The 57,671-nt window shown below is 51.2% G+C and carries 49 protein-coding genes (2 of these 49 running past the window's edge); 18 read left to right on the top strand and 31 right to left on the bottom strand.

Annotated features, from left to right (window positions below; genetic code table 11):
* On the bottom strand, window positions 1-45 hold the 5' end (the start) of the coding sequence (locus BMW93_RS18070) for a glycerophosphodiester phosphodiesterase family protein (RefSeq protein WP_218147708.1). The gene continues 756 nt to the left of window position 1, outside the view; the window shows 45 of its 801 coding nt (coding positions 1-45); the start codon lies at window positions 43-45; the stop codon falls past the left edge of the window.
* Window positions 46-367: 322 nt separating this feature from the next.
* A complete protein-coding gene (locus BMW93_RS18065) occupies window positions 368-739 on the bottom strand; it encodes a hypothetical protein (RefSeq protein ID WP_090379303.1) in 372 nt (123 codons plus the stop codon).
* A gap of 301 nt (window positions 740-1,040) precedes the next feature.
* On the opposite strand from BMW93_RS18065, the gene BMW93_RS18060 reads away from it, so the two are divergent.
* Entirely contained in the window at window positions 1,041-1,433 is a 393-nt protein-coding gene (locus BMW93_RS18060; protein ID WP_090379300.1) for a hypothetical protein, read from the top strand.
* A gap of 82 nt (window positions 1,434-1,515) precedes the next feature.
* Here BMW93_RS18060 and BMW93_RS18055 read toward each other — a convergent pair whose 3' ends face one another.
* From BMW93_RS18055 to BMW93_RS18025, 7 genes are all read right to left on the bottom strand, one after another.
* The gene (locus BMW93_RS18055; protein ID WP_090379296.1) at window positions 1,516-1,980 is read right to left on the bottom strand and encodes a PA2169 family four-helix-bundle protein; all 465 of its coding nucleotides are present in this window, start codon (window positions 1,978-1,980) and stop codon (window positions 1,516-1,518) included.
* Between the two features lie 146 nt (window positions 1,981-2,126).
* Window positions 2,127-2,705 (bottom strand): Crp/Fnr family transcriptional regulator, encoded by a 579-nt coding sequence (locus BMW93_RS18050; protein WP_090379294.1) that lies wholly within the window; start codon window positions 2,703-2,705, stop codon window positions 2,127-2,129.
* Between the two features lie 29 nt (window positions 2,706-2,734).
* Complete coding sequence (locus tag BMW93_RS18045; RefSeq protein ID WP_090379290.1) at window positions 2,735-3,040, bottom strand: response regulator receiver protein; 306 nt, start codon at window positions 3,038-3,040, stop codon at window positions 2,735-2,737.
* 52 nt (window positions 3,041-3,092) lie between these two features.
* Window positions 3,093-3,809 (bottom strand): pirin family protein, encoded by a 717-nt coding sequence (locus BMW93_RS18040; RefSeq protein WP_090379287.1) that lies wholly within the window; start codon window positions 3,807-3,809, stop codon window positions 3,093-3,095.
* A gap of 2 nt (window positions 3,810-3,811) precedes the next feature.
* Window positions 3,812-4,435, bottom strand: coding sequence for an alpha/beta hydrolase (locus BMW93_RS18035; protein WP_090379283.1), 624 nt, complete (start codon window positions 4,433-4,435; stop codon window positions 3,812-3,814).
* Between the two features lie 83 nt (window positions 4,436-4,518).
* Window positions 4,519-5,457: a ring-cleaving dioxygenase gene (locus BMW93_RS18030; RefSeq protein ID WP_090379279.1), complete on the bottom strand. Its 939-nt coding sequence runs from the start codon at window positions 5,455-5,457 to the stop codon at window positions 4,519-4,521.
* Between the two features lie 105 nt (window positions 5,458-5,562).
* Window positions 5,563-5,949, bottom strand: coding sequence for a DUF2958 domain-containing protein (locus BMW93_RS18025; RefSeq protein WP_090379276.1), 387 nt, complete (start codon window positions 5,947-5,949; stop codon window positions 5,563-5,565).
* A gap of 238 nt (window positions 5,950-6,187) precedes the next feature.
* Between BMW93_RS18025 and BMW93_RS18020 the strand changes: the two genes are divergently transcribed.
* The 3 genes from BMW93_RS18020 to BMW93_RS18010 all read left to right on the top strand — a co-directional run bounded on the left by BMW93_RS18020 (window position 6,188) and on the right by BMW93_RS18010 (window position 9,939).
* On the top strand, window positions 6,188-8,185 hold the full coding sequence (locus tag BMW93_RS18020; RefSeq protein ID WP_090379273.1) for a T9SS type A sorting domain-containing protein: 1,998 nt from the start codon (window positions 6,188-6,190) through the stop codon (window positions 8,183-8,185).
* A gap of 37 nt (window positions 8,186-8,222) precedes the next feature.
* On the top strand, window positions 8,223-8,855 hold the full coding sequence (locus tag BMW93_RS18015; protein ID WP_090379270.1) for an SMI1/KNR4 family protein: 633 nt from the start codon (window positions 8,223-8,225) through the stop codon (window positions 8,853-8,855).
* 157 nt (window positions 8,856-9,012) lie between these two features.
* Window positions 9,013-9,939, top strand: a complete 927-nt coding sequence (locus BMW93_RS18010) for a S1C family serine protease (protein ID WP_229240561.1) — start codon at window positions 9,013-9,015, stop codon at window positions 9,937-9,939.
* Here the strand turns inward: BMW93_RS18010 and BMW93_RS18005 are convergent.
* Window positions 9,911-10,255: a helix-turn-helix transcriptional regulator gene (locus BMW93_RS18005; protein ID WP_090379855.1), complete on the bottom strand. Its 345-nt coding sequence runs from the start codon at window positions 10,253-10,255 to the stop codon at window positions 9,911-9,913. The genes BMW93_RS18010 and BMW93_RS18005 overlap by 29 nt on opposite strands.
* Before the next feature lie 355 nt (window positions 10,256-10,610).
* On the opposite strand from BMW93_RS18005, the gene ytxJ reads away from it, so the two are divergent.
* Complete coding sequence (ytxJ, locus tag BMW93_RS18000; protein ID WP_090379264.1) at window positions 10,611-10,943, top strand: bacillithiol system redox-active protein YtxJ; 333 nt, start codon at window positions 10,611-10,613, stop codon at window positions 10,941-10,943.
* A 285-nt stretch (window positions 10,944-11,228) separates the two neighbouring features.
* Here the strand turns inward: ytxJ and BMW93_RS17995 are convergent, their stop codons facing one another.
* Complete coding sequence (locus tag BMW93_RS17995; protein WP_090379261.1) at window positions 11,229-14,969, bottom strand: hybrid sensor histidine kinase/response regulator; 3,741 nt, start codon at window positions 14,967-14,969, stop codon at window positions 11,229-11,231.
* Window positions 14,970-15,087: 118 nt separating this feature from the next.
* On the opposite strand from BMW93_RS17995, the gene BMW93_RS17990 reads away from it, so the two are divergent.
* Both BMW93_RS17990 and BMW93_RS17985 read left to right on the top strand, forming a co-directional pair.
* Window positions 15,088-17,505, top strand: coding sequence for an outer membrane beta-barrel family protein (locus BMW93_RS17990; RefSeq protein WP_090379258.1), 2,418 nt, complete (start codon window positions 15,088-15,090; stop codon window positions 17,503-17,505).
* A 90-nt stretch (window positions 17,506-17,595) separates the two neighbouring features.
* The gene (locus BMW93_RS17985) at window positions 17,596-18,960 is read left to right on the top strand and encodes a sensor histidine kinase KdpD (protein WP_090379255.1); all 1,365 of its coding nucleotides are present in this window, start codon (window positions 17,596-17,598) and stop codon (window positions 18,958-18,960) included.
* On the opposite strand, the gene BMW93_RS17980 is transcribed toward BMW93_RS17985, so the two are convergent.
* Window positions 18,961-19,326 carry a DUF4406 domain-containing protein gene (locus BMW93_RS17980; RefSeq protein WP_090379253.1) on the bottom strand — a complete coding sequence of 122 codons (366 nt, stop codon included), beginning with the start codon at window positions 19,324-19,326 and terminating at the stop codon, window positions 18,961-18,963.
* 144 nt (window positions 19,327-19,470) lie between these two features.
* Here BMW93_RS17980 and BMW93_RS17975 point away from each other — a divergent pair, with 144 nt between their 5' ends.
* Window positions 19,471-20,223, top strand: a complete 753-nt coding sequence (locus BMW93_RS17975; protein WP_090379250.1) for a DeoR/GlpR family DNA-binding transcription regulator — start codon at window positions 19,471-19,473, stop codon at window positions 20,221-20,223.
* 16 nt (window positions 20,224-20,239) lie between these two features.
* Here BMW93_RS17975 and BMW93_RS17970 read toward each other — a convergent pair whose 3' ends face one another.
* From BMW93_RS17970 to BMW93_RS17940, 7 genes are all read right to left on the bottom strand, one after another.
* The gene (locus BMW93_RS17970) at window positions 20,240-20,980 is read right to left on the bottom strand and encodes an SDR family oxidoreductase (protein ID WP_090379247.1); all 741 of its coding nucleotides are present in this window, start codon (window positions 20,978-20,980) and stop codon (window positions 20,240-20,242) included.
* Window positions 20,981-21,055: 75 nt separating this feature from the next.
* A complete protein-coding gene (locus BMW93_RS17965) occupies window positions 21,056-21,649 on the bottom strand; it encodes a Crp/Fnr family transcriptional regulator (protein ID WP_218147707.1) in 594 nt (197 codons plus the stop codon).
* Between the two features lie 78 nt (window positions 21,650-21,727).
* Window positions 21,728-23,269 carry a RagB/SusD family nutrient uptake outer membrane protein gene (locus BMW93_RS17960; RefSeq protein WP_090379241.1) on the bottom strand — a complete coding sequence of 514 codons (1,542 nt, stop codon included), beginning with the start codon at window positions 23,267-23,269 and terminating at the stop codon, window positions 21,728-21,730.
* Between the two features lie 12 nt (window positions 23,270-23,281).
* Window positions 23,282-26,614, bottom strand: coding sequence for a TonB-dependent receptor (locus BMW93_RS17955; protein WP_090379237.1), 3,333 nt, complete (start codon window positions 26,612-26,614; stop codon window positions 23,282-23,284).
* A gap of 167 nt (window positions 26,615-26,781) precedes the next feature.
* Window positions 26,782-27,672, bottom strand: coding sequence for a hypothetical protein (locus BMW93_RS17950; RefSeq protein ID WP_229240559.1), 891 nt, complete (start codon window positions 27,670-27,672; stop codon window positions 26,782-26,784).
* 72 nt (window positions 27,673-27,744) lie between these two features.
* The gene (locus BMW93_RS17945; protein WP_090379234.1) at window positions 27,745-29,040 is read right to left on the bottom strand and encodes an esterase-like activity of phytase family protein; all 1,296 of its coding nucleotides are present in this window, start codon (window positions 29,038-29,040) and stop codon (window positions 27,745-27,747) included.
* Window positions 29,041-29,130: 90 nt separating this feature from the next.
* Complete coding sequence (locus BMW93_RS17940; RefSeq protein ID WP_229240557.1) at window positions 29,131-29,967, bottom strand: DUF6268 family outer membrane beta-barrel protein; 837 nt, start codon at window positions 29,965-29,967, stop codon at window positions 29,131-29,133.
* Between the two features lie 445 nt (window positions 29,968-30,412).
* Between BMW93_RS17940 and BMW93_RS17935 the strand changes: the two genes are divergently transcribed.
* A complete protein-coding gene (locus BMW93_RS17935; RefSeq protein ID WP_090379231.1) occupies window positions 30,413-31,453 on the top strand; it encodes an NAD(P)-dependent alcohol dehydrogenase in 1,041 nt (346 codons plus the stop codon).
* Between the two features lie 401 nt (window positions 31,454-31,854).
* Here the strand turns inward: BMW93_RS17935 and BMW93_RS17925 are convergent, their stop codons facing one another.
* The 6 genes from BMW93_RS17925 to BMW93_RS17895 form a co-directional block, all read right to left on the bottom strand.
* Complete coding sequence (locus BMW93_RS17925; protein WP_090379225.1) at window positions 31,855-32,070, bottom strand: hypothetical protein; 216 nt, start codon at window positions 32,068-32,070, stop codon at window positions 31,855-31,857.
* Between the two features lie 179 nt (window positions 32,071-32,249).
* Window positions 32,250-33,203 (bottom strand): alpha/beta fold hydrolase, encoded by a 954-nt coding sequence (locus BMW93_RS17920; protein WP_229240555.1) that lies wholly within the window; start codon window positions 33,201-33,203, stop codon window positions 32,250-32,252.
* A 303-nt stretch (window positions 33,204-33,506) separates the two neighbouring features.
* A complete protein-coding gene (locus tag BMW93_RS17915) occupies window positions 33,507-34,766 on the bottom strand; it encodes a ComEC/Rec2 family competence protein (RefSeq protein ID WP_090379220.1) in 1,260 nt (419 codons plus the stop codon).
* Between the two features lie 19 nt (window positions 34,767-34,785).
* The gene (locus tag BMW93_RS17910) at window positions 34,786-35,088 is read right to left on the bottom strand and encodes a hypothetical protein (protein ID WP_090379217.1); all 303 of its coding nucleotides are present in this window, start codon (window positions 35,086-35,088) and stop codon (window positions 34,786-34,788) included.
* Between the two features lie 287 nt (window positions 35,089-35,375).
* Window positions 35,376-37,082, bottom strand: a complete 1,707-nt coding sequence (locus BMW93_RS17900) for a PAS domain-containing protein (protein ID WP_090379211.1) — start codon at window positions 37,080-37,082, stop codon at window positions 35,376-35,378.
* Between the two features lie 56 nt (window positions 37,083-37,138).
* Window positions 37,139-37,519 (bottom strand): response regulator, encoded by a 381-nt coding sequence (locus tag BMW93_RS17895; protein ID WP_090379208.1) that lies wholly within the window; start codon window positions 37,517-37,519, stop codon window positions 37,139-37,141.
* Window positions 37,520-37,647: 128 nt separating this feature from the next.
* On the opposite strand from BMW93_RS17895, the gene BMW93_RS17890 reads away from it, so the two are divergent.
* Complete coding sequence (locus tag BMW93_RS17890) at window positions 37,648-37,878, top strand: DUF4287 domain-containing protein (RefSeq protein ID WP_090379205.1); 231 nt, start codon at window positions 37,648-37,650, stop codon at window positions 37,876-37,878.
* Between the two features lie 6 nt (window positions 37,879-37,884).
* Here BMW93_RS17890 and BMW93_RS17885 read toward each other — a convergent pair whose 3' ends face one another.
* Window positions 37,885-38,730 (bottom strand): neutral zinc metallopeptidase, encoded by an 846-nt coding sequence (locus BMW93_RS17885; protein ID WP_090379202.1) that lies wholly within the window; start codon window positions 38,728-38,730, stop codon window positions 37,885-37,887.
* A gap of 310 nt (window positions 38,731-39,040) precedes the next feature.
* Between BMW93_RS17885 and BMW93_RS17880 the strand changes: the two genes are divergently transcribed.
* The 3 genes from BMW93_RS17880 to BMW93_RS17870 all read left to right on the top strand — a co-directional run bounded on the left by BMW93_RS17880 (window position 39,041) and on the right by BMW93_RS17870 (window position 44,374).
* The gene (locus tag BMW93_RS17880; RefSeq protein WP_090379199.1) at window positions 39,041-39,268 is read left to right on the top strand and encodes a hypothetical protein; all 228 of its coding nucleotides are present in this window, start codon (window positions 39,041-39,043) and stop codon (window positions 39,266-39,268) included.
* Window positions 39,269-39,629: 361 nt separating this feature from the next.
* On the top strand, window positions 39,630-42,854 hold the full coding sequence (locus tag BMW93_RS17875; RefSeq protein ID WP_090379197.1) for a DUF1553 domain-containing protein: 3,225 nt from the start codon (window positions 39,630-39,632) through the stop codon (window positions 42,852-42,854).
* A 2-nt stretch (window positions 42,855-42,856) separates the two neighbouring features.
* Complete coding sequence (locus BMW93_RS17870) at window positions 42,857-44,374, top strand: DUF1501 domain-containing protein (protein ID WP_090379195.1); 1,518 nt, start codon at window positions 42,857-42,859, stop codon at window positions 44,372-44,374.
* A 4-nt stretch (window positions 44,375-44,378) separates the two neighbouring features.
* Here BMW93_RS17870 and BMW93_RS17865 read toward each other — a convergent pair whose 3' ends face one another.
* Window positions 44,379-46,250, bottom strand: a complete 1,872-nt coding sequence (locus BMW93_RS17865; protein ID WP_090379193.1) for an esterase family protein — start codon at window positions 46,248-46,250, stop codon at window positions 44,379-44,381.
* Between the two features lie 15 nt (window positions 46,251-46,265).
* Window positions 46,266-48,467: a hypothetical protein gene (locus BMW93_RS17860; protein ID WP_090379190.1), complete on the bottom strand. Its 2,202-nt coding sequence runs from the start codon at window positions 48,465-48,467 to the stop codon at window positions 46,266-46,268.
* Between the two features lie 139 nt (window positions 48,468-48,606).
* On the opposite strand from BMW93_RS17860, the gene BMW93_RS17855 reads away from it, so the two are divergent.
* From BMW93_RS17855 to BMW93_RS17845, 3 genes are all read left to right on the top strand, one after another.
* The gene (locus tag BMW93_RS17855) at window positions 48,607-49,635 is read left to right on the top strand and encodes a LacI family DNA-binding transcriptional regulator (RefSeq protein WP_090379187.1); all 1,029 of its coding nucleotides are present in this window, start codon (window positions 48,607-48,609) and stop codon (window positions 49,633-49,635) included.
* A gap of 46 nt (window positions 49,636-49,681) precedes the next feature.
* On the top strand, window positions 49,682-50,869 hold the full coding sequence (locus BMW93_RS17850) for an esterase (protein ID WP_229240553.1): 1,188 nt from the start codon (window positions 49,682-49,684) through the stop codon (window positions 50,867-50,869).
* 275 nt (window positions 50,870-51,144) lie between these two features.
* The gene (locus BMW93_RS17845) at window positions 51,145-52,857 is read left to right on the top strand and encodes a GMC oxidoreductase (RefSeq protein ID WP_090379181.1); all 1,713 of its coding nucleotides are present in this window, start codon (window positions 51,145-51,147) and stop codon (window positions 52,855-52,857) included.
* A gap of 182 nt (window positions 52,858-53,039) precedes the next feature.
* Here the strand turns inward: BMW93_RS17845 and BMW93_RS17840 are convergent, their stop codons facing one another.
* The 3 genes from BMW93_RS17840 to BMW93_RS17830 all read right to left on the bottom strand — a co-directional run bounded on the left by BMW93_RS17840 (window position 53,040) and on the right by BMW93_RS17830 (window position 56,791).
* Window positions 53,040-55,586: a TonB-dependent receptor gene (locus BMW93_RS17840; protein WP_090379178.1), complete on the bottom strand. Its 2,547-nt coding sequence runs from the start codon at window positions 55,584-55,586 to the stop codon at window positions 53,040-53,042.
* Between the two features lie 345 nt (window positions 55,587-55,931).
* On the bottom strand, window positions 55,932-56,129 hold the full coding sequence (locus BMW93_RS17835; RefSeq protein ID WP_090379175.1) for a KTSC domain-containing protein: 198 nt from the start codon (window positions 56,127-56,129) through the stop codon (window positions 55,932-55,934).
* Between the two features lie 8 nt (window positions 56,130-56,137).
* Window positions 56,138-56,791 carry a lipid-binding SYLF domain-containing protein gene (locus BMW93_RS17830; protein ID WP_229240552.1) on the bottom strand — a complete coding sequence of 218 codons (654 nt, stop codon included), beginning with the start codon at window positions 56,789-56,791 and terminating at the stop codon, window positions 56,138-56,140.
* Between the two features lie 237 nt (window positions 56,792-57,028).
* Here BMW93_RS17830 and BMW93_RS17825 point away from each other — a divergent pair, with 237 nt between their 5' ends.
* Both BMW93_RS17825 and BMW93_RS17820 read left to right on the top strand, forming a co-directional pair.
* On the top strand, window positions 57,029-57,508 hold the full coding sequence (locus BMW93_RS17825; protein WP_090147082.1) for a Dps family protein: 480 nt from the start codon (window positions 57,029-57,031) through the stop codon (window positions 57,506-57,508).
* 112 nt (window positions 57,509-57,620) lie between these two features.
* Window positions 57,621-57,671, top strand: the start of a protein-coding gene (locus tag BMW93_RS17820) for a cytochrome P450 (RefSeq protein ID WP_090379168.1). The gene runs 1,275 nt beyond the window's last position; only the first 51 of its 1,326 coding nucleotides appear in the window; its start codon is at window positions 57,621-57,623; the stop codon falls past the right edge of the window.

The raw sequence follows: 57,671 nt of genomic DNA, 5'->3' as shown, positions 1-57,671 counted from the left end.
CATTACCGGAACAAAGGCGAGAATCAGGGAGAAAAGTTGCTTCATGGAAGATCTTTTTGAGATTGCAAAGGTACCACCGGATCGGTTGCCGGAAACGCCCTTAACAATAATATAAAGCGCAAAAACGGGCCAATCAGGGCGCCATTTACCGATCGCTCATTCTGCCCTGCCTGTAACACATCGCCTTTGGGAACGTCAGTTTTACGTATTTCATTTGTATTAGTCATCCTGAACGATCCACGATCACGCCACACACTCTTATTCCGTGAAGCATTATGCACACACTATTTTGCTCTCACGATTTTCTTCCAATGAAAAAAGGGCCTTTTTCGAGGCCCTTTTTTCATAAATAAGTAAAGATCAGAAGTCAGATCAAAGTTTCCGCCATTTGCAGGAAAATCGCTCTTTTGTAATATTCCGGGTCATATTTAACGAGTACCTGAGTGCCTTTGCGGAGAGAATCATATTTGGCAAAAGGAAGAACCTCCCGCATTTCCGTTACAAAATCATTACCAGCCTTTGGCTGCACCTGCACCTGCACCTGAAATTCAGGCAGGTTGTTGAGGTATTCACCCGTCGGCCGGATGGCCAGAACGGTAGCGTTCGCCTGAACGCCTTGTTTGAGAATCTTCTTCTTTCTCTCTTCCGAGATCCGCCTGCGAATAGACGATAAAGTCCAAAAAGCTACGATGCAGACCAGAATAAATGTAGCGCCGATTTCCCTGTTATTAAATTCCACAGCTAAATTTTAGTTAAGAGTGTGATGCCCAAAAATAATGGAATAACTCTAAAAAAAGTACTATTTCATTTATTCAACGGTCGATCTTGTGATCAAAAGGCAAAACTCATTCGTTTGAGCCAAGTATTTCATGGTAAAAAGCAATTCAGATAAGGTGAAATTGCCCGCGGGCAAAGTAGAGCGGAAGGTTGCATTAGCAGGATTTTTTTTATAAAATTTATTAAAAAAATTACCAAAATCACAATGGCATGATTTTCCTGCCTCCCAAAATGTATTGATCAACACCTTATTCACCATGTCAATGGAAATCAAATCCAACCAGTCGACCGGAAGCCGTCCCGAGGGAGATCGTATCCTGGATGCGCCTTATGTTTTCACTGATATTCCCATGTACCTGGAACAGCTCCGATCGGAAAAATCCTGGGCGAAAAATGACCGGAATGCGATCACCGTCTACAAATCGGACAAAATCACGATCGTCGTCGCCATTCTGAAATCGGGCGCAATCTTAAACGACCATTCGATCGACGAATGCCTTACCTTCCAGGTGCTATCCGGTGAACTGAAAGTGGAAACCGAAGGCCGTGTATTTTACACGACAAATGGCCAGATGATGTCGTTCCACGCTCACCTCGCCCATTCGATCACCGCGCTGGCCGATTCGGAAATACTCATTACTACTTACAAGGGTTAATGCGGCACACGCAACAATAAAATAGGCCGGTCAAAAACCGGCCTATTTAGTTTGCTGATGATATGCAATTTGCTGTGCTCTTTTAATGATATGCTTTTTCCGAATCGCGGAGCCGCTTGATCGTATCGTGCCCGCTCCTCAGCGTGGCTTTCTGGCGTGTAACGAGCGCGCGGAGTTCGGGCGTCAGGTCATCCGATTCAAGTGCCGAGTCGTATGCTTTTTGTGCGGCGTCTTCGCCGAATTCTGAATTTTCCAGTGAGGTTTTGCGGCCATCGCTGCTGAACGCAGCCCGGACGTCCATCCAAACCCTGTACAGCTTACCCGATATCATGGTACCTGTCGCCGGTTCGCCACCCAAAGCGGTCACTTCGCCATTCAGTTCGAGTACGTTGTCACGGCTGTGGTTTGCAAGGCTGTTGTATAGCGAACGAAGGTCAGTATCGCTGGCGTCCGTCTCGTCATAGGCCTTTTCGTAGCCGACGACACGGTCGTTGTTGATCAGGATCAGGTCATTGAGAATTTCTATGATTGCTGCATTTTGCGCCATGATGATTCATGATTGGTGATGCGGCAATCTTAAAAATTATTATTCCAAGCTGTTTCCAGCCAGCCAGGCGGCTTTGGTTTAGTGATTTGTGGAGGTTTTTGCGCCGTATATGCAGGGAATGAGCCGCTTAGTGGTACGCCCTCTCCCTATTTTTCACTCAATTTCCTTCTGACTTTACTCAAAAACTCGGGAGAAAAGCCCAGGTACGAGGCAATGTAATGCTGGGCAACACGCTGAGGAATAGCCGGATACCTTTCCAGGAAATCGAGGTACTTTTCAACGGCACTGTTAGAAATGGTTCTGAACAAGCGCTCCTGCGTCTGCGCGAGGTTGCGTTGCACCATCAGACGGAACATCCGCTCGAAACCGGGAACGGTTGAAAGCAGCTTCTCCTTCGTTTCAGGCGTGAGGATCAGTACTTCGCAGTCTTCCAGCGTCTCGATATACACGTGGCTCGGCGTCTGATTATGAAAACTGGTAATGTCGCTCACCCACCAATCCTCCACCGCGAATTGCAGCGTCACCTCCGCCCCGGCGCTATCGATGTAATAGGTGCGGATACAACCTTTTAAAATGTAGGCTTCAAACTGACAAACCTCCCCTTGTTGCAACAAGAAGGTCTTTTTGGAATATGCTTTGAATTGAAGTAACGAATCGAAATATTCGAGGTCTTGTGGGGTAAATGGCAAGCACCTCAGTGCGTAATTGTTAATCTTTTCAAACATAATCTTTTGAATGGGTTAGCTACCGGCACTTAGCCACCAGCCAATGCGTGCCGGATCTCGGAATATAGAAGCCCGCTGCCCCCTCCGAAATGGCGCAAACAGACGATCCGCGGGTCGATGGACCGGCATAGCGACGTGATATGCTCGCCCGTTTCCTCATCGACACCGACGCCCAAAAGTACTAAATCGATCGAATTTAAGCGAAGCACTTCTTCCGCTTCTTCCAACGATCCGGCCGGAAGACCGTGCCATTGTTCATTCTGGTTGATCAACCGGATTATCGTTTCCAGGATTTCGGGATGGTTGGCCACTGCCAGGATATTGATTTGCGACATGTTACCAATCGTTATGCCGGCGATCGCTACCTATCACCGGCAGGTTAATATTCTACCATTTTTCAGGAACCTCGATGACGAGCAGCGAGCTTTTCTCCAACGCCTTTATTCGCGCCGCCGATTCCGGCCAGAAGCCGTAACCGTCACGGGTCGAAAGTTCCTGGGCGTCCACTTCCAGTTTCCCGTCGATAACAAACACATACACCCCATTTCCTTCTTTTTTGAGCTGATAACCGATTTCAAACCCCTTATCGAGCTCAGCCAGATGGAACCACGCATCCTGGTTAATCCAGACACCCTCATCGTCGGGATCGGGAGAAAGGATTTGCTGAAAACGGTTGTGCCGGTCGCCGGAGATGTAGTCCATCTGGTCGTAGCGGGGCTGCACATTCAGTTTATTGGGATACAACCATATTTGGAGAAACGTCACCGGCTCCTCCGGATCCTTGTTAAATTCGGTATGGTAAACACCTGTACCGGCGCTCATTACCTGAATTTCTCCACGGCGGATCAGGGCCACATTGCCCAGGCTATCCTGGTGTTCGAGCGTACCTTCCAATGGGATCGAAATAATCTCCATATTGTCGTGCGGGTGCCGCCCGAAACCTTTGCCTCCATTCACTGTATCATCGTTCAACACCCTCAACGCACCGAACTGGATGCGTTGAGGATCGTAATTTCCGTGAAAACTGAAAGTCTGTGCACTTTGGAGCCATCCATGGTCGGCATAGAAGCGCGACGCTGCCGGATGCAGTACGGAATTTTTCATGATTATTTCAAAATCGTGTTGTTCACCAATTGGATCTCTTCTCCTGAAATCGTGTGCGGACGACCGGGATAAACCACCTGGTTGACCACCGCGTTCATATCTTCCAGGATCGTTACGCTCTCCTGCACGCGCGACACGGGCACGTGTGGATCAGGGTTACCGGTTGAAATAAAGACAGGTGTCTGTCTGAAATCTCCGTCATAATTGTCGATCGCTAACTCCTTGCCTACCAGACCTCCTGTAAAAGCAATGATACCGCCATATCTCCGTGCATTACGCGAAGTATATTCCAGGGTCAGACAAGCGCCCTGCGAGAAACCGGCGAAATAGATCTGGTCGGCGGGTATCCCGCCTGCTTCTATTTCGGCCACCACGTCGCCGACCAACGCGAGCGCCGAGTCCAGCGAAGGTTGATTTTGGGCAACCGGGGCCATAAAACTATATGGATACCAGCTGTTATTGGTGGCCTGCGGCGCGTAAATCGCAAAATCGGCCAGATTCAAAACCCTTTGGAGCGAAATAATATCAGCGGCAGTCCCACCCCGGCCATGCAACATAACAATCGCCTTTTTGGCCTGCTGAATGGGTAATCCGCTTGTAATGAATTGTTTGCTATGGGTATGCATAATGGATTTTAATTTTGAATGATTGAATGACTGAATGACCGAATACTGCTATTCAGTCATTCAATCATTCAGTCATTCGATCATTAATTAAGTACCGGCAACACTTTCACAATCTGTTCTCTGCGAGGTTCGTATTGAGCGGGCAGCATTAAACCTGAACCCAATTGTTCCACCGTTTCGTCGGTTGCGAAGCCTGGGTTATCACTTGCGATTTCGAACAATACGCCTCCTGGTTCACGGAAATAGAGCGAATAGAAGTAGTTTCTGTCGATTTTATCGGTGATCTGCAAACCGGCGTCCAGTACTTTTTTGCGGAACTCCATTAAAATATCATCGTTCGCAACGCGGAATGCGATGTGGTGAACCGAGCCTTTGGCAACATGGCCCGCTCTTTCACCGGGAGCTTCCACCAGATCGACGATGTTCGCATTCTCAACGGCGTCGGTCACAAAGCGGAACCGGTTCACATGCTGCTCGGCGAGGCGGTAACCGAAAATGTCGGTCAATACTTTGGCAGTCTCTTCGATATTGTTCGATGTGATCGTCACATTATGAAAACCACGTGTCGCATATTCCGCTGTCACTTCGGGAGTTGTCCATGGAATGCGGTTATCCGTGATTTTAGGGACGGTCAGTTCAAATTTCAAACCATCGGGATCAAGGAAAGTCAGGTATTGCTCCCCGAATTTCTCGGCAGGTTTGTTATAGGTGATTTTGTTGGCTTCCAATCTTTTCAACCAGAAATCCAGACTACCTTCCGGCACCGAATACCCGATCTCGGTGGCCTGGCGGGTTCCTCTGCGTCCGGCGGGGATCTGGTTACCCCATGGGAAGAATGTCAGGATCGAACCAGGCGTACCGTTTTCGTCACCGTAGTAAAAATGGTAGGTATTAGGATCGTCAAAATTGACGGTTTTTTTCACCATTCTCAGGCCTAATACCCTTGTATAAAAATCGTAGTTGGTTTTGGCGTCGCCAGCGATTGCGGTAATGTGGTGGATGCCGTTGATTGTATTTTCCATTGTCTTGTTCAGTTAAGATGTCTCTTTGTTTTTGATGATACAAAGGTATACTCCCGGGCAGGGGCAAGGCATTGAACTAGGACAAGAAAAACGGAAATTGAAAAATTATTCGAGCGGGCTCAGCAAGCTCAGGACGGCGTCTTCTTCCACTATCCTGCCAGCCGCCTTCGCCGCTTTCAGGTAGGTGCTCATCGGATACTTTCCTTCGAATGCGGGATCGGTTTCGACCATCGGCACTTTCAGGCGGGCGTGTTTGAGGCTCGCGAGGTCGGATAACGAGACGTAGCTGAGCTCCGGGTTGCCCTGTCCGAGGTCGCAGAGGCCGAAAGCAATATTGTTGACAGGGTCGAGCTCGGAGAGCAGCCATATGGCCTTACCATATTTGGAATGCAGTTTCACAACAGGCGCGTGGTCTTTTGCAAGCTGGTTTTGCACTTCTTGCGCATTGTGGACCATTATTTCGATCAGATTTTGCGGGATCATTTTTGACATGGGGCAAATTTAGAGGTTTTGTCCGGGTGCAGGAGCTCCGGAATGCCATAAAATAAATGGGGCCGTTAACCGCTGCATTTCGGATCACTTATTTGCCTAACTTTCGATAGAGAAAAGTCCTTCACTTCTTCCCGGATATTACGTATGCACTCCTCACCAGGAATGTACGGGGTGTTTTTGGCATTTAAAACGTGTATCAACAAACCAGCTCTATCCATTCATTCTAAAAAAATAGCGTATGAAAAAAAATCTACCACTCCTTATTTTATTATTAGTTTTTATCACCTCACACAAAACGTTAGCCCAGGTTGTAGTAACATTTCCAACCGAAAGGGCCGTTTTCCAGCGGAATAATGCTAATGAGGCCGACGTATACATAGGTGGGTATATCACGCAGACCTATCAAAAGATTGAAGTGCGGCTTACGCCCCGGGTACCGGGCGAGGGTGAATCGTTTCCGGCAGGAGGCGGCTGGGCCACCCTCGATGATCAGATTTCTGCGGGCCAGTTCTTCGGTTCGGTACATTTGAAAGGCGGCTGGTACCAGTTGGAGGCGCGGGGTGTCTTAAACGGTGCCGCTTCGTCGGTCGCAACGCTGTCGCGCGTGGGCGTGGGCGAAGTATTTGTCGTAGCCGGGCAATCCAATTCGACGGGGGGTGATTCCAACCCGAATGGCCCGGGAGCGTCTCACGACCAGGTCAATAGCGTCAATTTCCAGAATGTCGATCCGGGTACTTCCACCATTACGCCCTATCCCGACGTCCAGCTTCCCTGCCCCGAGTTCGTTCACCTCGATGCCAATGTCAAAACGGCACCATTCGGTAACTATGCATGGTGCTGGGGTTCTTTCGGCGACAAAATTTATGAAAAGCTGCATGTACCTGTAATGATATTCAATGGCGGCTGGTCGAGCACCGGCATCGAGAACTGGAAACAAACCATCGACCCTAACGGCGTGACCACCAGCGCATTCGGATACACATTTCCGGTGGGCCTGCCATTCGGGCATTTGCGGCTCGCATTGAACAATTATATTGCCCAGCTGGGTGTGAGGGCCGTTTTATGGCATCAGGGGGAAACGGATAACTTTCTCGAACAACCCGGCGACAATACTTACAATCATTATTTATCGTCGCTTTGGGATGTTGTCAACGCCAGCCGCAACCTCACCGGCAAACCTAACCTCGCATGGGTTGTCGCGCGTGCTTCGCGTTTTACCGTCAATGGTGCCACCCGTGTTTCGGCCAATGTCGTGAATGCCCAAAACGAGCTGATCAACAACGACGGCCTTTACCCGCACGTATTCCAGGGCCCCGAAACGGACCCTTATTACACCATCGAGTACCGGCACGACGAAATCCATTTCCGCGGCGACGGCGTTACACCTTCCCCCGACGGCCAGGTCTACTCCGGGTTGATCCACCTTGCAGGCTTCTGGGCCGACAAGATCACAACCGATTTCCTCAGTCAATCGAACCCTTACACAGCCACTCCACCGCCGACTGTCGACGCGGCATACGCGTCGGGCGGTTCACAAATAACATTTACAGGCCCCGGGCTACCCGGCGGCTCGCAGTATAACTGGCTTTCGGGCGGCAATTGCAATCAGGTACAAAATACCACCCAGCAATGGACCGTCGGCGCCGGATTGTACAAGTTGAAAATCATCGATTCCAACCGAAACACTGTATTCTCTCCTGCATTGAATGTTTCCGGAACGCCGCTGCCTGTAACCTGGCAATCGTTCAGCGCGCGCATGGGCGGCAACGGGCGCATTACGCTCGACTGGGCAACCGCTTCCGAGGTGAATGCCTCCCACTTCGAGGTTCAGCGGAGTAACGATTCCCGAAACTTCGAGACCATTAAAATTGTGAATGCGACCGGAAACTCACCCATAAGTTCTTTTTATCATTATGATGAAGAATTTCTTCCAAAAGGAATTTATTACTACCGCCTGAAAGAAGTAGATGCCGATGGCCAGACCGATATGACCCGCATCGTAAGTGTGCGTGTCGAAGGAAATGAGACGGTACGCGTCTTCCCGAACCCTGCTACGGACCTGATCGTGGTCGAATCTGCCAACGCATTGAATCGCATTGAAATCTTCGATAGCACAGGAAAGTTGGTAAAACGTACCCAAACGACGGAAAAAGCAATTCGTTTAGACATTGCGGACCTGGCAAAAGGATTTTACGTGATATCCGTAGACGGGCGCGAACTGAAAATTGTGAAATGATCCTCTGAGTTAAAAACAACTAAAAAAACACAACACTATGTTTACCAGCATTTTAACAAAAATAAACGAATACAATAGTCTGGTTTCCAAGGCTCGCGAACCGTACGCCTCCCTATACGCGCTCACGCATGGTGAAAAGAGCAATCCTGCTCATATCGCCTTGCTCGAAGCGAAAACCGGCCGCCCCTTGCCTTTGGAAATAAAGGATTTCTATAACTCCGTGGGTAACATTAAGAGCAATAGCCTGAATGAGAACAATAGTATCGATGTTTTCTCGACTAGCTATTTGTCGGAAACGCTGGAATCTTCCGATAAGTGGGACAAAATCCTGAGCCTGGGACTGCTGGACATGATTAAACATAGCTGGGGAAATGACCGATACGAAATTGATAAACTATCGGCCGAGGTGAGGGACGGAATCAATAGCGCATACATTTGTTTTGGCTGGTTCAGAACTAATGACAATCTTGAATCAGCAAACTACCTGTACTTTGATCGCGACGGTAAATTCGGCTCCGTGTTTTATCATCAGGACGATTTCGGAGACCTCCTGACCGAATACATCAGGCCAATGTTAAAGGAAAGTGCTGCCTCCCAAAGCCTGGAAGATTTAATCGTTGCTTCCATGGACACTATCATTGAATTAAAAAGGAAGGAAATAGGAAATTAAGCCGGCATTCGGACGGGCTGACGCTGCTTACTTCCGAACATCTTCACTTTCTCTATGCCCTTTTGGCGTGTTGCATATTCGCAGCGCGCCACTTTGGCATTTATGTGCCGCTGGATAGCTTTTTGAAATGATTTTGTCAAAACGATACCCAGCAGCTATGGACACTTTTTCAAGCATGATCATCGGCGCGGTTGATCAGATCAAAAATGCCGTTGTAAAAATCGATATATTCAAAACAGTCAATGGAAAAATACGGCCGGCAGGGTCTGGCTCGGGGTTCATATTCTCTTCGGACGGGCTGATTTTCACCAACAGCCACGTGGTAGAAGGCGCGGAGAAAATCATGGTAAGCCTTCTGAACGAGAACGAGATCGAAGCCACGCTGGTAGGCAAAGACCCGGACACCGACCTCGCGATCCTGAAAATATATGCGCAGGGATATTCCGTTGCCAAACTCGGCGACTCGGGCGCGTTGCAGATCGGCCAGTTCGTGATCGCCATCGGGAATCCTTACGGTTACCAGCATACCGTCACCACGGGCGTCGTGAGCGCCCTGGGCCGTACACTGCAGACGCAATCGGGACGTTTTGTCGACAATGTGATCCAATCGGACGCGGCGCTGAACCCGGGCAACTCAGGCGGCCCGATGATCAATACCGACGGCGAAGTTATTGGCGTAAACACGGCCGTCATTCAGGGCGCGCAAGGGCTTAGCTTTTCGGTAGATATCAATACCGCCAAGGAAATCGCACGGCAACTTATCCGAGATGGTAAGGTATTCAAGGCATATCTCGGCCTGCAATTGCAGGATGTACCACTGAATGAGCGTGTTCGTCAGCATCACAAACTGCCCAACCACGACGGGATATTCATCACGCACATCGAGCCGAACACGCCCGCCTCGCGCTCGCAGTTGATGGAAGGTGACATTATCGTATCTTTCAACGGCAAGCCGGTACGCAATTCCAATGAGCTTTTCAAAGCATTAACGACCCGCGACATTCTCCGCATGACCGACGTTTCCGTGATCCGGCACACGGAGCTGCTCAACTTCATTATTGTTCCGGTTGAGAAGAAGGCGTAGTCGCACTTAAATGGCTGTAAGGTGTTTCAATCAATTTGATTTGAAGCACCTTTTCCATTTTACAGATCGTTTGCAATGTAAGGTTCTCGGAGCCTTTCAGGATTTTGCTGATGTATTGCGGGGAGCAGCCCATCAATTCGGCGAGGTCTCGTTTTGTCATGCCTTTTTCACGCAACGTACATACGACTTTCAATGCGATGTCGAAAGATACATCTAGCCAGTATTCATTTTCTTGCCTCCATTCGGCTGCTTTGATCCAAGTCGTATCCGGAATGACATTTTCTTTCCATTTTCTATATACTGCTGATGCTTCCATATTCAAGTCATAAAAGTTCAAAAAGACCAACCCTTCATTAAATTTGATTAAGTAAAGGCTCCCCGGTATCACTTCGAAAATACCATTTATTCCCAAAAAAATAAACTTATAGGTTTATGTATCGCCCTTCATTTATTCTTCATACGACAAGGTTTGGCTTTGGTAACAGAGTTCTACAAACCAATAATTAATCGGTTTTGAACTGCCTCTTTCCGCCGCGGAACGGGAAGATGGATAACAGATTTGTACGATTGAATGGCGTCAGGGCACTTTTTCGAAGGCAATGGAATGAAAATCCCTACATTGCGTGTTGTGTAATCTGTTGCAATTAGTTTGACGAAATTTTTGACAGGTTATGAACTGGATTACGATTAGCAGTGAACAAGAAGTAGATCATATTTATCAATCGGAAGATTACTCCATTATCTATAAACACAGCCCCCGTTGCGCGACAAGTTTGATGGCTTATCGGCAGCTTAAATCCGAGGTAAATGCAGCTTCGCACATTGAGATTCCTATATACATTGTAGACGTGATCCAGAACCGCAGGGAATCACAGGCTATCGCCAGCAATTTTGGTGTTGAGCACGAATCTCCCCAAATACTGGTCGTGAAGGGTGGGCAATGCGTGTATGACGCGTCGCACGAGGATGTTTCGCTCCGGGATTCCCTGGCTTCTTTGAATTGAAATAGGACAAAAAGCGTCCGCAACAAGGCCGTTTAGTTTGGATTAAAAATATTTTCATGGAATATTTCCTTATTAATGGAAATATTCCATTATATTTGTTCCATCAACAAACAAGAAGCTATTACGGGCGGCATTAGTTGGCCGTCCACCAAAAAAATGGCATGGATTTTTACCGGAATAGTTAAAAATCAACGCTTATTAACACTTCATCACAAACAGACGCAAAAGAGCAGCTACCAGGCTGCTCTTCTTGTTTTTACGACATTTCAAATCGCCAGATGCGCATTAGACATTACCGGAGGTACGCGTTTCGAGGCGGGCGGCCCATTTTTGAAGCACGACCACCAGGTCGTCCAGAATCACAGGTTTGCTGAGATAATCGTCCATTCCGGCTTCGAAACATTTGTCTTTGTCCTGCTGCAATGCATTGGCGGTCATGGCGATAATGAATGGGTGAGAGATATTTTTATGCGCCTTGATCCGCCTTGTGGCTTCCAGCCCGTCCATTTGGGGCATTTGCATGTCCATCAGGATGACGTCGTAATCGGCTTTCTGCACCCGATCGAGCACTTCCAGGCCGTTTTGCGCGAGGTTGGCGCGGTAGCCAAGCTTGTTCAGCGTGTTCATGATCACGATCTGGTTCACTTTGTTATCCTCAGCGACGAGTATGCTCATCGGGTAGCGGTCGGCGAAATCGACGTGGAGTTTTCTTTCCGAACTGTCTTTTCCCTGATCTGTTGCTTCCGGTTCCCGCACGTCCGGGGCGACTTTCGCGGTGATCCAGAACCGGAAGGTACTGCCCTGGTTCAACGCACTTTTGACCTCGATCCCTCCGCCCATAAGCGCGGTCAGCTTTTCGCAAATCACCAGCCCGAGACCCGAACCACCATATCGCCGCGTTGTGGACGAATCGACCTGCGAAAAAGGCTTGAATAACTTTTCCAGCTTATCCTCCGCAATACCAATGCCTGTATCACTCACCTCGAAGCCGAGCCTGACCTCCCTGCCCTCCTGTGCGATCACGTACACATGCACGCGTACCTCCCCGTGTGGCGTGAATTTTACCGCATTACCGACAAGGTTAGTCACAATCTGCCCGAGCCTCAGCCGGTCGCCTACAATGCGTGACGGTACATTATCATCGATTTTCAGCGCAAGTTTCAGCGGTTGGGTAGCGGTTTTTGCCCTGATCAGATCCATTACCTCACCGATGCAGGCCTTCAATGCAAATTCCTTCTCTTCGAGCTCCATATTCCCCGATTCGATTTTGGAAACATCGAGAATGTCGTTGATCACGTTCAGCAAATCCTTGCCGGAGGTCTGAATGGATTTGGTAAAATTCCGTTGCTCTTCGGTTAGGTCCGTTTCGGCCAGTAGCGACGCGAGGCCGATCACCCCGTTCATGGGCGTTCTGATCTCATGGCTCATCGTCGCCAGAAACGCGCTCTTAGCCCTGTTGGCCAGCTCGGCCTTTTCAACGGCCATTTGTTGCTCGCCGATCGCCCGTTCGAGCTGCCTGGTCCGCTCCTGTATTTGCTGTTCCAAAACCCGCTTCTGTTTGCGGATCGTGTACGTCCGGATCTGGTACACGGCCAAAATCAGCGCGACGATCAGTAAAACCGTCAACAAGCGAAACCACCAGGTCAGCCAGAAAGGCGGCGTGATGATCAGCTCTACGGCGACACCGGTTTCATTCCATAAACCATCATTATTGGAGCCTTTTACTCTAAATGTGTAAGTGCCGGGGTCGAGGTTTGTGTAGGTAGCGGTGCGTTTGTTGCCGGCGTAATTCCAGTTATTGTCGAAGCCTTCCAGCATATAGGCATACTGGTTTTTCTCGGGAACCGTGTAACTCAATGCCGCGAATTCGAAGGTTATCACCGACTGGTCGTGCGGGATGGTAATGGTTTTGACCTCGCTGATCTGCTGTTTGAGAATTTGGTCACTACCGCCCGTGACTACCTGCCGGTTAAATATTTGAAAATCCGTAATGTAAACAGGCGGGACAAAGTCGTTGTACCGGATGCTGTCGGGGTAAAAACTGATGAACCCGTTGATCCCTCCGAAATACATTTGCCCGTCGGCTGTCTGAAACCGTGAATTATCGCGAAACTCGTTGCCGGGAAGGCCGTCGGAAATACCGTAATTCCGGAAGCTTTTGGTCAGAGGGTTAAATTTGGAAATACCTTCGTTCGTGCTCAGCCAGAGATTGTTCTTTCTGTCTTTCTGGATACCGAAAACCACATTACTGGCGAGTCCGTCCTTTTCGCTGAACGACCTGAATGCCTGCTTTTTCTGATCGAAATAGCAAAGTCCTCCCCCAACCGTTCCGATCCACAGGTCACCGTTTTCAGCTTCCAGGATCGATTGTACTTTGTTATGGGAAATACTCGACGGGTCGTTCGCTTTGTTGCGGAAATGTTTGAAACCGCGGCGGTTGGGCAAAAGCAGATCAAGACCGTTGAATGTCCCTACCCAGATATTCCCTTTTTTGTCCTGAAAAATAGTGGTAACGATATCCCCGCTGATGCTCGCGGGATCGGCCGTATTGTGCCGGTAATGGATATACTCCTTCGTTTTGACATTGTAAAAATCAAGTCCGCCCTTCCAGGTACCGATCCATAGATTGCCGTCGCGGTCGCGTGTCATATTGTTGACATCCGAAATCGAAAGGCTGTTGGGGTTGCCTTCTTCCGAAAGATGATGCTCTACCAAGCCGGTTTTTACATGGAAGAAATCAAACCCGCCATTGTGAAAACCCAGACCGAGCACATCCCTGGCCACCCAGATCACCGAAAGCAGGTAATCATTGGAAATCGAGCGGGGATCGCCCTCGCGGTGCCGGTAAAAGGTGAAGTTTTTTGTTTTACGGTTAAATCGGTTGAGCCCGCCCCCATCGGTACCGATCCAGATATCGTCCCCGGTGCTGTCGCCGCAAATAGCCAGTACGGTATTGTTGCTCAGACTGTTCGGATTGCTGACTTGCTGTCGGTAGGAATCGAATTTCGGGCCGAACTTCGGTAAAAAAGACACCCCGCCGGCATAAGTACCGATCCACATATTCTCTGCATTGTCCTGGTAAATCGCGTAAATCGAATTATTGCTGAGCGAATAGCGGTTATCCGGATTGTTGCGTATGGAGGTAAACCGGTCGGTGAGCGGGTCGTGGATGCTAATGCCCCCGTTTTCGGTCCCTATCCAAAGCTTTCCCGTGCCATCCTCCGCCATCGAAAGAATGTCGTTGTGCGCCAGGCTCCACGGATCTTTCGGATTGTGTGTGAAGCGCCTGACGATATTTTCCGCCGGATCGAGCTTGTAAACACCCCCACCATGCGTGCCTACCCAAAGATTATCACTCCGGTCATAATACAACGCCTTGATCCAGCCCGATTTCAGGATGCGTGGCTCGTAAGCCGAAAGAATACCCGATTCCACATCCAGTTTAAACAGTCCTTTTTCCGTTCCAACCCAAAGCACATACCCTTTTCCTTCCGTAATACTCGTCACAAACCGGCTTCCCGTGCCCGCTTCCGTGCCCGCGTACCTGTAAAGCTGGTAAGTACCCCGGCTGCGATCGAACAGATAAAGCCCCTGATCGGTGCCGAGCCAGAGCCGGTTATGGCTGTCCCTGAAAATGGTATTAATCGCCAGGCTGCGGCGCGGATGCGGGTAATGCGTGAAACTATCCGTTTCCCGGTTGTACCGGTCCAGGCCGGTGGAGGTGCCTACCCATAACTTTCCGAGCTCGTCTTCCAGGAGCGACAACACGAAGCTGTCGTGAATGGAGGCCGGGTTGGCCGGATCGTGCTTGTAATGGGTGTATTTATAACCGTCGTAGCGGTTGAGACCGTCCTCCGTGGCGAACCACATAAAGCCCCGTCGACCTTTCAGGATCGCGCTCACATGGCTTTGCGACAGCCCGTGATCCGTGGTGAGCCGCCTGAACCTCGGCGCAAATTCCTGTGCGAGAACATATTGAAAGCATAGGATATAAAGCAGTACAACCCTTCGAAAGATGGCCTTCATGGCACTTCATCAGATCTGATAGAAACGTCAATTATCGGTTTAAATGTAGAAAAATTATGACCTAATGCAACATGCGGGCCAATTCTTACTCTTTGCGCTATACGAATATTAGCCATTTATGAAAAAAACACTACTCACCCTGCTAATTCATGCACTCTCTTTCGCCGGCTTCGCCCAGACTTTCACAGTAAGCGGCCTTGTCAAAAACCAACAAAACGAGACGGTCGGGTTCGCCGCGGTTTCCCTCAATCATTCCAAAGATTCCACCCTGGTAAAAGCCGACGTCGCCGACGAGCAGGGCACATTCAAACTCGCCGGTATTCCCGACGGGAAGTATTTTCTACGCATCTCCGCCGTAGGTCAGCAAATGTACCATTCGGCTGTGTTCGACGTGGCCGGCCAGGATGTGAAACTGCCTGCGATTTCAATGCAACCCGAAGCAAAACAGCTCAACGAGGTGAAGGTAACCGGCATCAAACCACTCATTGAGGTCAAGAACGACCGGATGGTATTTAACGTGGAAGCGAGCATCAATGCCACCGGCTCCAATGCCCTCGATCTGTTGCAACGCTCGCCGGGCGTGCAGGTCGACCGGGACGAGAACATCCTAGTGCGCGGCAAAACCGGTGTCCGCATTTATATTGACGGCCGCCCCTCGCCTCTGGCCGGAAAAGACCTTGCATCCACATTAAAAAGTATGAACTCGGCCGATATCGAGGCCATCGAGATCATCACCAACCCTTCCGCCAAGTTCGACGCGGCGGGCGATCTCGGCATCATCAATATCCGTTTGAAAAAAAATGCCAGGCTGGGTACCAACGGTAACATCAGCCTCGGCGGGATGTTTGGCATAACCCCGAAATACAACGCCTCGCTGAACCTGAACCACCGCGACAAGAAGCTCAATGTCTTTGGTAACTATGGTTTCAACCAGGGCGCATGGCATAATACAACTTACGACGACCAGATCCTCAACAATGTGGCCTACAACAAGGTATGGCACGGAATCTGGCGCGATACCACGCACAGTGCCAAAATCGGGGCGGATTATTTTATTAATGCCAAAAACACCCTCGGTTTCAGTGCCAATGGCCGTATCAGCAACCATAATGGCGGCGGAGAGAGCGAGACTTTCATCAGCAAACGCAACAATCTGACTGCCGACTCGCTCATCTTGTCGTCGCGGACCTCGAACCCGGAAAAAAACAAAAACCTGAACCTGAATGCCAACTACCGCTATGCCGACACCACCGGCCACGAACTGAATATCGACGCCGATTACGGCCGGTTCTCTTCGCGCGGGATCAGTTATCAACCCAACAAATACCATTTCCAGACGGGCAGCGACGAGCCCATCGAGCGGAATTACGTTTCCAAAACGCCGGTGGATATTACCATTAAATCGTTCAAGATCGACTATGAACAGCCTTTCAAAAAAGGCAAGCTCGGCTATGGCGTGAAGCTTTCGGACGTTAAATCAGATAATACATTCAATTTTTATAATGTATTACAAAACGTAGAGGTCATCGATACCAACCGCAGCAACCGCTTCAAATACCTCGAACGCGTGTATGCGGCGTACGTGAACTACAACATTTCGCTGGGTAAAAAATGGGACCTGCAAGCGGGGCTGCGTGCCGAGCGCACCAAATCACTGGGCGACCTGACGAGCTACAAGCATAATGATCTCAACAAAGTCGATACTACCTACCTGAACTTCTTCCCCAGCGGGGCCATTTCGTTCCGGGCTTCGAAAAACCACACCTGGAACCTGAATTACAGCCGCCGCATCAATCGCCCGAGCTATCAGAACCTCAACCCGTTCGAATACCGCGTCGATGAGCTGGTGTATTCCAAAGGAAACCCTTTCCTGAAACCCGAATATGCCAACAGTTTCAAACTCTCGCACGTGTACAAGGGCATACTTACGACCTCGCTCGGGTACCGGCGCACGAAATTCCCGGTTGTGGGCCTGCGCATTCCGTACGATAGCAGCCGCACGTATTTCATCACCGAAAACCTCGATTACTCGCAAGGTATCAGCCTCGATGTGAGCCTTACCACACCGATCACGAAATGGTGGGAGCTGAATTTCAATATCAGCGGATACCATAACCTCTGGAAAGCCGCGCTGGATAACGGCGTGGTCGTTAACAACCGGACGACGGCATTCAACCTGAACGGCCAGAATACCTTCAAGCTCAAAAACAGCTGGACGATCGAGCTCTCGGGCTGGTACAATTCACCCTACCGCCGCATCGACTACAACTGGCAAATGGGCATGGTTGACATTGGCGTCCAGAAGAAGTTCTGGAAAGATAATGCGAGTCTGAAAGCCACATTCAGCGATGTGTTCCATACCGCGCGAGGCGGTTACACTTCGGCCTATGCGGGCATTGAAACGCGTTTGCGGTTCCGTTTCGAGGGGCAGATGCTACGTGTTAATTTCAGCTACCGCTTTGGCAGTAAGGAGATCAAGGCGGCACGCAGCCGGAGAGCGGGATCGGAAGATGAGTTGAACCGCATCAAGGGCTAAATAAATCTCCACAGGTCAATTAATATTAATTCTACTTGTATTTAATGAAAATGCGTACGTTATATTTGCAGGAACGAAACCCTGCACATCTTGCCTTTCAAAGATTCAATCTATCGAAAATGGATCAATTTATCCGGTGACCCCTCAGTCTTCCCGCTGAATGCACGGATATTCCACTCGGTATGCCTGATATCGATCTTCGCACTGCTTTATAACGTGCCGTTCAATTACGCGATAGGACTGCCCAACATAGCATTGGCCAGTCTTATCGTGCTATTGATCACCGTGGGACTGTATTATATGTCCCGCTTTAAAAATATGGCCGGTACCAGTATTCTACTGGCCAATATCGTTGGGCTCACGCTGTTTATCGTCAACTATTTTCTGAACTCGGGCCTCCGCGGGCCTACCGACCTGTTTTTCCTGCTTTTCCTGCTGCTCAGCATTGCCATCAGCCCGGCGGAGCAGTACAAGCTTTGGATACCGATCAACGTCACGGTTCTGATCGTTCTCAACCTTGTTGAATTCTACTATCCCCACCTGGTACCGGATACGTATACTACACGATCGAACCGGTTTGTGGACCACATGTCGGCCTACACGGTGGTGGCGGCGATTACCTATTTCTGCATTCACTATATCAGAGGCAGTTATGAAAGCGAGAAGCTTTCCGCGCTCGAAAAATCTAAGGCCATCGAGCTGCAAAATTTTCAGATCGTCAAACAGAATGAAGAGCTCGAAAAGCTGAATGCGGAGAAAAACAAGCTGATGTCCATTGTCGCGCACGACCTACGCTCCCCACTGGCCAGCATCCAGAATTTTCTCGAACTGCTTACCCAGCACGAGCTCGACCAAGAGCAGAAGCTCGATATCGAAAACGATCTCCTAAATTCGACCAAAAACACGATGGCCATGCTCTCGAAGCTGCTGGACTGGTCGAAATCGCAGCTGCACGGCGTTTCGGCGAACAGGGAATACCTGAATGTGCAAACGCTTTTCGAGCCGACATTGAACCTGGAACGCAACACCGCCGCCCGCAAAAACATCAGCATAGACTATTATTTCGACCCGTCAGCCGGCATTTACGCCGACAGCGACATGATGCAGCTCATCCTGCGTAATATCGTGGGTAATGCAATCAAGTTCACCGGTATGGGCGGGCATATTATGGTAAAAGCCGAAGCGCAGGGCAACAATTGCCTGATTTCCGTGCAGGACGACGGCATTGGCATGTCCTGGGAGAAACAGCAATCGATTTTCTCGCTGAACGTAGAATCGACATTCGGTACCAATAACGAGAAGGGCGTTGGTCTGGGCCTGATGCTCTGCATGGAGTTCATCAAAGCCCAGAACGGCAAGATTTGGGTCGAAAGTACACCCGGAGCAGGTACCAGCTTCTACATTTCGGTGCCGATGTTCGATAAAGCCACGGTAAGGCAGCCCAATTTGCTCTGATTACGCACAACCGGGCACGTCGGCCAGGTTGAAGTAAATCTGCAACCCGCGCTCGCGTCCGATCCTTACGTCTTCGTCCGCCCCTTTCGATTCCCCTTCCAACCTGAGGATCGCGTCGCATTTCTGCAAAAGGCGTGCTGCTACCGGGTATAAAATCTCTTCATAAGGCGCATCGCCCGGTGCTTTGGAACCCGCCAGTTTGAGCAACGGCAGCGCCACCCACTCCCCGATCACGGGCAAATGCCCGGCACGAAAGAGCTGCAAGGTCACCGATTCGAGGTAATCGAGGTTTTTACGCATCAGAACAGGGTCGTCGTTCGTACCCGACCGGTAAGGACCGGCAACAAGGATCATTAATCCATTCATGGCTAATTGTGATTAAATTGAAATGATTTTAACTAAAAATGATCAGATATGCTACTTTTGGCGAGCATTCAGCCATTTCAAGGCTAATAAATTGACTAATTTTAATCAATATTGATTATTTTTGATCAAAAGTAATTAAATACCATGAACTTTCAAGAACGTAAGAAAAAAATTCTCACGGCGCTCGACGACGCCGAAAGTCTCACCGTGTTCGAACTGGCCGAAATACTGGAAGCCTCACCGGCGACGATCCGCCGCGACCTGGGCGATATTGCGGAAGAAGGATTGCTTGTGCGCACGCACGGGGGCGCCATGAAAATGGAAAACCCGGCGCTGACCGGGTTTTCGGAGAAATCGGGTGTGAATAGCCCCGTCAAAGAGCAGATTGCGGAAAAAGCGGCTTCATATGTGCAGGACGGCGACATTATCTTCCTCGATTGTGGAAGCACGGTATTTCAAATGTGCCGTTACCTGAAAAAGAAAAGCATCCGCGTCATTACCAATTCTTTGCCCATTTTAGCTGAACTCATAGACGTTCCTTCGATCCAGATCAACCTCATCGGCGGGGAGCTGAACAAGGCGCGGAAGGCCGTTCACGGCGACAAGGCGGTGCAGCATATCAATGGCTACCACGCGCACAAGGCATTCATCGGCGTGGATGGCTTGTCGGCAGAAAACGGCCTTACCGCGCACAGCGAGCACGAATCGAGCATTACTACGGCGTTTATCCGCAATGCCGGCCAGGTAATGTTGCTATGCGATGCTTCCAAAATCGGCCGGGACAGTTATGTAAAATTCGCGGAGCTTTCGGCCATTCACACCCTCATTACCGATGCCGATACCGCAAAAACCGCGGCATTGCAGCAAAGCGGGCTGAATGTGGAGATCGCAGGTTAATGCAAGATCGGGTTGCTTACACGAGTACCGCGCCGCCGTCCGTGACAAGGATTTGCCCGGTGGCGAAAGGTTGTTTCATGAGGTAAATGTAAGTCTGGGCAACTTGCGAGGCCTCTCCCACCTGCCCCACAGGCAATGCCCCCGCTACCTGATCATAGAATGCATCACGCTCCGCCTCCGCCATCGTAGACCACAAATTGGTACGGATGACGCCCGGCGACACGAGATTGACGCGCACCGACGCGAGTTCAACAGCCATAGCCCGTGTAAAACCATCCATCGCCGCGCAAATGCTCGCTCCTATGGACCAGCCCGCACTCGGCCGCGCACTCACGATCCCGCCCGTGAGCACGATAGAACCTCCCGCATTGATTCGCGGCGCCGCATATTTAACCGCCATGAATGCACCCCAATAACGGAGATTGAAAAACGCACGGGCCGTAGCGACTTCCGTATCGACAATTTTACTTAACAAAAGGCTTTCTCCGGCTGTGAAAACAAGATGATCGAGCGTGCCTATTTCCTCGAAAAGCCGCTTTATCGACGCCTCATCGGAAAGATCGGCCTGCATTCCGAAACCGTTACCGGGCAATTCCGCCACGGCATTTTGCAGCCGCGCCGCATTGCTCGATACGACGATTACGTTCGCGCCTTCCGCCGCTGCCGCCCTGGCCGTAGCGAGGCCCAGCCCCGAGCTACCACCCAGGATCACAACTTTTTTACCTTTTAGAGAGAAATCTGAATTTGAAGTTTCCATTTGTATTGAATGTTTTAACAATACAAATCTCCGCCACAAAGCTGCCAAAGCACTTAACAAATGGTAAAAACGGATTCAGCGCAGGTTTTTCCGGATGCGGCTGAGCGATTGCGGCGTAATGCCGAGGTAAGAGGCAACGTCGGAAAGCGGTACGCGCGTGGCGATGTCCGCCTGCCGCGACAGGAATTGCTGGTACCGCGTAGCCGAGTCCTGGCCGAGATAGGCGTTGCGGATCTGGATTTTTTCGAGCAATGTCTGGTTCGTAATCGTGTCGATCATCGCTTTCAGATAAGGCACGCGCGTGTAGAGCGCCCACAGGTCGGCTTTGGTAATACTTAAAACCTGCACATGGCAAGCCGCGCAAATGCTTTCATGCGCCGTCACATGGTTGTTGAAACTGTTCAGAATCGTGCAAAACTGGTTTTCCTTCAAAAAGTAATGCGTTACCTCGTTGCCCTTCTCATTCGTTACCATAATACGCAGCACGCCATTCAACACGAAAAACATTTCCTGACAAATCTTCCCGCCTTTGAACAGCACATCGCCTTCCCGGAACTGCCGCATGGTAAATGCATTCAGGATCATTTCCTGATCGGCGGGCGGAATCGCTTTGGTGAGTTGGAGGATCGAAATCAGTCGCTGCGGCATGAGGCTTTTTAGAATATCCATTCAAATATAATATCCTGCAAAACAAAAAACCCTGCGCTTTTGAAGGCGCAGGGCATTTGCAATAGTCCGGTCCAGGTGTTAGTAACCTTCGTTCTGGTACATCTTCTCCGGGTTCAGTTTGGTTTCGTCAAACGGAATCGGATAGTAACGGTCTTTCTTTCCAAAGTTGCTGAGCTTCGCGATACCGTAATTCTCCTGCTTTTTGGTTTTGAAATAGGCCACGAGCTCGTCGGTCGTGAAGAAACGCAGCAGGTCGAACCAGCGATGATTTTCGAATGCAAGCTCCACGCGGCGCTCGTGCAGGATGGCGAGTTTTAATGTCGGGTATTTGGTTGCATAATCTGCATTGGCCTTCGCAACGGCATATTTCGGCAGGCCCGCACGCTCGCGTACCTGGTCGAGGAATGTGATAGCAGCCGGTTCGTCGCCGAGTTGCATATTCACTTCGGCAAGCATCAGGAGCACGTCGGCGTAGCGGATCAGTATCCAGTCGTTACCGCCATAGCCGTTAGTCGTCGCTGCCGAGCTGGCATCGCGGTATTTGGTGATAAAATAATCCTTCACGATCGGATCGTTGGCGTATTTGATCGAGAATTCCTTTCTCGTATCACCTTCCTCATAATCCTGCACAAGGTCAGGCGTAACATTACCGCCCGAGCCCGACGATGCGAACAACGAGTTGATCGTCTCGCCTTTCGCCTGGTTGTTCCGGGCAATCGAAGACGAGAAGTTGATATCCCCCTGCTTGTTCACCACCTGGAAGATAATCTCCGCATTCGTCGACTTTTTAGCCACATCGAATACATCGGCATAAGGCACTTCCTTCAACTCGCCGAATGCGCGCAGGTTATACGAAGCCATCAGGTATTTCTTGGCCTCGTTCAGGTTTGCGGTGCGATTGGCGGCATCCAATGTGGTCGCCATAGTCAGGTACACCTGGCCCAGCAATGCATTGGCGGCAGCTTTGGTGACCTTACCTTTCGTATTGGCAGTCTGTTTGTCGGGCAGCGTTGAAGCTACCGCGTCTTTCAGGTCCTGCGCGATCTGGTTGTACACCACATCCTGTTTCTCGCGGAAAGTTGCCGCGGTTACCTCGTCGGTACTGAGTAATTCCCTGGTTACCAAAGGCACATCGCCCCATTTGCGCACGAGGTGGAAGTAGGTCAATGCGCGGATGAATTTCGCCTCTCCTTTGTACTGCTCTTTCAGGTTATTGTCTGTAAAAGTCACACGCTCGATACCCGCCAGCACTTGGTTGCACCGTGTTACCATCTGGAATAGTACCAGCCAGTGCGATTTCAGGTAGGTATTACTCGGCAGCAACGAAAAGTCGTTGAACTGGAACGGCTCGCCCGCATTCGACTGGTTATCGTTACGACCCGTATTGTCCGAACGCTCCTCGCTGAACAACCCGCTGTTCTCGCCGATGCCATTACCATCGCGGAGCGAGTTATAGATACCGTTCACAGCCAAAGCCACGTCCTCGGGCGTACGGTAAAAAGTAGGGGCCGAAACTGCATTCGGGTTATCCTGGTCGAGGAAGTCGTTGGAGCAACCCGCGAGCGCTACCAGTCCGAATGCGGAAAATAATGTATTGAAAATGTATTTACGCTTGATCATCTCTTCTGCTGCTTAAAATGTAATACGGGCACCGATGTTGTAGGCGCGCACGAGTGGATATTTACCATAGTCAACGCCCGGTGTCAGGTTAGCCCCGTTGTTGTAATCCACCTCCGGGTTGTAGCCCAGGTATTTGGTCAAAGTGAAAGCATTATCCACGCCCACGTACACACGCAATGCGCTGATGGCATTGTTGGTCAGGCTGCCGATGCTGTTCATGTTGTAGCCCAATGTCAGGTTGGTACATCTCAGGAATGAGCCGTCCTGCAAATAAAAGGTCGACAAACGCGTGCTGTTGCTCTGCGTTCCCCCGCGTGACGCGCGGTACACGTGCCCGTCGCCCGGCTGCGATTCCGAACGGTAGCGGTTAGCCACTTTGGCATATTGGTTACCCGATCCTTCCATATTATAGAGGTAGTAATCCTGGCCGTCGAGCACTTTGTTGCCATAAGTACCATTGAATGAGGAGCTGAAATCGAAGCTTTTGTAGCTGGCCGTAATCGCGAAACCATAAGTAAATTTCGCATGCGGCGATCCGATCACACGCTTATCGGCATCGTTCACGACACCATCATTGTTCACGTCTTCGAAATACAGGTCGCCCGGGCGAAGCGGATTGGTGGAAGCCGTCGAACGTGCAGGGCCTTTCAGCTCATAACCAGCCGGGAACGACTGCGTCGACGAGTTGAAAGCCGCATTATCAGCCGCGATATTCTCCATATCCTTTTCGCGCACCATTCCTTTCACTTTAAAACCATAGAACATACCGATCGGCTGGCCTTCCTGCGTAATGTGCGTCAGATACGAGCGCTCGGCACCGTTGGTAATGATCGTGCTCGCACCACCCATATCGAGTACTTTGTTGCGGTTCACGGAGATATTACCGGCCACATTCAGGTCAAAATCCTTGGTCGAAATCACGCGGGCATCCACTTGAAGGTCGATACCTTTGTTCTGCACTTTCGAGTTGCGAAGGTTCGTCAGGATCGTCGAAGCACCGGAAATAGCCGACAGCGGCTGGTTGAACAACAGGTTGAACGAGCGGCTGATGTAGTAGTTCGCCATGATCGACAAACGGTCGTCAAACAAACCCATGTCGGCCCCGAAGTTGTATTGTGAAGTCGATTCCCAGCCGAGGTTCAGGTCTTTAATGCCCGTTGCCCACAATGCCGTATTCACCGTTCCGTTTCCGAACACCGCGCCGCCGGGGGCAGCCATCGTTTGGAGGAAGTTGTAATTACCGATATTGTTATTACCACTCAACCCCCAGCTCGCGCGCAGTTTAAGTGTAGAAGTGTTGCCTAATGAATTTTTGTAGAACTCTTCGTTCGAAATATTCCAGCCGGCAGACACCGACGGGAAGTTACCCCAGCGGTTGTTCGGGCCGAAGCGCGACGAACCGTCGGTACGGAAAGTAGCCGTGAGGTAGTACTTGCCGTCATAGTTGTAAGCGGCGCGCGCCAGGTAGGAAAGCAGCGTCCAGTTCACTTTGCCTGTCTGGTCGGCTCCGGTATTCAACCCAAAAAAGGTTGCATCCGCGCCTTTACCGGTAATTTCCTCGATACGGTCGTTAGAAAACCCGCGAGCCGTTACCGAAACGATGTCACGGTTGTTTTCCTGCGCCGTATAACCTACCAGACCATCAATGCTATGCTTGCCAAGTTGTTTTTTGTAGTTCAATGTAAACTCGGCCAGCTTGTCCATTTGTGTCGTCATCTGCGACAGCGCGTTCGCCGCAGCAATGGCTTGCGGTGATCCCGGAGGGTTCGCTCCGCTACTCAGGCTGGTTGGAGAATAGAATTCGTATTTCTCGTTATAGGTCTGCAAACCGATGTTAACCTTGAAATTAAGGTCAGGAAGGATTTCATAGGTTGCGAAACCATTGTAAGTACCGCGTTGGCCCCTGCGGTTGATATGCGTTTCGGTCGCCAATGCCACCGGGTTTTCGATAGACTGGTAACCGTAAGCCGAGCTCAATGCCGCCGCCTCGTTTTTCGCTAGACTGCCGTCTTCATTATAAGCCTTGAAAATCGGCATGTAGATCAATGCACCGAGGATTGGGCCTTTGTCGAAACGACCTTCCTGCACCTCGCGATTGGTATTGTAAGTAAATGAGAGGTTCGCGCCTACTTTGAGTTTTTTATTGATTTCCGCATCCAGGTTCGTCCGGAAATTGGTCCGGTTCTGTCCGGTACCGAGCATAATGCCTTGCTGATTGAGCTGCCCGCCGCTGATCGCGTAGCGCAGGCCGTTCTTTCCACCTGAAAACGAGATGTTATGACGGTGCACCGGCGCATTGCGGTAAAGTTCGTTCTGCCAGTCGGTATTGTATTTGGGGGTGATCAATTTCTGGTTCGCGAAGTCGTACAAGTCGGTCGGAATGCTCACCGAACCTGCATTACCCACGTTTTTGATACGGGTTGCATTGTCGTCGGAATACATGCCGTCGCTCCATGTCTTGCCCGCATTCACCATCAGGTCGCGGTAGCTCGCATTGCGGCCATCGATCACCAGCTGCCCGAATTCCGAAGAGTTCAGAAGATCGACCTTTTTGCTCAACTGGTTTATACCAAACTGGTAATCATATTCCAGTCGGCCCTTGCCTTCCTTACCTCTTTTGGTCGTGATCAGCACCACCCCGCCGGCCGCACGCGAACCGTAAATGGCCGCAGAAGCCGCATCTTTCAGGATGTCGATCGATTCGATATCATTCGGGTTAATGAAGATGTCATTACCAGCCGGGTAACCGTCGATCACGTACAATGGGTCGGAGCTCGCATTCACCGAGCCTACACCACGCACGCGGATCTTCGTACCCACGTAAGGCGCGCCGCTCACCTGCGAGATCTGCACACCGGCCACTTTACCTACCAGCGCCTGTCCGACAGTCGGGGTGCTGAGGTTCAGTTCTTTTGCTTTTACACTGGAAATCGCACCGGTAAGGTCGCTTTTGCGCATCGTTGAATACCCTACCGCAACAAATTCATTCAGCATCATCGCATTCTCTTTCAAAGTAACGGCCAGCGGCGCATTACCCGAAACCACCACCTCCTGCGCGATGAAACCTACGAACGAAAACACCAGCGTAGCGCCGGAGCCCGCTTCGAGCGAGAAAGTACCAGCGGCATCGGTTACCGTGCCTTTGTTGGTACCTTTTTCCAAAACCGTCACACCCAGCAACGGCTGACCGGTCTCATCCACCACTTTACCCGTCACGGTCTGTGCGCGGGTCGGCCTCTCCAACATCATCCGGCCTTTACCGGAAGCCACTGCATGCCTGCCCGGACTGAAAACCAGGATACCTGTCATAACCAACGGAACAATTGGCAGTATCAGTTTCTTCATAATAGTTTTAAAAAATTTAACAAAAACAAGAAAACACGTTTCGATTCGCTCTAATGCCCGTCTATCTCGCGCTTAAAAATCGAGCGCAAAAGTATTTTTCGACTATTACTTGAATCGAACGTATCTATTATGAAAATGTAAAATTTTCAAGAAACCGAAGAAACCGCTTAGCAGCTTACGCGCACCTGATGCACGTTACTTTTCCGTGAAGACGTCACCGCAATCGCATCCGAAGAAGTGCCTGTGAATGTAAAACCTTCCAGCTCGTCGGCTTTATCGATATCCACCGCGTTCAGTACGACCTGCTCCCCTTTTTCAAGTGATTTTTTTAAATCGACAAACGTGAACCGCCAGCGACGACCCTCTATCTGATTTTGAATTAATACCAAAACCCCTTTCTCCGGCACCCAATGTAAGTTCTGCACCCACGGCCCGCAGGTAAACTTTTTCACCAGCACACCCGGCGCACTTGTTTTATCCGCTTTTTGCAAAACAGCCGGGTCGTAGAGACGTACTTCGTTCCGCTTGTCGCCATAGTCGGCCGTCGCGACAAGCCATTTGCCGTTGTATTCCACATACTCCGGCCGCGTTCCCTGAATGCACGCGTCGTCCTCGATCGTACGGATCAGGTTACCATTCAGACTGCCGGTTTTCAGCATGCCCTTCCAGTCGACCTGGTAAATCACGGCACGCCACAACGTACCTTCCGTATTGAGCCGGATGCTATTACCGATGAACACGGGCAGTTTACCATGCCGCGCAATGCCCGTCGGGTGGTTGATCACATCCTTGCCATCCACCGTCAGCCGGATTTCCTTGCCGGTGTAATGCAAAGAATCGCCCTTCTGGCGGAACTCGCGCACCATTCCCACCTCGCGATCGCCGTACAAATAGACTTTACCGTCGAGAAAAGACGCGCCCTGGCACGCGCCGAGCGAATCGATCGTGTGGGAAGAAACAAGGGATAAATCGGGTTTGCCGGGTACAACAAACGCAACGGTGGCCGCCACAGCGATGGTCGCGATGGCAATGGCTGCGAGGCCTTTCAATAGTTTCATTTTTGATATGGGTAATAAAAAAGATTGCGGGTGCGGAGCAAAACCCCGCACCCGCTTGAAAAATCGGGACATTTACCAAAGTGGCTGTTTCAACTTGACGAAATAGATCGTATTGCGATCCACAGCGCCGGTAGCGGGCAGAAGTTTCTGCGCATACACGCCGCCCACGCCCACGACACCGAAATCGTCATCGTTTGAAATAGCAATGGTTGTCGGGTTGATGATCGCGATGCCTTCGGCCTTGTCGTGCGGATAGATGGCAGGAATGTCGGTCATCAGGTCCGCAACGAGCGTCTTGGTCACAGGTTTGATCCCATTGGCCGCCAGGTTTGCCGCCGTTTTAAGCTGCTCCACGGTAAGTCCGCCGTACAACTTGCCGTTCACGCCATTAGCCGGATCGGAAATGTCGGTGGCATTACCGAGATCGATTTTGTACACTTTTTTGATCACCGTCGCGCGGTTGGCGGTGGTTGCGTATTCACCATCGCGTTCGAGCACGAGGAAAGTTGTATTGTCAATGGCTACGATCTCGCTGTTGGCCTGCAAATTGGCGCGGTCGATAAGGTATACATATTCCTTGCTGACGCCAGTGGTAATGTCAAAACTAAGGATACGCGTCACCAGCGAGCCGGAAACATCGGAAGCCGAAGGGTTGTAAAGCGGGAATTGCATAATGCCGACGAGCGTTTTGCCGTCAGGCGTGATCGTAAGCCCTTCCATGCCGCGGTTCGGACGTCTTTTGGCAAAAACCAACGGTATTTTACGACCGCCGACGCCATTACCGAATGGATTGATCCGTTCGATTGTCTTCCCGTTCGCATCGAAATGGACGATATGCGGGCCATACTCATCGCTTACCCAGAATGTACCGTCTTTCGCAAGCGCGAGGCCTTCCGAATCCAGACCGTCGATGCTGTTGGGCAGCGTATTGTTGTTCACATCCAGCGCCAGCTCGCCGCTGTAACCAAATCCGGGAGGGTTAGGGAGGCCGTTCAGTTTAGCCCCGGACTCGTTTTTAAGCTCGATAGTCTTTTCCAAAACCAGTTGATCACCTATCAACCGGAACTTGCCGATTTGAGGTGCAAAGCCGGGATCCGCGAATACTTTGGAGTCGGTCACGGTGCCGTCGATATTGGAGCCGCGGTCGGTGAGCAGGTAAAAGGCCATAGGGTCATTTGGGTCCTGCACCACAGCCGATCCGAAACCGCCATTGTATACTTTCACATTTCCGACTTGCGTGATAATCGTCGGGTTCTGTGCTTCGGCCCTTTCGGGGTAATTGTCGGTAGGAAGGCCATGGTCGGTACAGCCGTTCAATACTGCCACGGCAGCGGCCGACGAAATGAGAGAAAGGAAAAAGGGCTTCATTCGTGTCCAGGTTAGTTTGCGTAAAACTACACCGGCCGATTTTACCTGAAAGTTAATTCAGGACCCATCAAATCAACATATTGTTAAGCCCTATTTCCGGCCTTTTCCCCTGAAACTCGGCGGCTGAATATAGAACTCGACCGTCGCCGCAAGCCCGGAAGCGCGGACCGGCACGGCATCGTGTACCATTTTGTTGGAGATATTCTTGCGGTAACCGCCAAAGACCTCCACCCCGCCGAAATTCCCGAACCTGCGGTTGTAGGAAATACCCATATCCACATCTATCCGGCGGCACACATCAGGTGTTCCCTCGGCCACACGGTTGAGATAATACGTCCGCGTAACCGCCTCTGCTTTGAAATACAGCCGATCGTTGGGCGAAAGGTTATGCCGCCAGGCCATTTTCTTGGGCAACATAATTTCGATGCCTTCTCTTTCTGAAAGATTGTAGTTGAAGAGAAAAACAGGCAGGAAAGTCAGTTTGTAGCTTTTGTTAAAAATGATTCCCGCACCAATTTCCTTATTGGGAGATGCTCTTTTCAAATAGGAAGCGGAAACGGTGTAGTTCAGCGGGATGTCCTTTGCGGAAAGCATGGCAAAATTGCCCGTTTTATTAATGTGCGAGGTCAGCACAAGCCAGGAAGTGCTGTCGAGTCGTACAAATGAGTTGAGGTCCAATGCAAATGTTCGGAGGCTCCAACCCTCAAACTTCTTGGCTGGATTTTCACCACTGCTCTTGAATTCAAGCTGCTCCGCACGGTAGTTAGGTCCCAGAACCAAAGCAAAATTCTTTTTGTGGACCACCGGCAACCATGCACGGACGTACATTTCCTCGTTGGTAAAAGTCTTGTTACCGCTGTTGGCGAACCGGTAAACTTTCCCGGGCGCATGCGTCGTGCGGAAAGTAATCCATTTGGATGGAGCCATGCCGGGCAAACCGGGCTTCTGGGCACAACAAACCATGCTTATGCCCAACAAGGATAAGAAAAACGCAAATGCCTCCGGCTTCCGAAACTGCATACTTCGCCTGTATATGGTTGTAATAGTCCTAAGTCGTACTAAAATATTCGCTATGAGCCGGTAACGCAGCAATGCATTCATTAAGTTCCGAAAGAAAATCCGTCAGGGAACGCATTACTTATATACGTCGGCCAGCATGAATTAATAAACGATCTGAATACTACTTTCGGATGCAAGGGTCGTATTTTTTTATTTGGACCAGACCCGGCCCGCCTACTCACGAAAAAGAAAGGGCGCCAAAACAGGCCCCACAGGGTATTGTTTGAAATCTATAAGCATTGATTTGAAAGTCTTAACCCGGATAGCAAACAGGTTGCTAATTTTGTGTTTGCATTAAACCCCTTTTTCTGACATGATACAAGCAAAAGCATACGCAGCCCAGACACCTCAAACCGACCTGGCACCCTGGGATTTTGAAAGAAGAGAAGTCGGCCCGCACGACGTTCAAATCGAAATCCACTTTTGCGGTGTCTGCCACTCCGACCTTCACCAGATCAAAGACGAATGGTTTCCCGGCGTATTCCCGATGGTACCCGGCCACGAAATCGTTGGGAAAGTCACGCAGGTGGGCGCGCACGTGAAGAAATTCAAAGAAGGCGACCTCGCCGGTGTTGGCTGTATGGTCGATTCCTGCCAGGTTTGCGAAAACTGCAAGGACGGATTGGAACAGTACTGCCTGGACGGTAACACGCAAACCTACAACAACCTCGATCGCAGTGGCGTACCTACCTACGGTGGTTATTCCAATACCATCGTCGTACGCGAGGAGTTTGTTCTTTCGGTTTCCGATAAACTGAATTTAGCAGCTACTGCGCCCCTTTTGTGCGCGGGGATCACCACCTATTCCCCGCTTCGCCACTGGAAAGTAGGCAAAGGCCACAAGCTTGCGGTGCTAGGGCTTGGCGGATTGGGCCATATGGGTGTCAAATTCGGCGTCGCATTCGGTGCGGAAGTGACCGTGCTCAGCACCTCGGCCTCGAAAGAACAGGCGGCGAAAGATCTTGGCGCGCACCATTTCGTGGTTACTTCCGACCCTGAACAGGTTAATGCCGTAAAAGGCACCTTCGATTTCATCCTCGACACGGTATCTGCCGTACACGATATGGATTTGTACCTGTCGTTGCTTCGCACGAACGGAACGCTCATCAATGTAGGTGTGCCTACGGAACCGTATTCAGTCCGACCATTTTCCTTGTTAACAGGCCGTCGCAGTATGGCAGGCTCCGGCATCGGAGGTATTGCTGAAACTCAGGAAATGCTGGATTTCTGCGCGGAACACAACATCGTCTCCGACATCGAGCTGATCGACATCAAAGACATTACTGCTTCCTACGAGCGCATGCTCAAAGGCGACGTGCGGTATCGGTTTGTGATTGATATGGCAACGCTTTGATTTTCTTAACCCCGGCACGGAGACGGTGCCGGGGTTATTCACCATATTCCTTCCAAAACATCCATTCTCCGCTCATACATCGCATTCCTCAAAGTCTTGATTCTCTTTTCCATTTCCTGTACATCTTCGCAACAAACTCCTGGCTTAGTTTTTGCAACTTCCAACTCGGCTATGCATTTTTTATTTCCATAGGCATAGTAAGCCAATCGCAATTGAGCATGCAAAACCTTCCAAACGATAAATGTAATGTACCCAAAAACAGGGGCACACACCGAGACAATTCCTTTGAATCCCGACTCCGGAAGTTGAAGAAAAAGTGTAGAATAGAACGAAGCAACCGCGGTAACAGTGCTATTAGCCTTGTTAACCGGAACCCTTTTTCTGGTCTTCTGTAAATGCATTTACTTCCAAAAATCTATCAATTCTTTGTCAAAATCTTTCGGCGGATGTTTTCTGAATGTAATCGTCTTGCCATTTTCAGGATTGTAGAATGTAACTTCATCCTTAAAAAAAATGGAGAAAGCATCGATGACTGAATACAATCCCCAACTACCCAAGCCGATCAAAACAGCCCAGGAAAAATAATTGGTCAATTCTTCATAGTTTATCGGTCCCATATGCGTGTAGTTTGGATGATTAATTGCCTTCGTTTCAAGCAAATGTATAGTATGCATCGTGTCGTTCAAAGCAAATAAAACACCGTTTATCCTGCGGGGAGCTAATCAATTGTGTATGAACAAAAGTGCCGCCCGGAAATTGTCCGAACGGCATACTACTTCTCTGATAGCTAGTAGTTTTACTCTCCCAGGAAGTTAACTACTTCCTCTACGAACCGCCCGGCATACTGGCAGAATGCGGCGTGGCCCGCGTCGGGATACACTACCAGGTTGGCATTGGGGATGCTTTGCGAGGCGTTGATGGCATTGATCACCGGAACAGGCACGTCATTTTTGCCCTGCACAAGCAACACTGGTTGCTTAATCGCCTTCAACTCACTTAATGCATTGGAATAAGGTTTGGCCCACGCAAGTACCGCACCCAATTGTGCCCCACTCGCCTGTTGGCTTAAAGGTTGGTCACGATCGGTTTTGCGCTGTTGTATACGCTCGTACGATGCCTTTCCGGCTTTGAGGCTTGCTTCCGATCGGGTAAAGCCGAATGTCAGAAAAGTTTCCTCTGGTGTGAGATTGGCCGTCGATGCGATGATATTGGGCAAATTCGCAAGGCCCTCGCTACCTTTCGGCCCGGTACCTGTCAATATGGCTTTGCGTACCAATCCAGGCTCCGTGAGCAGGATTTGCTGCGTAATGAACCCGCCCATCGAAAAGCCCATCAAATCCACTTTGGTAAAGCCCATCGCTTTGATAAACGCGACGGCGTCAGTAGCCATGTCTGCGATCGTCGCCGGTACTTGCCCTGTGGAGCTCCCTACGCCCCGGTTGTCGAATAAAATCACCTTATGTTTCTGCGCCAGCCCGTTCGTAATCGCAGGGTCCCAGTCGTCCATCGCGCTGCCGAGCGAAGCCAGCAATACCAGCGGAGTGCCCGCCTGGTCACCCAGGATGCGGTAGGCATATTTCACACCACCAGTTTCGACGAACTGCGTTTTGGCGGTCTGGTGATAATCGATGGCAACCGGCTCCGGTTGAATGCCCGACGCCTCGTCGTTATTGCATGAAACAAGCCCGAATGCCAGCAAGGCGGAGAAAAGTACAGATTTGAAGGAAACACCCGTGTTGATTTTCATCATTGTAATTGTTTGGTATGTGAATGATTGACGGATCAAAACTAGGTTCACAAACCACCACGGGAAATCGGGATAATGCCCAGACAGGCGAAGCAAGCCCTGAAATGGACAATGCGGTAGCTCAAATATACATCAGGTAACTTCCTTATTGAAAGTAGAATAATATCGATGTAGTTTCACTTAACGCATTAAAAGTATTTCGTATTGCAGAACTTTTACTACCTTGCTATCCTAATGAATTTTAGTTCATTATTTATAGAAGGTAATCTATTAAAGCCGGGTGGTTCGCTCCGGCTTTCTTCTTTTTCAGCGGGAAGTATAAGGCCCGTGTATCGATTTGATTTTCAGCTGCTCGTCTCGGTCATCCAGCACAAAAACACGGTAACTGTCTCCCCCATTAGCCACACGCACTACCACGTGGCCGCCATCGCTTTTCAAACGGTTGAGCATTTCGCCGATCACCAGCTTGTTGGCTTCCAGCATGTCGGTAGCGAAAACGTCGCGTTCGCCCTGGTAGATGCGTTGCGAGAAAATACGGTCGAGTACGTCGTGGCCCGGGTGATCCGACGACCAGACAGGGATTACCAGCACGCGCGGCCGCAACGAACCGAGCAACACGTCGTTTTGTGAATCACGGTTGCCGTGGTGATCGAGAATATGAACATCCACGGGGCCCACAACCTTCGCAACAGGTGTCTCCACATCATGCCAGGCCGCAACACCGGGTTGCAGTACGCCAGGGGTATCGCCGCCCGTGAAGTAATCGAACTTTCCGTAGCTGATCCGCGTCGCAATACTGCACATATTCTCGCTCGGGTACTGGTCCGGTTTCAGGTCTTTCAATTCGGGGAAATGCTTGCGGGTTACATTACCAACACCTGTCCATATTTCGCCATTGGCCGAAATGTTCCGTACCTCAAATGAGTTTTTGTATTTCTGAGGATCTCGCAACAGGACTATCTGGTCATTCCGGCCCGGAACGCTTGCCTCTACACGCAACCCTTTGTTCTTCACCTGCCATTCGAGGAACGTGCGGTAGTTATGCACCATCGTATCCCTGGATGGCCTCGGATAAGCATAATCGGGCCATCCGCGGTCGATGATCTTTTTCACGGGAACAAACTCCGCCACTTCGGTAATGCCGGCAAGCACATACTTGCCCTGTTCCGACTTTTTAGAGATCGATGTCGGAGTTCCCATATGGTCGTCGTGGAAATGCGTCATCAGCGCATAATCCACCACCGGCGTTTTGGCGACTCTGCGGATATACCGGGCAATCCATTCACCCGGTTGCCGCTCGGCGCTGGGCTTCGCCTTCGTATTGCGTGCGCTTTGCGTACGAGCCTCCGTGGGATCGAGCGCGCCCGCGTCCACGAGCAGAGTGGTACCATCCGGCAGGACCATAAAGGTCGCATTGCCCATTCCGGTATTGATGTGGTGAATGTCCATTTCGCCCTCCTGCCAGGCCGGCAGCGGCTGACCGACAGTCTGCGCGGAGGCCACGGGCGCATGAAAACCGAGCCAGAAAATAGCCAGGCATGTTTTTACAATAGTGGTGCGCTTCATTTCTCTATTTCAAAAGGGGTTAGTCTTGTATTTCCAATGCATGCAATTTATCAAACTCCCGGATAGTCTTCCTGATTTGCTTCCGGTGCACGCCGCTATACTGTATTTGCAGCGCGCTGGCTTTTTCAGGTTCGAGGTTTTTCAATTTCCAATATTTCGGATGCGTCAGCCCGATGGGCGGCCTGAACTCGTCTTCCTTCGGGTCTCTGATCAAAACATCGACCTGGATACTTACTTTTGAGAGGTCTTCGGCCAGTACACCCTCGACTTTTACTTTTACGGCTCTTCCGGTTTCTAAAACAAATATTTTTTCGTGCGTCATCTCACATCCAAACTTAATTCGGCGCCAAAGGTAAGGAGCCGAATCAAGATACAGGATGCTTTAACAAAATCTTAATTTTCATTGGACGTCCCGCCAGTTCTTCACTGCCTGAGTATCACAGCCTATCCGTTTGGCAGCACGCTCGCTGTTTTGTGCATTACCGGCGCGTGTTTTACCGGGGTATTTCCGGCGTCGAACCGCCCATCGGGCCGTAAGACCCATAAACGACTTCTTACCGGTTGTACCATACTTACTTGATACGGACGGGAGGACATCGACGACCAGCATTAAACTGTCGGCGAATCGGCGAAACAGGACTGGCTTTCAGGCATTAAAATATGAAAAACAGCCCCCTGTCCCTCGCGGGAGGTAGCATAAATATGCCCGTGATGGTTTTGAAGGATCTTCTTGCACATTGCCAGCCCGATACCCGTACCTTCGAACTCCTTCTTCCCGTGCAGGCGCTGGAAAATCTCGAAAATTTGGTCGGCATAATGCTCGTCGAAACCGATGCCATTATCGCTTACTTCCAGGTGATGGTAGTTGCAGCGGGTATCGAGCATCGGATACGATTTCAAGGCGGCCTTATCGAGCAACCTGGCTGAAACCGAAATTACAGGTGCCACCCCCGCCCTCGTGAATTTCAATGCATTGGAAATGAGGTTCCCGAATAGTTGCGCCATTTGCAACGGCACGGCTTCCACTACCGGAAGCCCGCCGTAACTGACCGTCGCGAGTTTCTGGTCGATCAGCAATTCGAGATCGTCGGCAATATTGTCGAGCACCAAGCCCAGGTCGATTTTCCTGACGAGATCCGAGTCTCTCGACAATTGCGAGAACGCGAGCACGTCACGGATCAGCAACAGCATCCGGGACGAGGCATTTTTAATTTTATCCAGGTAATTCCGCTGGCGGTCGGTCGTGCCGCCGAGTTCCGCTTCCAGCATTTGGGTAAATGTGGCCACCTTGCGGATCGGCTCCTGCAAATCATGGGAGGCGATATAGGCAAATTGCGCCAGCTCCGCATTGGAACGCTGCAAATGCCGGTTCGCGGTTGCCAGCTCGCGGGTACGCTCGGTGACGATTTCCTCCATTTGCAACTTGGCGATTACTTGCACAGTCACATCCTGGCAGAGGATCATCACGCCCTGCACACTCCCATCGCCGCCGCGGTAAGGCTGGTATACCAGGTTCAGATAGCCATCCTTTCGCTCGCCGTCCACAAACACAAAATAGGGACGTTCGCTATGATGTACCGGTTGCCCGTTCATCCTCACGCCATCGAGAATCGCCCTGAAATCAGCCTCAGATTCCGGGATCACGGAAAAAAGCGGTTTCCCGAGCAGATCTTCACGTGTACGGCCGATGAGGTGACCGTAGGCGTCGTTGACAATCTCCACGACCATTTCTTCCCCGATGAGTACGATTATCCCCACCGTAGCATCCGTCACCAGGTCCTGAAAACGACGCTCCGAATCGTGGAGCTGGTTGAACACCATCACCTTTTTAGTCGTTTCGGTGCAGGTCACAAAAACACCGTTGACTTCGCCCCGGTCGTCGTAAGCCGGGCTGTAACTGAATGTCCAGTAAATATCCTCGATCTGTCCATTCCTGAAAAACGGGACAAGCTGATCTTCAAACCAGACAGGCTCTCCGGAAGACATTACCCGTTGAAGCAACGGGCCGATAAAATCCCAGATTTCGGGCCATACCTCCCTGCCCTTCTTTCCGAGCGCGGGATGCTTGCCGTCTGCGCCGAGGCTCGGACGGAATGCGTCATTGTAGAAGCAGATGAGATCGTCGCCCCAGAAAAGGAACATTGGGAAAGCGGAATGCAGGACAATGCCCAGCGTCGTGCGCAGGCTTTGCTGCCAGTTCTCCGGCGTGCCGATCGATGTTTGCGACCAGTCGAACGACCGCGTCAGCGCGCCCATTTCGCCGCCTCCCTGAATAAAATGAAAAGCCTGGTTGTTTGTGGGCCTACGTAAATCCATAGCGAAGTCATGAATACACAGACCCCGATACTATAATCGCGCCAGGGCTGGTAGGGCTAAACCAATACTTTTTCGAGAATCGCCACCAGGTCTTCGAAACGGCCCGGTTTTGTAAAGAAATGGCGCGCGCCCAGCTGCTTTACCTGTTCGACTGTGGCCGCATTGGAGGATGTGGACAGTATGACCACCGGGATTTCGCGAAGCTTTTCATCTTTTTTGATCTCCGCCAGAAATTGCTGCCCGTTCATAAGGGGCATATTCAGGTCCAGAAAAATGAGGTCGGTTTCAAAATCACCTTTCGCGATTTGGCTTAAAGCTTTCCGGGCGCTGTCCAGAACAGTGCAGCGAACAGGCTTTCCGGTACATTCAAGCGCCGTCAGGAAAATCTCCTGATCATCTTCATCATCGTCAATGAGAAGAATATTCTGATAGAGCATTTACAAGGGTGTAAAGAAAACTTTGCAAATTATACTACAACGGTGCTTAAATCAAGTAAATCTTTGCCGTCGATTTTAATATATCCTATATTTTGCGGGTTCAAATCCTTAAACCAAACGAAAACACCATGTCATTTCAGGGATACCTTAAAACCATCCTCACAAAGACCGGCAAGGACCCGGACGATTTCCGTAAACTTGCAGAAGAAAAAGGTTTCACGGCCAATGGACAGTTAAAAGCCAGCACGAAGGCGGGCGATATTGTGCAATGGCTCAAAACGGATTACGACCTCGGCCAGGGACACGCCATGGCCATTTACGCGCTGTTGAAAGGCATTAAGGACGAAAACAGCGATTAAAACAGCTTATCGGATGTCTTGAAAGCGCCCCTGGCCAAGGTCACCGGTTTCATAACCTTTTTTGAACCAGTACATACGCTGCTGCGAAGTACCGTGCGTAAATGCGTCGGGTACCACGTAACCCTGCGATTCTTTTTGAAGCTTGTCGTCACCGATGGCATTGGCGGCTGTCAATGCCGCTTCCAGATCTCCGGGTTCAAGGATTTTGCTCATCTGGTTCGCGTGGTTCGCCCATACGCCCGCGAGGAAATCGGCCTGCAATTCCAGTTTCACGGACAGCTTGTTGTAATCGGCCTCGCTCAACTGGCGGCGCTGCTCCTGTACCTGCTGCGAAATGCCCATCAGGTTCTGTATATGATGCCCTACCTCGTGTGCTACCACGTATGCGACCGCGAACTCGCCCGGCGCGTTGAACCGGTCGCGGAGCTCGTCGCAAAAGGTCAGATCGATGTAAACCTTATGGTCGGCGGGGCAATAGAATGGTCCCATGGCGGACGATGCCCCGCCACAGGCGCTTTGCGTCGCATTCGAAAACATCTGCAACACCGGCTTTTCGTATTCGGCGTTATTCTGCGCGTAAATCTGCGTCCATACGTCTTCGGTACTTCCCAAAACGGCCGAAACGAAATCCGCCGTCTTGTCGTCCGGACGCGGCCCCGCCGGCCGGCTTTCGGCCTGTTCGGTTTGCGTGCCCTGTATATTGGAAAGTATCTCCTGTGGGTCCTGACCGGTGAGGAGCCCGATCGCGACCACGATGATCACCCCGATGCCACCCAATGCAACTTTTCCCCCGCCCGACATTCCCCGGCGGTCTTCGACGTTGCTGCTTCTGCGTAAATCCTGCCAACGCATATTGTTGATGTATTTTAAGTTAAAAACAAAATTTAATGCGGATCCGGACTCCGAACCCGTCGCACTCAAATATAGAAATAATGCCAGCCACGAAAAGCGGTGTGCCGCGATAATTTTACAGCGGGCTCTTTGACGTACAAGTATTGTTGTCGATGTCTACAATATGTAGATTCCATAAAGTCTATACTCCATACAATAACTTGTAAAGCCGTTAAATAAGTAATTCCGAAACATAGCTCAATAAATTCTTCGTCCAACAAGCGATGTACTTAAATTTAGGCAACTGAAGTTAATTAAGTTAAATCAGCCTATGCCGTACACTAAACCCTATTTCGCCGGATTCGCGTATCACTCCAAGGAGGTCTGCAAGTTTCTGCAGGCGTACAGCACGTTCACATTGATGCTGAAAAACGGCGCGATCATCCACCACCAGCCTGAGCATGCACTGGACTTTCAGCGCTGGCTTAACCACCACAAGATCGAGGACATTCGCGTGTCCATCCGAAACACCAACCCGATGGCCGTTCCGCAGCAATAATGCTGCTGCTGCCGTCGCTACTCAACCCTAACGTTCCTCTTTTTCTTCTTCCCCTTCCGGCCACCCGGCCCATTTCATTGAGCACCGCAACTGGCTCGCCCCTGTCACTCATTTGCCCGCTTCTAAGCAAACCTGGTACCACATTACGTCAATCCGCAACCAACTTATAGAACTTATTTCCTATATTTTTGTATAAAAAATATAGCATTTCACCGTCCGTTATCGCTTTGGGCAATCGTTAAAGAAACACCGATAAAAAAGCGTATAACAGTGTAACGACTGACTTTTGCTGCTTTACGGCAAAGATTTTACGTCGTTCAAACTACATTTCGACGTTATAATATGGGTTTAATTCGTTGGTATGAAGCATTTTAAAGTTTTCTTTCTGTGCGTGTTGCTAACCGGGCTTTTCTTTTCCTGTTCTCCCGAACTGCCCGAGGATGTGGAGGTTGCGATGAAGGAGCTGCCCGATAAGCTGGATTACAACCAGCATGTAAAACCCGTACTTTCCGACAAATGCTTTGCCTGCCACGGTCCGGATAAGGCCAAGCAAAAAGGTGGCCTGCGCCTCGACATGGCCGAATCCGCATTTCATAAGGTATCCAAAAACTCCGGACTCACCGCCATCGACCCCGGCGACCTGGCCGACAGCGAATTTTTCCACCGTATAATTTCCGCCGACCCGGATTACGTCATGCCCACGCCCGAGTCGCACCTGAGCCTGTCCGCACGTGAGAAAGCCATATTGATCCGCTGGATCGACGAAGGCGCCGAATACAAGCCGCATTGGGCATTTGTAAAACCTGAAAAACCCGACGCCCCGGATACGCAGCACGATAATCTGGCGGTGAACCCGATCGATCATTTTGTATTTAAAAAACTGGAAGAAGAAAAGCTGCAACCTTCGGCACAGGCCGAAAAGGAAATATTACTACGCCGGGTTTCGCTGGATCTTACAGGACTTCCGCCGACGCTGGCCGAAACGGATGCATTTTTAAAAGACAATTCGGCGAATGCTTATGAAAAGCAAGTCGACCGGCTGCTGGCTTCCCCGCATTATGGCGAGAAAATGGCCGTCGACTGGCTCGATCTGGCCCGTTTTGCCGATTCCCACGGCTACACGGTTGACAGATTGAGAGATATGTCGCCTTACCGCGACTGGGTGATCAATGCATTCAACAAAAACATGCATTACGACCAGTTCGTCCAGTGGCAGCTCGCCGGCGACCTGATGCCCAACCCGACGAAGGAAATGCGCATTGCCACCGCCTTCAACCGTAACCACCAGCAGAATATGGAAGGCGGCATTATCGAAGAGGAATTCCAGACCGAATACGTCGTAGACCGCACCAATACCTTCGGAGACGCCTTCCTGGGCCTTTCGGTAGGCTGCGCCAAATGCCACGACCATAAGTATGACCCGATTTCGCAGAAGAACTATTACGAACTGTTCAGTTTCTTTAATAATGTAAAAGAAGCCGGGCAAATTTCCTGGGACGACGCATTACCTACGCCGACAATGCTCCTGCCCACCGCTGCGCAGGAACAAACGCTCCGGTTTATTCAAGCTAAAATCAAAACGGAAGAACAGCAGCTCTCGGCTACCCAACGCAATGCGGAAGCGGGTTTTAAGCAATGGGTTGATCAGGGCGGCTACCGCAATCTGGCCAAAGAACAGCTTCCCAAGGCCGGTTTACAGGCTCATTATACTTTTGAAAACGGCTCGCTGCGCAATGCGGTGAATGCCAAAGAAACGGGTGTTATGAAACGGGAATCGGGCTCGCCGGGAGGAGACCCGGTGTTTTCAGCCAAATCCGGCGGCCAATCGCTGCGTCTCGACGGCGATGTTTACCTCGATCTCGGTCAGAACGGCGTGTTCCGCAAATCGGAGCCGTTCAGCGTGGGTATTTGGGTAAATATCCCCAAAGAATTGCATGAAGGTGTGATCCTGCACAAAAGCCAGGCCGAGCGCCTTTACAATTTCCGGGGATATCATTTATACCTCAAAAACGACCGCCTCGAACTGAATATGGCCCATACCGCGCCATCGGACGCATTGACACGCGTTAGCAAACAGTCCATTCCGAAAGACCAATGGGTGCAGCTGACCATTACGTATGATGGTTCTTCCAAAGCAGCAGGTTTCAGATTATATGTCAATGGGCAGGAGGCCGCAATGGAGACGACGATGGACCAGCTGACCAAGGATATTCTCTTTAAATCTCCCGTTCAGCCCGGTTTGCAGATCGGCGCGTGGTGGAGAGGCTTTGGATTGAAAAACGCGCAGGTAGATGATATTACCGTCTACAACCGAGAGCTGACATCGTTCGAAACTGCTTTGCTGGCCCGCAAATCGTCGTGGTCGGCTGTTGCATCGAAGAATGCTGCACAACTGACTACCAATGAAACCATTACTTTAAGAAACTATTACATTTCCGCCGTCGACCCTGCCATGGCAAAAGCGAGGTTTGCATTGCGCAATGCCCGCACCCAGCTTTCAGACTCTACCGAACATATCCGCGAGCTGATGGTCATGCAGGAAATGCAGCAACCCAAGCAGGCGCACATTCTGCTGCGCGGGAATTATGACGCTTTGGGTGAAAAAGTGTTCCCTTCTACACCCGCTTCGATTTTAGAATACCCTAAAAACTTACCCAAAAACCGTTACGGCCTCGCGCAATGGCTTACGCACGCGGATAACCCGCTCACGGCGCGCGTGGCCGTGAACCGCTACTGGCAGAATTTCTTCGGCACCGGGCTGGTCAAAACCACGGAGGACTTTGGTAACCAGGGTGAGCTGCCTACCCATCCGGAGCTGCTCGACTGGCTAGCCGTTACCTTCCGCGAATTGGGCTGGGATATTAAAAAGCTGAACAAACTGATCGTCATGTCTGCTACCTACCGCCAGAGCTCCCGCACGAGCAGGGACGTACGCGAGCGCGATCCTGAAAACCGTCTCTACGCACGCGGGCCTGCAAACCGGATGTCGGCCGAAATGATCCGAGATAATGCATTGATGGCCAGTGGATTGATAAACACAACAATCGGCGGCGCGAGCGTAAAACCCTATCAGCCAGAAGGGTTATGGTCGATCAACAGCAGCAACTACTCGCCTGACTCGGGCAGCGCCGTATACCGCCGGAGCCTGTACGTGATCGTGAAACGCTCGGTACCGAACCCGACCCTGGCGACATTCGACGCCACTTCGCGGAGTTTCTGCGTGGTGCGCCGGCAGAAGACGAATACACCATTGCAAGCCCTGGTAACGCTCAACGACCCGACTTTCGTCGAAGCCGTGCGCGTCATGGGTGAGCAAATGGCCCGCATTCCCGACGCACGCCAATCCATTACTACCGCTTATCGCAAACTCACCGGCCGCAAACCGCCCGGGAAGGAGGTCGAGCTACTTTTGACATTGCGAAAAGTGGAGGAAGACAAATTCCGGAAAGACCCGAAAAAGGCTGCGGGCTGGCTGCATACCGGTCAGCATATTGCCGACAAATCGCTCGACCCCGCATTACTGGCCGCCAATAGCGTGGTAGCGAGCACCATTCTCAATTCAGACGCCGCTTTAACCAAAAGATAACCATGCAGCACCATCACGAAGAAGACTTCCGCCTGCATACGCCCGAATTCAACGAACTGCACCGGAAACTCGACCGCCGCCGCTTCCTCACCCAGACATCCCTTGGGCTGGGCGCGATGGCCGTAGGATCGCTTTTCGGGCTCGACAAGCTGTATGGCTCAGCGTCGCGACAGGCAGCCGCAGCCACGGCCAGCGATCTGGAATCGGAAATACTCAAAGCATTGCCGCATATCGCGCCCAAGGCCAAGCGCGTGGTGTATTTGTTCATGGCAGGCGGGCCGTCGCAGTTCGAGACATTCGATTATAAACCGAAGCTGGTTCAAATGGCAGGCCAAAACCTGCCCGATTCGGTACGGAAAGGACAGCGGCTCACGGGGATGAGCGCGAGCCAGAGCGCATTGCCCATGGCTCCCTCGATTTACGGTTTCAACCAGCATGGCAAAACCAACACGTGGGTAAGCGAGCTGCTGCCCTATACGGCGAAGGTGGTCGACGATCTTTGCATTGTTAAATCCATTTACTCCGAGGCCATTAACCACGACCCGGCGATTACCTTTTTCCAGACCGGCAACCAGCTTCCGGGCAGGCCGGCGATCGGTTCGTGGGTGAGCTACGGGCTTGGTACAGATAATAATAACCTGCCGACATTCATCGTACTGGTTTCCAAAAACGCCCCGAAAGACCAGCCGCTTTACGCGCGTCTGTGGGGCAATGGCTTCCTCGAATCGCGGCACCAGGGCGTACAGTTCCGTTCGGGCAAGGACCCGGTGCTTTTCCTGAACAACCCGGAGGGCTACGACGGCCACGACCGGAAGGAAATGCTCGATTACCTTTCCAAACTGAACCAGTTGCAAAACGACACTTACGGCGACCCGGAGATCAATAACCGCATTGCGCAATACGAAATGGCGTTCCGGATGCAGACTTCCGTGCCCGATGTAATGGATACCTCCGCGGAACCCGACGACGTTTTCGAGCTTTACGGCCCGGACAGCCGCGACCCGGGCACCTACGCCGCCAACTGCCTGCTGGCCCGCAAGTTGCTCGAAAAGGATGTGAAGTTCGTGCAACTCTATCACCAGGGTTGGGACCAGCACGGCGGCCTTCCCAAAGCCATCGCCCAGCAATGCAAAGCCACCGACCAGGCTACCGGCGCACTAATTATGGACTTGAAACGTCGAGGCCTGCTCGACGACACGCTCGTGATATGGGGCGGGGAATTCGGGCGGACCGTCTATTCGCAAGGCAAGCTCAGCGCCACCGACTACGGCCGCGACCATCACCCACGTTGCTTCACGATGTGGATGGCCGGTGCGGGTGTGAAATCCGGCATCAGCTACGGAGAAACCGACGATTTCAGCTACAACATCATCAAAGACCCGGTACACGTCCACGACTTCCACGCCACGCTGCTGCATTTGATGGGCGTAGACCACGAGCGGCTCACCTACAAATTTCAGGGCAGGCGCTTCCGGTTGACGGACGTACACGGGAAACTGGTGAAAGATATTCTGGCGTAATCCATTATTTCTCAACCCTTAACCGAACACGCCCCCAGGTCACCTTGCGTTCGATCGGGTTGAAGGTCTTGGTTTCGTAGCTTGCGAGGCATTCTATTTCCTTAGCATCCGTTTCAATGTGCATAATGGATTGCTGCGTAAAACCATCCGGCCAGCGTGCAGGGATCATTTCATCGGTAAATTGCTCACGAGAAGCGTCGATACCGACATTGCTAATATTGATTTTCAACCGCTTACCTCCTTCATACAACACAATATCCTCGCCTGCATTCACTTTGCCATCGCCGTTACCTTTCCCTAATGCCGCCTCGCGCACGACTTTGCCGTCGTCGATCCTGATATTGGTAAAGTAAGGCACATCGAAATCGACGGGAACATTGATGACCGTGCTATTGACCATGTTACCATCGTAAACCGTAATTCTCAGTTTAATATCGGCCGGTTCCGCGTGCAATGGGGGCTTTTTATTACAAATCAATTCAAAATCAGGTACTTGAAATAATCTTGCATTTGCATTAACCTGAACCGTTTTTACAGAATCTTTAATCACGATATCCTGATCCGGCGAACTGAGCACCACTTTCAAATTCCCTCCTCCTTCACTACCGCGATTAAACAACCTGATTTTTAATGCATTGCCACTATTTTTCACCCAAGGCTTTCCATTCACCTGAAAATCGAGAAAGCCCCAGCTAGCCTTGTCAGCTGCACGATAAATGCCCGTTTCATTCCCATACGCATCAAAATCCAGACGAATGCGGCCTGAGGCATCGGCTTTCACATCCGAAACCGATACTTTACCCGACCTGAAAGAATAGTTAACAAGCTTGTAATCAGCGCTCGCGCGATAAACCGGCGCGGTTTGCACTTCGATATTCCGGACAGGTACAGTCGGCCCGTGTGGCAGCCATTTTTGAGTATAAACCCCGAAACCCTGCGGCGTAACATCCTTTAAATAAATGAAACCTGGCTGCTGCTTATCGCTTTTAACCTCATATCCCCAAAGCCCGAAGTCCCCGTACAAATCGTAATGCGACCATTTCTTCGGTTGCGGATGCTTTTTACCCAACTCCCTGGCCACGAATGCCATTGCCTTTTCGAAACGGGCCGTTTGCCCGGGATCGTCGACCATATGCCCACCGGGAAACTCCTCCATTTCGATCTTCTTGCCTTCCCACGCCGAGCCCGCCTTCACTTCCTGGTTCAGGAAATACAGAATATCGGTAGGGCTCGTATGAATGCGCATTTTCACATCCTGCAAGTTCGCGAATGTGTACCGCACCGGGTAAAGTGTATGATTATCAGACGTCCCCACAAAAAACTCGGGACTCCCCATCATGCTCACACCTGCGCAGACCTTATCGGGATATTTTCCACTCAAAAAAAGCGACATAAATCCGCCCATGCTAAACCCGATAATTCCCCGGTTGTCACGATCGGTTAGCGTGCGGTAGGTTTGGTCGACATGATCTACGAGTTCCGGGAAATAGTCCTTCATCTGCACCTGGAACTTAATATCTTCATGATTACCAACATTATAAGGCCGCGGCTGAGCTTCCTCCATGTTCCCGTCCCACATGACCATGATCGTCTGATATTTGTCTACCAGCCTTTGCAGCATCGCGTATTCCAGCTTTGCATTGTCATCGCTGGAATGCCGCCCGCCCCAGCCGTGAAAAAAGTAAATGACCGGGTACCGCTTGGTCGCTTGCGCGTAGCCGCTCGGTAAGTACAACCGATAATTCTTTTTGTGTCCAAAAACTTTGCTATCGTGCGTCAGGTCCTGGTAAGGCACCTGCGCGTAAGCACGTGTGAGGCACGCGAGGGTCACGAAAATGCAAATTTTAAAGAGTCGTGTCAGGTTGAATGCGTTCATGGTGGTGGGGTGTTGCTACGGTTGTGCATGGACCAGGTATCCGGCCGTATTTTTGAATTCCTCCTCGCTTACGGTAATCGTGAGTTTTCCATCGGCCCATTTCCAGTGATCCAATGTCGATTCCCCGTTTATGTTACGATGGATAATTTTGGTGGGTTTGTTTTGGGTAAAAAGAGTAATGTGCCCCGGTGCGAACGGTATAAGCGCCACTTGACCGGACGTCGTAATGGGTGCATTATCTTGTGAGATTAATGCCCACTGGCCTGTCCAGTTGATGTTTTCAACGGTTTGCGCCCTTTCTCCTTCCCGCAACACCAAAGCCGTAAGGTTACCTTCCTCTACCCTCCCCCAGCATTTCAATTGCGGCGGCCCCTGCATGTTTCCGGTGCTGCTGTTGTACCAGCGCGGCTCCCATTTCGCGGTACGCCGATGCCAAAGGTTGACGGCCAGCCTGCGGTTCAGAAATTGCGGCGGTACCTGCTCGTTCTCCGCTATTTCACTCGGCAAAACGGCTCCCGGAGAACCTAATATGGCCGAATTGAGCAGGATACCATCATCCAGTGCCCAGTCATAGCACGACGACCCGCTGATCGCTACGCCATAACCCGACAAAAGCGACGCCCACACGCTCCATTCCTGGTGCCCGCGGTGCAGGTCGAACCACAAATCGCCCTGGTCGTCCATCGAAACAAGGTCGGTGAGCGGAACCCACAACGGGCTGATGCCGTAACCCATAATCACCACATCCGGATCGACGCTCTTCGCCGCCTTCGCGATCTGCTGCATCAATGCAAACGTATGTCTTTCGCCGCGCAATGCCGGGTCACGCGGCGCGCCCATATCCGGGTTCGGCAGACCATAGCCAAAATCCAGCTTGATCACGCGCGGTTTGATCTCCTTCATAATACGTACCGTCCGGTCCCAGAGAAACTTCCTGGTCTTCTCCGAGCTGAAATCCATGCAATAATAGGCATCGCCCTGCGGATCGAAATTCCAGTTAGCCATGCACGGCTTGCCGTTTTTATCCAGTATCAAGTCTTTTTTACCCAAACCACACGCAACCGTGTCCTTGATCCACCCGATGGTTTCCCACACACCCACTTCCACACCCTTGTTGCGGATATAGGCAATGTCCTGGTAGAAATCCGGGAACTTCTTCAAATCCGGCACACCCGAACCCTGAGACGACTCCCACGGATCGTCCAGTACCATTACCTCGTTCTGCATTTTTTCCATAAAATCGGCGATCGGGCGGATCGGGTACTTCTTCCACCGCCACATGCCCCAGGTGTTCCAGATCGACGCCGTCTGTTTTCGCAGCGATTCGCCGGCATTCGATTTCTCCACTCCCGGGAATGACGCATAATACTGCCGGAAACTCCCGTAAGCCGTCGTATCGATCGCAAACCGCGCCAAATCTTTCCAAATGCGCGTCTTGCCCGTCGGAGTGCCCCAGAGATCTTCGCGGTATAGAAACTGTAAACATCCTCGCGTCGATTGGATTTTCAGCGACATCGCCGCATTCGGCACCCTCCCTGCGCCTGCTGTAAGCCAGCCGCCGTCGGAACCCATTCCCGCAAAAAGTACCGGTCGCGGAAATGCCGCTCCGTAAGGTGTGCCCATCGAAGGCCCGAAATTGCCTAGTGCAATGGTGGTATGGCCGAAATCCCAACTCCGGAAATAGCTCTGCACCGTCCCGGCCTTCGCGCCCGGCACGCAATAGCCGAACGACTGCCAGTCGGGCATGAACGGCCGGTCCCAGGTCGGTTGCACATTGGCACCATTTACCAACATCGACGCACCGAGATACATTTCAATGATTTTGGGTGTAAAAGCCGCCCATTCCGCCGAAAGCTCCGTAAACCGCCAGCCCGTTGCGGTATTTTCAACCAGCAATCTGCCTTTTCCAAGTCCCGGCCATTGCAGTGAAACGACCAGCTTATCACCTTCTTTTACAGCCGATTGTACCACCGCTTTGGAATACCTTTTCTCCTTTTTCGGGTTCTCATACCAAAGTGAAGGCAACAAGCTACCCTGCCACATCACCCCACCTTTGACACGATGCGACAACGTTGCCTTGTCGTTACCCAGGTCCCATTGGAGCACAAGATCACCGCGCATATGTGTCCACCCGGGTAATGCGTGCGCGGCGCGGGCGGGATTTGAAATGCAAAGAATGATTACCAGAAGGCGGAACGTCGTGTAAATGCGGCTCATAAAAACGGGAAGCGGTCGGCGATTACTTTTTGGTTGTGTCAGGAAAACACTATCTTTCGGCAAGGAAGAAATTTCCGCAAGTGCCTGCAAACAAAATACTTAAATAATTTTCGCAAACCTTTCCGCAAACCTTTGCAGTATGGAGGACATCACACTAAAAACCATCGCCACCAAACTCGGCATCTCCATTTCCACCGTTTCGAGGGCATTAAAAAATCACCCGGACATCAGAGAAAGCACACGTCAGGCCGTGTACGAGCTCGCCGAACAGCTCGACTACGAACCTAACCAGCTTGCATTCCAGCTCCTCAACCGGCGTAGCAACACGATCGGCGTAGTGGTTCCTAAAATCAGTTATGCATTATACCTGCAAGCCCTGCCCGGCATGGCCGAAGTCGCCGAAAAACATGGGTACCAGCTCCTGATCTGCCAGACCGACGATAGTTATGAAAAGGAAGTACGGCAAATCCACAGCCTGCTGAGCTCGCGGACGTCCGGGGTGGTGCTCTCAATGTCGGCCAACACGACCAACTACGACCATTTGCTCAAAATCCAGCGTAAGAACGTGCCGCTGGTGCTCTTCAACCGCGATTGTGAGGAGATTACCTGCTCCAAGGTGCTGATAGACAACCACCGCGCCGCTTATGAAGCGACTTCCGTGCTCATAGCCCAGGACAGGCGTAAAATCGCATTTTTCAGAGGTCCCGAGCATTTACAGATCAGCCAGAAACGCTTCGAAGGCTACTCGCAGGCATTAGCCGACCATCAGATATCCCTGAACCCGGATATTATCAAAATAGCCGCCGACCAGGAAAAAGATTCCACCATCGCCGCCATCACCGAGCTCTTCGACTCCGGGGCACAGCATGACGCTATCCTCGCGTACAGTGACCAGATCGCGCAATGGGCGCTCGTCCTCGCCAAACAACGTGGCATACGCATCCCCCACGACCTCGCGATCATCGGCTTCTACAACGAGCCTACGAACGAGCTCCTGGACCCACCGCTCAGTTCCGTCTCACAGCCGGCCTACGAAATGGGTATCAAAGCGATGGAGCTCGTTTTCAAAGAGCTGAACAGTACGCGGTTTGCATTTGAAAGGGTGGTACTGGAAAGTTCGCTGGTGTTGCGGGGGTCGAGCGAGGTAAATTCACTTCCGTCACAGTAGAGTATCCCGCCCTTTTCCTCGTCTTTCTTTCCAAATGCAAATCCTGATGAAACCCTTAAAACACTACATGATCATTTCTTCCCTGCTGGCAACACCGCTGCTCGCCACAGCCCAGCAGGCGAACGTCAACCTCGACTGGGCGCCGCAGAAGAATACGGAGCAACTGGTACCGTACGGCGGCAATGTCATTTCCCCGGAGGTAAAAGATGATCACACCATTACATTCCGCCTCAAAGCGCCGGAGGCACAGAAAGTGGAGCTGACAGGCGGGCCGATCCTGCTCGCGTTGAAAAGCAAAGCCAATATCCCGTTCACGAAAGACGGAAGTGGTCTTTGGACGCTTACGGTCGGGCCGGTGACGCCGAATATTTATGTGTACCGTTTCCTGATCGACGGGGTAGCCGTGGCCGATCCGAACAATACATTCACAGGTACTTCGAATCAACCGGGATACAGCAACCTCGTCGTACACGGGAGCGGGACCGCGTATTACGACGCGCGCAATGTGCCGCACGGGAGCATTACGAGGCATATTTACCATTCCGATGTGCTGAATGGCGAGCGCGAAATGTTTGTATATACACCGCCGGGTTACGATCCGAAGAAGAAATATCCGGTGCTGTACCTGCTCGGCGGCAGCGGCGAGTTGGCTTCGGGTTGGACGCTCGACGGGCGGGCCAATTTCATCGCGGATAACCTGCTGGCGGAAGGAAAAATCGTGCCGATGATCATCGCCATGCCGAACAACCAGGTAATCCACCGTAGCGATCCTAAGCATTTAGACAAAACCTACAAGCTGTTTGAAGCAGAGTTACGCAAGCAGATCGTGCCGTTTGTGGATGCACATTATAGTACTGTGAAAGACCGCAAAGGACGGGCGATCTCCGGACTTTCGATGGGTGGCAGGCATACGGAAGCCGTGGGTTTCAATGCGATAGACTTGTTCAGCTCTTTCGGCATATTGAGCGCAGGCGATCTGGAACCGGAAAAACTGAACCCGGCATTCTTCAATGATCCCAAAATCAAGGATAAAGTAAATTACCTGCTCGTAGGCCTCGGAGGCAACGAACAACAGGAAGCCATCGGCAAAAGATCGGCCGCCACGCATGCCGCCCTGGAAAAAATCGGCGTGAAACACGACTACTCCATCGCTGGCGAAGGCGCCCACGACTGGGGCACGTGGCGATTGCTCCTGCACGATTCGTTACTGCCGAGGCTGTTTCGGAAATTTTGAATGAGTGAATGAGTGAATAGTCATTTGTTGTCAAGAATCGTCATTTGTTGTCACATGTAGTCATTAATAGTATTCTAATTACAGCATAACACCTGACTATAAGTGACCATTCACTGTTCCACAGCGGCTCATTCAAAATTCACTCATTCACTCATTCACTCATTCACTCATTCCTGTTCCACAGCGACTCATTCAAAATTCACTCATTCACTGTTCCACAGCGGCTCATTCATTCATTCATTCATTCAATCATTCAATCATTCAATCATTAAAAAATGGCCTATTTCAATATCGACGCCATTAAGGCGCAAACTTTTGACGCGATCGTTGTGGGGACCGGGATCAGCGGAGGCTGGGCGGCGAAGGAACTGACCGAAAAAGGATTGAAAACCCTCGTGCTCGAACGCGGGCGCGATGTGAAGCATATTGTAGATTACCCCACCACGAATATGATGCCGTGGGAGTTCGAACACCGCGGGTTGCCGCCGCTTGCCGTCCGCGAGGCGAGCCCGATGGCCAGCAAACATTACATTTTCAGGGAGGATGCGATGCATTTCGTGGTGAAGGATTACGAGCACCCGTATGTGCAGGACCAGCCGTTCAGCTGGATGCGCGGTTACCAGGTCGGCGGTCGCTCGCTGTTGTGGGCGCGGCAGACGCAGCGGTGGTCGGATTACGATTTCGAGGGTCCTGCCCGCGATGGGTTCGCAACCGACTGGCCGATCCGATACAAGGATATAGCGCCCTGGTACAGCTATGTGGAGAAGTTCGCGGGTATTTCGGGGAACAAGGATGGGCTGCCACAGCTGCCCGACGGCGAGTTTCTGCCCCCGCACGAAATGAGCTGCGTGGAAAAGCATTTCAGCGACCAAACCGCGAAAAATTACAAAGGTACCCGTCCGGTGATCATCGGCCGCGCCGCACACATTACCGATCCGCAGCCGATCCACACCCAGCAGGGCCGCGCCAAATGCCAGCACCGCAATATGTGCCAGCGCGGTTGTCCGTTCGGCGGGTATTTCAGTACCAATGCAGCCACATTACCCTGGGCAGAAAAGACGGGTAATCTTACATTGAGGCCGCATTCGGTGGTGCATTCGGTGATTTATGATGAAAAGAAAAAGCGCGCTACGGGCGTGCGCGTGGTGGACGCACAGACGAAGCAAATGACCGAGTATTATGCCAAAATCATCTTCATCAATGCCTCCGCCATCAATTCAAACCTGATTTTGCTCAATTCCAAATCCAGCCGCTTCCCGAACGGGTTAGGCAACGACAGCGGGGTTCTGGGCAAATTCATCGGTTTTCACAACTATCGCGGCCGGGTGAGCGCAGACTTCGACGGTTATCACGACCGCACCGTTGACGGCCGCCGCCCGAATGGGGCCTACATCCCCCGTTTTCGCAATGTTTTCAAGCAGGAAACCGATTTCCTTCGCGGTTATGCCACTTCGTTTTCCGCTTCCAAAGTCGGGAATGCGAACGACGGACTCGGCGAATCGTTGAAAAACAGCCTGTTTGCGCCGGACGAAAGCGGCTGGTCGCTGGGCGCGCAGATGATGGGCGAGGTAGTTACCAAAGAAACCAATTTCATTTCACTCCACGAAAGTCTGAAAGACGACTGGGGCATTCCGCAGCTGCGCATGAATGTGTCGTTCGACGACAACGACATGAAAATGGTGAAGGATTTTTACACCGAACTCAGCGAGATGCTCGATAGGGCCGGTTTCAAAAACATCAAAACCGGCGACACGCAACGGAACCCCGGCAGCGAAAACCACGAAATGGGCGGTGCCAGAATGGGGAAGGACGCAAAAACCTCCATGCTCAACAAATGGAACCAGATGCACCACGTCCCGAACGTATTCGTCACCGACGGCGCCTGCATGACATCCACCGCCACCCAAAACCCCTCGCTAACCTACATGGCGCTCACCGCCCGTGCTGCCGATTACGCCGTGGCGCAGATGCGGAAAGGGAACATATGAGGGCAATTTTTCAATGAGCGGTCAGGTCTTGTCAAGATTAGTCATGAATGGTCATGAGTGGTCAGATTTTCCTATTGCAAATATCGATTTCTGACCATACCTGACTACTCATGACAATACCTGACCACTCATGACAATACCTGACTTCTCATGACAAGACCTGACCACATTTGACTATTCACTCATTCAACATTAAACACGACCGTAACGTAGTACATTCCCCCTACCGACGGGCCACCGAGGAAAGAGACGTAGTATTTGTTCAGCAAATTACTCGCCCCAACCTTGACCAGGCTTTTCAGTGCAGGTATGCGGTAAGTCACCTGGGCGTCGAGGCTGCTGTATGACGGCACGTTGCCTGTGACCAGGAAGGTTTGCGAATAGTAGCCTGATTGCCATTTGTAGGAGATGGTAGCATCCATATTGCCGAGGAGGTTGGTGCGGGAAACGGAGGCGTTCCACATCCATTTCGGCGTGTTGAAGCCGTCTTCGAGGCCGTCCTGGTTTTCGGCGTTTTTGAGTTTGGCGAAGGTGGTATTGACGCCGAAAACCCATTTTTTCTCCCATTGGTAGTTCAACCCCGCACTGAAACCGTAATTGTTGATGATCGAGCGCGAGTTGGTGTACATCCGGTATTGCGCCTGGCGAGATTTGTCGTAGAGGTCGTGCGGGATTGTGGCTGCGTCGGTCGATACGGGTACATTCATGTTGGTCTGCGCGATGAAATTGCTGTACCGGTTGAAATACAGATCCGCATTCACAAACAATGCCCTGCCGAAGAAAAGGCCCTTGTAACCCGCTTCCCAGGTTTTCGTGTGCTCGGGTTTCAGGTAGGTGTAGGTGTTCTTTTTAAGTAAACCCTTGTTCTTCTCGATCGCGGCGTCCTGTGTGAGGCTATTTTGATTAATATCATTCAAAACAGCCGCCTGGAAGCTGGTGATGGAGTTCGCCAGCCACGCATTCTCGAAAATGCCCTGCGACATCACCGGCAGCCCTCCTACCCGCTTCACCCCGCCGCTGTTGACATTGCTGTACGCTTCGAAAATGCTCGGAAAGCGATAGCCGGTCTGGAACGAAACGCGGATATTGTGGTCGTGAACCGGACTGTAAACGGCCGATAACCGCGGGTTGAACGTCGTTTTGAAATAGTCGTTCTTATCCGCCCGCAGGATCACTCCGAGCCGTAATTTCTTCTGAATCAAATCTTTATTCAGAGAAACAAACCCGCCCGTTTTACCATATGTAATGCTTTTGCCATCTTTTCCGGGCTCCGGGTTCACGAAATAATTACCATCCGGCACGATGATATAGGTCCGGTGGTCGGCGCCTAGCAGGATATCGAGCTCGTATTTGCCTTTCCAGGTTTTGAGGTACTTTTCGGTGAGGCTTACCTGTGCTTCGGCATGGACAAAATCCGCTTTCACGCGCAATGCGGCGCCCACATCCCAGTTATTGATGTCCTGCAATTTTTGTAGTTGGGCATTGAAAGTGCCGGTGCCGGGCAGGTAACGACCCGCATCGGCTGCCGCGCGGGCTTGCCGCATCGCGTCCGCCACCGCAGCCCCGCCAGTGACGGCGCTGTTGAAGCCTTTGGTGAAATCTGCATACCAGTCGTTGTCGGATTTATAGCTGCGGTCCATGTTCTCCGCCATCGAGCGCAGGTTGTAGGAGCGGCCGGTATTTTCGGAATTGATATACAACTTAGCCTGTACCGAGGCCGACTGGTACTGGATACCTTGCTGCTGTATGAGGTAATTTTCAAGACGGAAACGGTTGGCGCGTTGGTACACATTATCCAGCAGGCCGAAATGGTAGGTGTAGGTCAACATGGCGCCTGGGGCTACTTTGAAGTAAAGGCCCGCGTCGCCTTTGATATTCTGCAAGTTATAATCCACCACCTCCGCTTCCTGGTAGCCGGTGCGGCTCACCACGTAGCGTTTGCCACCCAATGTGACGGTCTTCCGGTTGGAACTTTCGTTGCCATATTTGTTCACCGGGTCGCTGGCCGGGTTATCCGCCCCGAAAAGCTGCGTACTGCTGTTGGCATTCCCAATGAGCTCGGTCTGGTCGGAGGCGATCCAGTCATAACCTTTGGTGAATGCGCCGTTGACTTTAAATGCAAATTTCGGGGTAATGACTTTGGCATAACGGATCGTCGTTTCTGTGAACGGCTTTGCGCTGCTATGGCTGTCGTTCAGGTGGTTAATCGCCGTTTTTTGCTGGACCGAAAGGCCTTCTGAATTGAAGGGATTTTTGGTGAAAAAATTCGCCAGCCCATTCACGGTGTTCATTCCGTATAATGCCGAAGCCGTGCCGGGCAATATTTCAATGCTGGCAATATCGAGGTCCGTCGGCCCGAGTGAGTTGCCGATCGCCCCGCCGATGTGCGGAGATTGCACATCCATCCCGTCGGTCAGCTGCGCGAAACGCACATTGGTTGTATTGGAAAACCCTCTCGCATTCAACACCTTGAAACCCATCGAAGGAGTGATCATATGCACGCCCTGCACATTTTCGAGCGCATCGAAAAACGACAATGCCGGCGACAGCGCCGTAGCTTTGGCACTCACCTTCTGCACGCTCACCGGCGATACGAGAATGCTTTCGATCACCCGCGAGGCCGTCACCACCACCTCGTCGAGCGCACGCGCTTTCAATGTGTCGGTTTCAGTTTGCGCCCTAAGCGTGAGTGGGAGTATTAAAATTAATGCAGTAAAAAATCTTTTCATGAGAGCGACGCCAGCGTTATATCCAATTGGAAATATCGCAAAGTAAGAGAAAAACTACGTTGCGCCCAACGTACCAAAGCGCTCATTTTTTGTAAAGTTGAAATGGGAACGATGCGTGAAAGTTGCATGCCAAGGGCATTAAAAGCATCTGTGCAGGGAATTTTGCTACCAATATTACATGCCTAACGGCATTTAGCGGCTTGCACCGCGATGAATTATGAATGAGTGACCGGGTCGCCGGAGCGATGAGCCGCCGTGGAATGGGGGAATTAGTGATTAGTCAGAGGTAGTCTTGGTATTTCAAAAAATGCATCTGACAACTCTGAACAATACCTGACTATTCAGTCATTCAACCCGCTCAAACTCAAAATTCCCCTTAATATACCTGTTCAAAAACGTCCCCTTCGAACCCGAGGTTTTCATGGCCTGGTACACTTCCCAGGGGACGTTTTTGTAGTCGTACACCATCCCCGAAACATATACGATGCGCAATGTTTCCTTTTCCTCGTTGTAGATCATTTGGGAAACGACGGTGGATGGCATGGTGGATTTTAATTGAAGTCGTCCAGTGCCTCGCGCAGGTCGTCGACGGCTTTGGATGAAATATTCGAATCCGTGAAAATCGATTTGACGGTCGCTTTACTGCCGTAGAGGCCGGTATTCGCCCGCACATCGACGTCGAGCATGGCGCCGTTCACGGTCACGCCGGCGAACAGGCCTTTGGCGCGTGAATAGGAATATACTTCGGCTTCCAGCTTGTAATCCGTTGTGGCGGAGGCATTCTTGCTCACCGGCCCGGCGGCTACCGACACGTCACCGCCGAGGGTATAGTCGCCTTTTTCGATATTCATGAGCGATTTGTCGCTTTTGAATACCAATACCAGGTCCACCGCCTGCACGCCGATCTGCGCGCCTACGCTACCGCCCGTGATCGTCACAAATACCGGGTCGCTCCACTTGCCGTCTTCCCGTTTGATCATCGCCAGTCCCCTGCCATGCTTTCCGCCGACGATCAGGCCGCCGTTGATCATCCTCGGCACGATGATAATGCCTTTGGAGGCCTCGATCAGCTGCGCGGGTATCTGGATTCCGTTAAAATCGCTGAGTACCGCGGTGGCGGCGTTTATCTTTTCTTCTTCTTTGTTCTGTGCGAAAGAAGGGGCTGCAATGGCCAGGCCGATCAGGAGGAGGGCTTGCATTTTCATGGATTTCAAATTGTTGAGGAACATAAATTATTGGGATTAATGGGTATAAAAAAGTACTTCAAGGATCGTGCCTGTCAGTCCCGGAAAACCGCATTCCGACAACAGGAACCCGCATCCGGACGCCAACAAGCCGTCGTCCGCAACTTTTAACGCAGTACTACGCCGTTTCTGATCCGTTGGTATGATTTTGATGACAGAATTACCGGAAACAATGTCAATCCCCAACCACATTTTACTATGGATGCCAAAGCAATCAGTCTGAGCGAGACCGACGTAAAACCCGTTGTAGATCTGCTGAATGACTACCTCGCCAACTATCACATTCATTATCAAAAACTGAGAGGCTGCCACTGGAATATCAAGGGGCAAAATTTTTTCACCCTGCACGTTAAATTCGAAGAATTGTACACCAATGCGCAGGAAACGATCGACGAGATCGCCGAACGCGTACTGACCCTGGGCAAGCCTCCGCACAGCCGTTTCGCGGATTATATCAACGAATCGGAGATCAAGGAGATTAACACCATCGGCATGAAGGACCTCGACATGGTGGACGCCGTGCTCGACGATTTCGGCAAGCTCATCGCACTCGAACGCGAGCTCCTCACCGCCACCGAAGAAGCCAGCGACGACGGTACCAACGACATGGTGAACCGTTTCATGCAGTTCAAAGAAAAGAATACCTGGATGCTGCGCTCGTTCGCCGGGAAGAAATAAATGAAACCTATGCACACCCATGGCCGCGTTTTGAAATCAGGCGCGGCTTTTTTGTGCATTGCTTTTTGCGCGGGATTGGTTTATTTGCGGTAATACTCCATGTCTCCTACCAATGCGACCCATTCCTGAATTTAAAATCAGCTCCGTTCCCCTCCTGGCTCCA

The sequence above is a fragment of the Dyadobacter sp. SG02 genome (assembly GCF_900109045.1).
Classification (GTDB): domain Bacteria; phylum Bacteroidota; class Bacteroidia; order Cytophagales; family Spirosomataceae; genus Dyadobacter.
Note: the sequence above shows the minus strand (reverse complement) of the source record. Positions and strands in the feature narration are given on the sequence as shown.

Excerpts from the sequence above, each read along its gene's own strand:
- BMW93_RS18060 (WP_090379300.1), top strand. The coding sequence starts at position 1,041 with ATGGAAATCAAATCCAACCAGTCGACCGGAAGCCGTCCCGAGGGAGAT.
- BMW93_RS18055 (WP_090379296.1), bottom strand. The coding sequence starts at position 1,980 with ATGGCGCAAAATGCAGCAATCATAGAAATTCTCAATGACCTGATCCTG.
- BMW93_RS18050 (WP_090379294.1), bottom strand. The coding sequence starts at position 2,705 with ATGTTTGAAAAGATTAACAATTACGCACTGAGGTGCTTGCCATTTACC.
- BMW93_RS18045 (WP_090379290.1), bottom strand. The coding sequence starts at position 3,040 with ATGTCGCAAATCAATATCCTGGCAGTGGCCAACCATCCCGAAATCCTG.
- BMW93_RS18040 (WP_090379287.1), bottom strand. The coding sequence starts at position 3,809 with ATGAAAAATTCCGTACTGCATCCGGCAGCGTCGCGCTTCTATGCCGAC.
- BMW93_RS18035 (WP_090379283.1), bottom strand. The coding sequence starts at position 4,435 with ATGCATACCCATAGCAAACAATTCATTACAAGCGGATTACCCATTCAG.
- BMW93_RS18030 (WP_090379279.1), bottom strand. The coding sequence starts at position 5,457 with ATGGAAAATACAATCAACGGCATCCACCACATTACCGCAATCGCTGGC.
- BMW93_RS18025 (WP_090379276.1), bottom strand. The coding sequence starts at position 5,949 with ATGTCAAAAATGATCCCGCAAAATCTGATCGAAATAATGGTCCACAAT.
- BMW93_RS18020 (WP_090379273.1), top strand. The coding sequence starts at position 6,188 with ATGAAAAAAAATCTACCACTCCTTATTTTATTATTAGTTTTTATCACC.
- BMW93_RS18015 (WP_090379270.1), top strand. The coding sequence starts at position 8,223 with ATGTTTACCAGCATTTTAACAAAAATAAACGAATACAATAGTCTGGTT.
- BMW93_RS18010 (WP_229240561.1), top strand. The coding sequence starts at position 9,013 with ATGGACACTTTTTCAAGCATGATCATCGGCGCGGTTGATCAGATCAAA.
- BMW93_RS18005 (WP_090379855.1), bottom strand. The coding sequence starts at position 10,255 with ATGGAAGCATCAGCAGTATATAGAAAATGGAAAGAAAATGTCATTCCG.
- ytxJ (WP_090379264.1), top strand. The coding sequence starts at position 10,611 with ATGAACTGGATTACGATTAGCAGTGAACAAGAAGTAGATCATATTTAT.
- BMW93_RS17995 (WP_090379261.1), bottom strand. The coding sequence starts at position 14,969 with ATGAAGGCCATCTTTCGAAGGGTTGTACTGCTTTATATCCTATGCTTT.
- BMW93_RS17990 (WP_090379258.1), top strand. The coding sequence starts at position 15,088 with ATGAAAAAAACACTACTCACCCTGCTAATTCATGCACTCTCTTTCGCC.
- BMW93_RS17980 (WP_090379253.1), bottom strand. The coding sequence starts at position 19,326 with ATGAATGGATTAATGATCCTTGTTGCCGGTCCTTACCGGTCGGGTACG.
- BMW93_RS17975 (WP_090379250.1), top strand. The coding sequence starts at position 19,471 with ATGAACTTTCAAGAACGTAAGAAAAAAATTCTCACGGCGCTCGACGAC.
- BMW93_RS17970 (WP_090379247.1), bottom strand. The coding sequence starts at position 20,980 with ATGGAAACTTCAAATTCAGATTTCTCTCTAAAAGGTAAAAAAGTTGTG.
- BMW93_RS17965 (WP_218147707.1), bottom strand. The coding sequence starts at position 21,649 with ATGGATATTCTAAAAAGCCTCATGCCGCAGCGACTGATTTCGATCCTC.
- BMW93_RS17960 (WP_090379241.1), bottom strand. The coding sequence starts at position 23,269 with ATGATCAAGCGTAAATACATTTTCAATACATTATTTTCCGCATTCGGA.
- BMW93_RS17955 (WP_090379237.1), bottom strand. The coding sequence starts at position 26,614 with ATGAAGAAACTGATACTGCCAATTGTTCCGTTGGTTATGACAGGTATC.
- BMW93_RS17950 (WP_229240559.1), bottom strand. The coding sequence starts at position 27,672 with ATGAAACTATTGAAAGGCCTCGCAGCCATTGCCATCGCGACCATCGCT.
- BMW93_RS17945 (WP_090379234.1), bottom strand. The coding sequence starts at position 29,040 with ATGAAGCCCTTTTTCCTTTCTCTCATTTCGTCGGCCGCTGCCGTGGCA.
- BMW93_RS17940 (WP_229240557.1), bottom strand. The coding sequence starts at position 29,967 with ATGGCTCCATCCAAATGGATTACTTTCCGCACGACGCATGCGCCCGGG.
- BMW93_RS17935 (WP_090379231.1), top strand. The coding sequence starts at position 30,413 with ATGATACAAGCAAAAGCATACGCAGCCCAGACACCTCAAACCGACCTG.
- BMW93_RS17925 (WP_090379225.1), bottom strand. The coding sequence starts at position 32,070 with ATGGGACCGATAAACTATGAAGAATTGACCAATTATTTTTCCTGGGCT.
- BMW93_RS17920 (WP_229240555.1), bottom strand. The coding sequence starts at position 33,203 with ATGATGAAAATCAACACGGGTGTTTCCTTCAAATCTGTACTTTTCTCC.
- BMW93_RS17915 (WP_090379220.1), bottom strand. The coding sequence starts at position 34,766 with ATGAAGCGCACCACTATTGTAAAAACATGCCTGGCTATTTTCTGGCTC.
- BMW93_RS17910 (WP_090379217.1), bottom strand. The coding sequence starts at position 35,088 with ATGACGCACGAAAAAATATTTGTTTTAGAAACCGGAAGAGCCGTAAAA.
- BMW93_RS17900 (WP_090379211.1), bottom strand. The coding sequence starts at position 37,082 with ATGGATTTACGTAGGCCCACAAACAACCAGGCTTTTCATTTTATTCAG.
- BMW93_RS17895 (WP_090379208.1), bottom strand. The coding sequence starts at position 37,519 with ATGCTCTATCAGAATATTCTTCTCATTGACGATGATGAAGATGATCAG.
- BMW93_RS17890 (WP_090379205.1), top strand. The coding sequence starts at position 37,648 with ATGTCATTTCAGGGATACCTTAAAACCATCCTCACAAAGACCGGCAAG.
- BMW93_RS17885 (WP_090379202.1), bottom strand. The coding sequence starts at position 38,730 with ATGCGTTGGCAGGATTTACGCAGAAGCAGCAACGTCGAAGACCGCCGG.
- BMW93_RS17880 (WP_090379199.1), top strand. The coding sequence starts at position 39,041 with ATGCCGTACACTAAACCCTATTTCGCCGGATTCGCGTATCACTCCAAG.
- BMW93_RS17875 (WP_090379197.1), top strand. The coding sequence starts at position 39,630 with ATGAAGCATTTTAAAGTTTTCTTTCTGTGCGTGTTGCTAACCGGGCTT.
- BMW93_RS17870 (WP_090379195.1), top strand. The coding sequence starts at position 42,857 with ATGCAGCACCATCACGAAGAAGACTTCCGCCTGCATACGCCCGAATTC.
- BMW93_RS17865 (WP_090379193.1), bottom strand. The coding sequence starts at position 46,250 with ATGAACGCATTCAACCTGACACGACTCTTTAAAATTTGCATTTTCGTG.
- BMW93_RS17860 (WP_090379190.1), bottom strand. The coding sequence starts at position 48,467 with ATGAGCCGCATTTACACGACGTTCCGCCTTCTGGTAATCATTCTTTGC.
- BMW93_RS17855 (WP_090379187.1), top strand. The coding sequence starts at position 48,607 with ATGGAGGACATCACACTAAAAACCATCGCCACCAAACTCGGCATCTCC.
- BMW93_RS17850 (WP_229240553.1), top strand. The coding sequence starts at position 49,682 with ATGAAACCCTTAAAACACTACATGATCATTTCTTCCCTGCTGGCAACA.
- BMW93_RS17845 (WP_090379181.1), top strand. The coding sequence starts at position 51,145 with ATGGCCTATTTCAATATCGACGCCATTAAGGCGCAAACTTTTGACGCG.
- BMW93_RS17840 (WP_090379178.1), bottom strand. The coding sequence starts at position 55,586 with ATGAAAAGATTTTTTACTGCATTAATTTTAATACTCCCACTCACGCTT.
- BMW93_RS17835 (WP_090379175.1), bottom strand. The coding sequence starts at position 56,129 with ATGCCATCCACCGTCGTTTCCCAAATGATCTACAACGAGGAAAAGGAA.
- BMW93_RS17830 (WP_229240552.1), bottom strand. The coding sequence starts at position 56,791 with ATGAAAATGCAAGCCCTCCTCCTGATCGGCCTGGCCATTGCAGCCCCT.
- BMW93_RS17825 (WP_090147082.1), top strand. The coding sequence starts at position 57,029 with ATGGATGCCAAAGCAATCAGTCTGAGCGAGACCGACGTAAAACCCGTT.